The sequence below is a fragment of the Corynebacterium sp. HMSC074C03 genome (assembly GCF_001838285.1).
Classification (GTDB): domain Bacteria; phylum Actinomycetota; class Actinomycetes; order Mycobacteriales; family Mycobacteriaceae; genus Corynebacterium; species Corynebacterium amycolatum.
In genome coordinates this window covers 1-56722 of sequence record NZ_KV836194.1, presented here as the reverse complement: position 1 = coordinate 56722, position 56722 = coordinate 1, and the positions used below count along the sequence as shown (strand labels likewise).

The 56722-nt window shown below is 58.5% G+C and carries 57 protein-coding genes, 1 tRNA gene and 1 other RNA gene (1 of these 59 cut by a window edge); 27 read left to right on the top strand and 32 right to left on the bottom strand.

The annotated features are described in order from the left end of the window. Together HMPREF2847_RS01645 and ssrA are read right to left on the bottom strand one after the other, a co-directional pair. Positions 1 to 1488, bottom strand: the 5' portion of a protein-coding gene (locus HMPREF2847_RS01645; protein ID WP_255468879.1) for a heavy metal translocating P-type ATPase. 210 nt of this gene lie to the left of the window's left edge; 1488 of the gene's 1698 nt are visible here — the first part of the coding sequence; the start codon lies at positions 1486 to 1488; the stop codon falls past the left edge of the window. 141 nt (positions 1489 to 1629) lie between these two features. Next, positions 1630 to 2014, bottom strand: a transfer-messenger RNA (tmRNA) gene (gene ssrA, locus HMPREF2847_RS01640). A gap of 163 nt (positions 2015 to 2177) precedes the next feature. On the opposite strand from ssrA, the gene HMPREF2847_RS01635 reads away from it, so the two are divergent. Next, positions 2178 to 2765 (top strand): DUF3887 domain-containing protein, encoded by a 588-nt coding sequence (locus HMPREF2847_RS01635; RefSeq protein WP_141765043.1) that lies wholly within the window; start codon positions 2178 to 2180, stop codon positions 2763 to 2765. Between the two features lie 29 nt (positions 2766 to 2794). On the opposite strand, the gene smpB is transcribed toward HMPREF2847_RS01635, so the two are convergent. Next, complete coding sequence (gene smpB, locus HMPREF2847_RS01630; RefSeq protein ID WP_038626299.1) at positions 2795 to 3298, bottom strand: SsrA-binding protein SmpB; 504 nt, start codon at positions 3296 to 3298, stop codon at positions 2795 to 2797. Between the two features lie 178 nt (positions 3299 to 3476). Here smpB and HMPREF2847_RS01625 point away from each other — a divergent pair, with 178 nt between their 5' ends. The 3 genes from HMPREF2847_RS01625 (at position 3477) to HMPREF2847_RS01615 (ending at position 7058) form a co-directional block, all read left to right on the top strand. Next, entirely contained in the window at positions 3477 to 5120 is a 1644-nt protein-coding gene (locus HMPREF2847_RS01625) for an AbgT family transporter (RefSeq protein ID WP_070851298.1), read from the top strand. 163 nt (positions 5121 to 5283) lie between these two features. Further along, positions 5284 to 6051: an alpha/beta hydrolase family protein gene (locus HMPREF2847_RS01620; RefSeq protein WP_070851297.1), complete on the top strand. Its 768-nt coding sequence runs from the start codon at positions 5284 to 5286 to the stop codon at positions 6049 to 6051. Positions 6052 to 6071: 20 nt separating this feature from the next. Then, complete coding sequence (locus tag HMPREF2847_RS01615; RefSeq protein WP_070851296.1) at positions 6072 to 7058, top strand: cation diffusion facilitator family transporter; 987 nt, start codon at positions 6072 to 6074, stop codon at positions 7056 to 7058. 29 nt (positions 7059 to 7087) lie between these two features. Here HMPREF2847_RS01615 and HMPREF2847_RS01610 read toward each other — a convergent pair whose 3' ends face one another. The 6 genes from HMPREF2847_RS01610 to metG form a co-directional block, all read right to left on the bottom strand. Next, positions 7088 to 8917, bottom strand: a complete 1830-nt coding sequence (locus HMPREF2847_RS01610) for an ABC-F family ATP-binding cassette domain-containing protein (RefSeq protein WP_070851295.1) — start codon at positions 8915 to 8917, stop codon at positions 7088 to 7090. Next, positions 8901 to 9416: an NUDIX hydrolase gene (locus HMPREF2847_RS11195; RefSeq protein WP_070429942.1), complete on the bottom strand. Its 516-nt coding sequence runs from the start codon at positions 9414 to 9416 to the stop codon at positions 8901 to 8903. Before HMPREF2847_RS11195 ends, HMPREF2847_RS01610 begins: the two co-directional genes overlap by 17 nt. A gap of 33 nt (positions 9417 to 9449) precedes the next feature. Then, positions 9450 to 10355 carry a 16S rRNA (adenine(1518)-N(6)/adenine(1519)-N(6))-dimethyltransferase RsmA gene (rsmA, locus tag HMPREF2847_RS01605; protein ID WP_070595362.1) on the bottom strand — a complete coding sequence of 302 codons (906 nt, stop codon included), beginning with the start codon at positions 10353 to 10355 and terminating at the stop codon, positions 9450 to 9452. A 65-nt stretch (positions 10356 to 10420) separates the two neighbouring features. Beyond that, positions 10421 to 11560, bottom strand: a complete 1140-nt coding sequence (locus HMPREF2847_RS11895) for a resuscitation-promoting factor (RefSeq protein ID WP_038626312.1) — start codon at positions 11558 to 11560, stop codon at positions 10421 to 10423. Between the two features lie 177 nt (positions 11561 to 11737). After that, positions 11738 to 12562 (bottom strand): TatD family hydrolase, encoded by an 825-nt coding sequence (locus HMPREF2847_RS01595; protein WP_070851294.1) that lies wholly within the window; start codon positions 12560 to 12562, stop codon positions 11738 to 11740. Positions 12563 to 12577: 15 nt separating this feature from the next. Continuing rightward, a complete protein-coding gene (gene metG, locus HMPREF2847_RS01590; protein ID WP_070595356.1) occupies positions 12578 to 14404 on the bottom strand; it encodes a methionine--tRNA ligase in 1827 nt (608 codons plus the stop codon). Positions 14405 to 14530: 126 nt separating this feature from the next. Here metG and HMPREF2847_RS01585 point away from each other — a divergent pair, with 126 nt between their 5' ends. Further along, positions 14531 to 15772, top strand: coding sequence for an aminodeoxychorismate synthase component I (locus tag HMPREF2847_RS01585; protein ID WP_070851293.1), 1242 nt, complete (start codon positions 14531 to 14533; stop codon positions 15770 to 15772). Here the strand turns inward: HMPREF2847_RS01585 and HMPREF2847_RS01580 are convergent. After that, entirely contained in the window at positions 15769 to 17445 is a 1677-nt protein-coding gene (locus HMPREF2847_RS01580) for a BCCT family transporter (protein WP_083327293.1), read from the bottom strand. The two genes, HMPREF2847_RS01585 and HMPREF2847_RS01580, sit on opposite strands and share 4 nt — an antisense overlap. A gap of 160 nt (positions 17446 to 17605) precedes the next feature. Further along, positions 17606 to 18460 carry a 16S rRNA (cytidine(1402)-2'-O)-methyltransferase gene (rsmI, locus tag HMPREF2847_RS01575; protein ID WP_187401012.1) on the bottom strand — a complete coding sequence of 285 codons (855 nt, stop codon included), beginning with the start codon at positions 18458 to 18460 and terminating at the stop codon, positions 17606 to 17608. An 82-nt stretch (positions 18461 to 18542) separates the two neighbouring features. Here rsmI and HMPREF2847_RS01570 point away from each other — a divergent pair, with 82 nt between their 5' ends. Further along, entirely contained in the window at positions 18543 to 20099 is a 1557-nt protein-coding gene (locus HMPREF2847_RS01570; RefSeq protein WP_070851291.1) for a dolichyl-phosphate-mannose--protein mannosyltransferase, read from the top strand. Here HMPREF2847_RS01570 and HMPREF2847_RS01565 read toward each other — a convergent pair. From HMPREF2847_RS01565 to HMPREF2847_RS01540, 6 genes are all read right to left on the bottom strand, one after another. Continuing rightward, a complete protein-coding gene (locus HMPREF2847_RS01565; RefSeq protein WP_070851290.1) occupies positions 20096 to 20878 on the bottom strand; it encodes a zf-HC2 domain-containing protein in 783 nt (260 codons plus the stop codon). The genes HMPREF2847_RS01570 and HMPREF2847_RS01565 overlap by 4 nt on opposite strands. Positions 20879 to 20929: 51 nt before the next feature. Beyond that, complete coding sequence (locus tag HMPREF2847_RS01560) at positions 20930 to 21334, bottom strand: DoxX family protein (protein WP_070851315.1); 405 nt, start codon at positions 21332 to 21334, stop codon at positions 20930 to 20932. A gap of 236 nt (positions 21335 to 21570) precedes the next feature. Beyond that, positions 21571 to 22863 (bottom strand): divisome protein SepX/GlpR, encoded by a 1293-nt coding sequence (gene glpR, locus HMPREF2847_RS01555; RefSeq protein WP_070851289.1) that lies wholly within the window; start codon positions 22861 to 22863, stop codon positions 21571 to 21573. A 173-nt stretch (positions 22864 to 23036) separates the two neighbouring features. Beyond that, positions 23037 to 23669 carry a GNAT family N-acetyltransferase gene (locus HMPREF2847_RS01550; protein ID WP_049171292.1) on the bottom strand — a complete coding sequence of 211 codons (633 nt, stop codon included), beginning with the start codon at positions 23667 to 23669 and terminating at the stop codon, positions 23037 to 23039. A gap of 30 nt (positions 23670 to 23699) precedes the next feature. Then, positions 23700 to 24971, bottom strand: a complete 1272-nt coding sequence (gene glp, locus HMPREF2847_RS01545; protein ID WP_005511382.1) for a molybdotransferase-like divisome protein Glp — start codon at positions 24969 to 24971, stop codon at positions 23700 to 23702. Positions 24972 to 25067: 96 nt separating this feature from the next. Then, positions 25068 to 26042: a UTP--glucose-1-phosphate uridylyltransferase gene (locus tag HMPREF2847_RS01540; protein WP_070851288.1), complete on the bottom strand. Its 975-nt coding sequence runs from the start codon at positions 26040 to 26042 to the stop codon at positions 25068 to 25070. A gap of 133 nt (positions 26043 to 26175) precedes the next feature. Between HMPREF2847_RS01540 and HMPREF2847_RS01535 the strand changes: the two genes are divergently transcribed. From HMPREF2847_RS01535 to mscL, 3 genes are all read left to right on the top strand, one after another. Beyond that, positions 26176 to 26850 carry a 5-formyltetrahydrofolate cyclo-ligase gene (locus HMPREF2847_RS01535; protein ID WP_070851287.1) on the top strand — a complete coding sequence of 225 codons (675 nt, stop codon included), beginning with the start codon at positions 26176 to 26178 and terminating at the stop codon, positions 26848 to 26850. A gap of 179 nt (positions 26851 to 27029) precedes the next feature. After that, on the top strand, positions 27030 to 27521 hold the full coding sequence (locus HMPREF2847_RS01530) for an SAF domain-containing protein (protein WP_246821893.1): 492 nt from the start codon (positions 27030 to 27032) through the stop codon (positions 27519 to 27521). 251 nt (positions 27522 to 27772) lie between these two features. Next, the gene (gene mscL, locus HMPREF2847_RS01525; RefSeq protein WP_049193054.1) at positions 27773 to 28189 is read left to right on the top strand and encodes a large-conductance mechanosensitive channel protein MscL; all 417 of its coding nucleotides are present in this window, start codon (positions 27773 to 27775) and stop codon (positions 28187 to 28189) included. 280 nt (positions 28190 to 28469) lie between these two features. Here the strand turns inward: mscL and HMPREF2847_RS01520 are convergent, their stop codons facing one another. The 6 genes from HMPREF2847_RS01520 to HMPREF2847_RS01495 form a co-directional block, all read right to left on the bottom strand. After that, a complete protein-coding gene (locus HMPREF2847_RS01520) occupies positions 28470 to 29015 on the bottom strand; it encodes a MogA/MoaB family molybdenum cofactor biosynthesis protein (protein ID WP_040361719.1) in 546 nt (181 codons plus the stop codon). Between the two features lie 96 nt (positions 29016 to 29111). Beyond that, positions 29112 to 30431 (bottom strand): S1C family serine protease, encoded by a 1320-nt coding sequence (locus HMPREF2847_RS01515; protein ID WP_070851285.1) that lies wholly within the window; start codon positions 30429 to 30431, stop codon positions 29112 to 29114. Between the two features lie 158 nt (positions 30432 to 30589). Further along, entirely contained in the window at positions 30590 to 32146 is a 1557-nt protein-coding gene (locus HMPREF2847_RS01510; RefSeq protein ID WP_070851284.1) for a sensor histidine kinase, read from the bottom strand. Continuing rightward, positions 32146 to 32838 carry a response regulator transcription factor gene (locus tag HMPREF2847_RS01505; protein ID WP_070834158.1) on the bottom strand — a complete coding sequence of 231 codons (693 nt, stop codon included), beginning with the start codon at positions 32836 to 32838 and terminating at the stop codon, positions 32146 to 32148. Before HMPREF2847_RS01505 ends, HMPREF2847_RS01510 begins: the two co-directional genes overlap by 1 nt. Before the next feature lie 261 nt (positions 32839 to 33099). Beyond that, complete coding sequence (gene rpmF / locus HMPREF2847_RS01500; RefSeq protein WP_005511439.1) at positions 33100 to 33273, bottom strand: 50S ribosomal protein L32; 174 nt, start codon at positions 33271 to 33273, stop codon at positions 33100 to 33102. Between the two features lie 21 nt (positions 33274 to 33294). Beyond that, positions 33295 to 33561, bottom strand: coding sequence for a type B 50S ribosomal protein L31 (locus HMPREF2847_RS01495; protein WP_005511390.1), 267 nt, complete (start codon positions 33559 to 33561; stop codon positions 33295 to 33297). A 456-nt stretch (positions 33562 to 34017) separates the two neighbouring features. Between HMPREF2847_RS01495 and rpmB the strand changes: the two genes are divergently transcribed. The 7 genes from rpmB (at position 34018) to HMPREF2847_RS01460 (ending at position 38535) form a co-directional block, all read left to right on the top strand. After that, complete coding sequence (rpmB, locus tag HMPREF2847_RS01490) at positions 34018 to 34254, top strand: 50S ribosomal protein L28 (RefSeq protein WP_016423274.1); 237 nt, start codon at positions 34018 to 34020, stop codon at positions 34252 to 34254. Between the two features lie 3 nt (positions 34255 to 34257). Continuing rightward, the gene (rpmG, locus tag HMPREF2847_RS01485; RefSeq protein ID WP_005511413.1) at positions 34258 to 34422 is read left to right on the top strand and encodes a 50S ribosomal protein L33; all 165 of its coding nucleotides are present in this window, start codon (positions 34258 to 34260) and stop codon (positions 34420 to 34422) included. Between the two features lie 3 nt (positions 34423 to 34425). Continuing rightward, positions 34426 to 34731, top strand: a complete 306-nt coding sequence (gene rpsN / locus HMPREF2847_RS01480; protein WP_005511414.1) for a 30S ribosomal protein S14 — start codon at positions 34426 to 34428, stop codon at positions 34729 to 34731. Between the two features lie 14 nt (positions 34732 to 34745). Then, positions 34746 to 34997 carry a 30S ribosomal protein S18 gene (rpsR, locus tag HMPREF2847_RS01475; protein WP_005511410.1) on the top strand — a complete coding sequence of 84 codons (252 nt, stop codon included), beginning with the start codon at positions 34746 to 34748 and terminating at the stop codon, positions 34995 to 34997. Positions 34998 to 35162: 165 nt separating this feature from the next. After that, on the top strand, positions 35163 to 36098 hold the full coding sequence (locus tag HMPREF2847_RS01470; RefSeq protein WP_070851283.1) for an AEC family transporter: 936 nt from the start codon (positions 35163 to 35165) through the stop codon (positions 36096 to 36098). Positions 36099 to 36145: 47 nt separating this feature from the next. Next, complete coding sequence (locus tag HMPREF2847_RS01465; protein WP_070851282.1) at positions 36146 to 36871, top strand: TIGR03089 family protein; 726 nt, start codon at positions 36146 to 36148, stop codon at positions 36869 to 36871. 53 nt (positions 36872 to 36924) lie between these two features. Next, the gene (locus HMPREF2847_RS01460) at positions 36925 to 38535 is read left to right on the top strand and encodes an FMN-binding glutamate synthase family protein (protein ID WP_070851281.1); all 1611 of its coding nucleotides are present in this window, start codon (positions 36925 to 36927) and stop codon (positions 38533 to 38535) included. Positions 38536 to 38560: 25 nt separating this feature from the next. Here HMPREF2847_RS01460 and purE read toward each other — a convergent pair whose 3' ends face one another. The 4 genes from purE to HMPREF2847_RS01440 all read right to left on the bottom strand — a co-directional run bounded on the left by purE (position 38561) and on the right by HMPREF2847_RS01440 (position 41813). After that, positions 38561 to 39037 carry a 5-(carboxyamino)imidazole ribonucleotide mutase gene (gene purE, locus HMPREF2847_RS01455; RefSeq protein ID WP_038629135.1) on the bottom strand — a complete coding sequence of 159 codons (477 nt, stop codon included), beginning with the start codon at positions 39035 to 39037 and terminating at the stop codon, positions 38561 to 38563. 130 nt (positions 39038 to 39167) lie between these two features. Further along, positions 39168 to 40457 (bottom strand): 5-(carboxyamino)imidazole ribonucleotide synthase, encoded by a 1290-nt coding sequence (locus tag HMPREF2847_RS01450; RefSeq protein ID WP_083327292.1) that lies wholly within the window; start codon positions 40455 to 40457, stop codon positions 39168 to 39170. Between the two features lie 30 nt (positions 40458 to 40487). Beyond that, positions 40488 to 40949 (bottom strand): YdbT family protein, encoded by a 462-nt coding sequence (locus tag HMPREF2847_RS01445; RefSeq protein ID WP_070851280.1) that lies wholly within the window; start codon positions 40947 to 40949, stop codon positions 40488 to 40490. Between the two features lie 6 nt (positions 40950 to 40955). Then, positions 40956 to 41813, bottom strand: coding sequence for a biotin--[acetyl-CoA-carboxylase] ligase (locus HMPREF2847_RS01440; protein WP_080972820.1), 858 nt, complete (start codon positions 41811 to 41813; stop codon positions 40956 to 40958). Between the two features lie 126 nt (positions 41814 to 41939). On the opposite strand from HMPREF2847_RS01440, the gene HMPREF2847_RS01435 reads away from it, so the two are divergent. The 6 genes from HMPREF2847_RS01435 (at position 41940) to HMPREF2847_RS01410 (ending at position 48454) form a co-directional block, all read left to right on the top strand. Continuing rightward, positions 41940 to 43580 (top strand): acyl-CoA carboxylase subunit beta, encoded by a 1641-nt coding sequence (locus HMPREF2847_RS01435; protein WP_070851279.1) that lies wholly within the window; start codon positions 41940 to 41942, stop codon positions 43578 to 43580. A 105-nt stretch (positions 43581 to 43685) separates the two neighbouring features. Further along, on the top strand, positions 43686 to 45314 hold the full coding sequence (locus HMPREF2847_RS01430; protein WP_070851278.1) for an acyl-CoA carboxylase subunit beta: 1629 nt from the start codon (positions 43686 to 43688) through the stop codon (positions 45312 to 45314). Beyond that, on the top strand, positions 45311 to 45571 hold the full coding sequence (locus tag HMPREF2847_RS01425; protein WP_070841149.1) for an acyl-CoA carboxylase epsilon subunit: 261 nt from the start codon (positions 45311 to 45313) through the stop codon (positions 45569 to 45571). The genes HMPREF2847_RS01430 and HMPREF2847_RS01425 overlap by 4 nt, the downstream gene beginning before the upstream one ends. A gap of 123 nt (positions 45572 to 45694) precedes the next feature. Next, the gene (locus tag HMPREF2847_RS01420) at positions 45695 to 46600 is read left to right on the top strand and encodes an ABC transporter substrate-binding protein (RefSeq protein ID WP_070851277.1); all 906 of its coding nucleotides are present in this window, start codon (positions 45695 to 45697) and stop codon (positions 46598 to 46600) included. A gap of 67 nt (positions 46601 to 46667) precedes the next feature. Next, the gene (locus HMPREF2847_RS01415) at positions 46668 to 47669 is read left to right on the top strand and encodes a FecCD family ABC transporter permease (protein WP_246821892.1); all 1002 of its coding nucleotides are present in this window, start codon (positions 46668 to 46670) and stop codon (positions 47667 to 47669) included. After that, positions 47666 to 48454, top strand: coding sequence for an ABC transporter ATP-binding protein (locus HMPREF2847_RS01410; RefSeq protein WP_070851275.1), 789 nt, complete (start codon positions 47666 to 47668; stop codon positions 48452 to 48454). Before HMPREF2847_RS01415 ends, HMPREF2847_RS01410 begins: the two co-directional genes overlap by 4 nt. An 87-nt stretch (positions 48455 to 48541) precedes the next feature. Here the strand turns inward: HMPREF2847_RS01410 and HMPREF2847_RS01405 are convergent, their stop codons facing one another. Together HMPREF2847_RS01405 and HMPREF2847_RS01400 are read right to left on the bottom strand one after the other, a co-directional pair. Beyond that, on the bottom strand, positions 48542 to 49084 hold the full coding sequence (locus HMPREF2847_RS01405) for a hypothetical protein (RefSeq protein ID WP_070851274.1): 543 nt from the start codon (positions 49082 to 49084) through the stop codon (positions 48542 to 48544). A 2-nt stretch (positions 49085 to 49086) separates the two neighbouring features. Further along, positions 49087 to 49299, bottom strand: a complete 213-nt coding sequence (locus HMPREF2847_RS01400) for a helix-turn-helix transcriptional regulator (RefSeq protein ID WP_070851273.1) — start codon at positions 49297 to 49299, stop codon at positions 49087 to 49089. 157 nt (positions 49300 to 49456) lie between these two features. On the opposite strand from HMPREF2847_RS01400, the gene HMPREF2847_RS01395 reads away from it, so the two are divergent. Continuing rightward, positions 49457 to 50059, top strand: coding sequence for a Maf family protein (locus HMPREF2847_RS01395; RefSeq protein WP_070851272.1), 603 nt, complete (start codon positions 49457 to 49459; stop codon positions 50057 to 50059). A gap of 65 nt (positions 50060 to 50124) precedes the next feature. Here the strand turns inward: HMPREF2847_RS01395 and HMPREF2847_RS01390 are convergent, their stop codons facing one another. Beyond that, on the bottom strand, positions 50125 to 51183 hold the full coding sequence (locus tag HMPREF2847_RS01390; RefSeq protein ID WP_049171326.1) for a Cj0069 family protein: 1059 nt from the start codon (positions 51181 to 51183) through the stop codon (positions 50125 to 50127). 364 nt (positions 51184 to 51547) lie between these two features. Here HMPREF2847_RS01390 and HMPREF2847_RS01385 point away from each other — a divergent pair, with 364 nt between their 5' ends. From HMPREF2847_RS01385 to HMPREF2847_RS01375, 3 genes are all read left to right on the top strand, one after another. After that, positions 51548 to 52432, top strand: coding sequence for a sulfurtransferase (locus tag HMPREF2847_RS01385; protein WP_048733645.1), 885 nt, complete (start codon positions 51548 to 51550; stop codon positions 52430 to 52432). Positions 52433 to 52852: 420 nt separating this feature from the next. Continuing rightward, positions 52853 to 54640, top strand: coding sequence for an acetyl/propionyl/methylcrotonyl-CoA carboxylase subunit alpha (locus HMPREF2847_RS01380; RefSeq protein WP_070851271.1), 1788 nt, complete (start codon positions 52853 to 52855; stop codon positions 54638 to 54640). Positions 54641 to 54757: 117 nt separating this feature from the next. Beyond that, a complete protein-coding gene (locus tag HMPREF2847_RS01375) occupies positions 54758 to 55159 on the top strand; it encodes a hypothetical protein (RefSeq protein ID WP_070851313.1) in 402 nt (133 codons plus the stop codon). A 30-nt stretch (positions 55160 to 55189) separates the two neighbouring features. Here HMPREF2847_RS01375 and cobF read toward each other — a convergent pair whose 3' ends face one another. Together cobF and HMPREF2847_RS01365 are read right to left on the bottom strand one after the other, a co-directional pair. After that, entirely contained in the window at positions 55190 to 56038 is an 849-nt protein-coding gene (gene cobF, locus HMPREF2847_RS01370; protein WP_070851270.1) for a precorrin-6A synthase (deacetylating), read from the bottom strand. Further along, positions 55989 to 56270, bottom strand: a complete 282-nt coding sequence (locus tag HMPREF2847_RS01365; protein WP_016423292.1) for a cg0963 family protein — start codon at positions 56268 to 56270, stop codon at positions 55989 to 55991. The genes cobF and HMPREF2847_RS01365 overlap by 50 nt, the downstream gene beginning before the upstream one ends. A 275-nt stretch (positions 56271 to 56545) precedes the next feature. Between HMPREF2847_RS01365 and HMPREF2847_RS01360 the strand changes: the two genes are divergently transcribed. After that, a tRNA-Arg gene (locus HMPREF2847_RS01360) sits at positions 56546 to 56618 on the top strand. Positions 56619 to 56722: the final 104 nt, after the last annotated feature.

Here is a 56722-nt window from a genome sequence, read left to right as displayed (position 1 = left end):
CAGTGTCCAGCGTCCAATATCGATAGCTCGTGCCACTCGCGAGATATCGTCGCGAGTGATGACCACATCTGCGGCCTCGGAGGCTTCCGTGTCACCGCGCGCGCCCATGGCAATACCGACGCCAGCAGCTGCGAGCACCGGGGCATCATTGATTCCGTCGCCCACCATGATGACCGGGTGCGGCTCCATCTCCTTCAACAGGCGTACCTTATCCTGCGGCAGCAGCGAAGCATGGTATTCGGAAATACCCACCTGACCTGCAATTGCATGCGCGGTATTGGCATTGTCACCGGTGAGCACCACAGTCCGTTCAAAGCCGTGGTGCTGGAGCGCACTAACTAGCTCCGCTGCATTTGTGCGTGGTTGATCATCCAGGATTAGTGCGCCGGCGTACTTATTGTCGATGGTGACGTACGCCGCCGTCTGCCCATGACGGAAGGCAATTTCCCTGACTTCCGGCGCTACCCGACGAATAAAGTCCAGCGTGCCGACGCGCACCTTCACCCCAGCTACCGTGGCCTCCACACCTTCAGCATCTACTTCCATACCATCTTCGGCCACTGGGAGTTCCAGCCCTTCGGCGGCCTGAATAATGCTGTCGGCCAGGACGTGCGTGGAGAACTGCTCGGCTGCCGCAGCATAAGCAAGCATCTGGTCACGCTCGATGCCTTCCGTGTGGACCTCGGCGACTGTTGGTCGGCCATAGGTCAGCGTGCCGGTCTTATCGAAGGCGATTGACTTAGCAGCTGCCAGGCTCTCTAGGACGGCACCGCCCTTAACAATCACACCGGCATTGGATGCACGACTCATACCGCCGAGAAACGCCACCGGAGCACCGATCAGCAGCGGACACGGGGTCGCCAAAACGAGTACCTCAGCGAAGCGCACGGGGTCGCCGCTGACAATCCATGCCACAGCTGCGATGAGCAGTGAAACTACTGTAAACGGCACCGCGTAGCGATCCGCCACACGCACAATTGGTGCCTGCTGATCCTCCGCCTGACGCACCAGCGCAATAATCTTCTGGTACTGAGAATCGGCTGCCGACTTGGATGCTTGAATGCGAACTGCCTGTGTTCCGTTGACGGAACCTGACAGAATCGTGTCCCCGACATTCTTATGTACAGCCCCTGCCTCACCTGTCAGCGAAGACTCGTCGACCGACGTTTTATCAAAAGTCACTCCGTCAACCGGAACGACCTCCGACGGGCGTACCAGCAGGTAGTCGCCTTTTGCGACATCCTCAATGAGGATTTCCTCCGCATCATCCGGCGTCGCATCCAGCGACGGCAGACGACGCGCCATATGCGGTGCGCGGTCGAGAAGACTGCGCAAATCCCGCTTTGCGCGGTAGGCCGCGTAGTTTTCCAATGCCTCACCGCCGGTGAGCATTAGAGCAATAATCGATGCCGCGATATACTCCCCCACCGCAAGGGTCGCAACCATTGCAATAACAGCAAGAATATCTAACCCGAATTCCCCGCGCATTATCTGCTTTATCATGTCGAATACCGTCAAAATTATGACAAATCCAACAAAGACAGTTGCAACATGATGGGAAAAGCGACTACACGACATAAAAAATATAAAAAGCAAAATCCCCGGCCGTAATGACCGGGGATTTCCTATCCGTGGAGCTGCCGAGAATTGAACTCGGGTCCACCGCCAACTCGCCAGGGCTTCTCCGTGCGCAGTTCGCACGATCGCCTCTACTCGACCCTTCGGCTCAGGCAAACATGTCCGAATGACGGGCCCAGCCGCAAGTAAGAAGATCCCCGATGAGCCTTACGGCGCACCCATCGGGCGAGCCCTTTTAAGTCGATGCCAGGGTCCGGACCAAAGGGCAAGCCCGGTCTGACAGACACGCTAGTCGCTTAATTAGGCAGCGAGAGCGTAGTCGCGCTGAGTGTTCTCGGCGCTTAATCAGTTGCTACGACGCTTAAACGGTGGTCTCTAGCCTGCACCGGCACGCTTCCCCTGGCTCACTGTACGGTGTCGAAACCATGTCAGCCCCATACAATGCCTTCGAGCACGGGAAAGTGCGTTGCGCTCAAAGGATGTTCAAGAATAACGCTTTACGACGGGAAAAGTCAACAAGCTTCGCCGCAAGGCTCCGCCCCCCACCCGAATGTCAACTCCGGGTTGACACTGACGTCAACCAATGGTTGACTGCAGTCATGGATCCATTGACGACAATCCGTCACCGACTGCAAGCAACGAACATTGCCGAACAAGAACTTGAAGATGCCGTGGCGCAGGCTCGCGCAGCGGGCCATTCATGGGCAGAGATTGGAAATGTACTCAATATCTCCCGGCAAGCGGCATTCAAGCGGTTCGGAAGTGTCCAAAACCCCGTTTCAGGAGAATTGATGACTGCCACAAAAACTACACATATCGCCGAGCTCGGCGAAAAATTCCTTCGCCACATCATCAACGGCGAAGAAGCAGAAACCGTAAGCATGATTTCCCCAAAGCTCCGGAAGGATCTCCCCTGGTCCACTATCTACTCTGTCTGGGAAGATGTTCTCGCCGAGACTGGGGCGTTCGAATCTTTCGACGACACCCAAGTCACCAGCCTCGGGGGAACCAGGACTAAGGAACCGACCTCGCAGAAACTCCTGTCGAAGATTCTCGGCACAAGTCTCGTCATCACCACCCTCAAACATGAGGCTGGCGAATGGATGGCTCGAGTTGCCTTTGACCGTCACGAAAACGTCATTGGCCTACTCATCCTCCCAGTCGATGCGACTGAGTTCCCCTTCTAAAAAAGGGTCTCTTCTAATGAAGATCTCTTCTACCCCTTGATGCCCTTTACACGGCGGCCCAGCGCACGAGTAGCTTCGCGCTCCTCCGTGCGGCGCTTGATGTCCTGGCGCTTGTCATAGTCCTGCTTACCGCGGGCGAGTGCGAGCTCGACCTTCAAGCGGCCGTCGGTGAAATACAGCTTCAGGGGTACAAGCGTGTTGTTGCCATCGCGGACCTTGCCCCACAGGGTGTCAATCTCCTTGCGGTGCAACAACAGCTTGCGCGAGCGACGCGGTGAGTGATTAGTCCACGAACCGTAGGAGTACTCCGGGATATGCAGCCCGCGGAGCCACACTTCGCCGTCGTCGATGGTCGCGAAGGCGTCGTTAAGCGATGCTTTGCCCTCGCGCAGCGCCTTGACCTCAGTGCCCACGAGAACGACACCGCATTCGTAGGTGTCCAGAATGTTGTAGTCATGGCGGGCACGACGATTGGTGGCCACCACCGCGTTGTTGGCGCTGACCTTTTCTTTCTTCGACTTCTTCTTGCCCATAACCTGATTAACTCTAGTCGAAGAAGGTGCACTACAGCTATTCCCTAGCTATTCCCTTAACTTTCCCTTATGCGCCTGCTCGCACCCGACATACATATGCCTCTGGCCTTTTACGTTGTGACGCAACTTACTTTCCCCTAACCTTTTACCAACGTCTAACACAGAGGGATTTATATATATGGGACAGTCAAAAACGTTGGAACCGGACAAAGCGCCACCGAAGCCAAAGGGGTTCCTAGCAACACTGGAACGTATCGGCAACGCACTGCCAAATCCATTTTGGCTATTCGTGATTCTTGCCGGTGTAGTCATCGTTTCTTCGTGGCTCGGTGAGGCTGCGGGAATGCAGGCCAAGGATCCCGCGTCGGGTGACATCATCGAGGTGGAAAGCCTTGCTACCGCAGAGTACCTGCAAAAGATGGTTTCTGAGGCGGTAACGAACTTCACGGACTTCGCACCAGTTGGCCTGATTCTGGTGTGCATGCTCGGTGTTGCAATTGCGGAGTACTCCGGTTACATCGGCTCGGCAATCCGCGCGGCAATTTCCAAGGTGCACTCCCCTGTCCTGCTGACATTCATTGTTGCACTGGCCGGCGTGACTGGTTCGATCGCTTCTGATGCCGTCTACGTGATTCTCATTCCGCTGGGTGCCGCCTCATTCGCCGCAGTTGGTCGTAACCCCATTGTCGGTGCGATGGTCGCCTTTGCCGCCTCGTCAGCCGGGTTCAATTCGTCGCTGGTGCTCAACATCACCGATGTGCTGCTGGCGGGTATCTCCACGCATGCGGCGCACTTCGTGGATCCGGAATACGTGGTTTCACCTCTGGCCAACTACTTCTTCACCATGGCTTCGTCCATTGTGCTGGCTCTGATTATTACCGCCGTTACTGAACTGTTTATTACCAAGCACGTGGAGAAGACCGTCCACGACGACCACATTGACCACGATGCCGCGGAATTCACCAAACCGGGCGCTTCGGAGGAAGCTGCCGAGGAAAACGCCAAGAAGGAGGAGCGGAACACCGCACCTAGCAGCTCCAGCAATGGCCGCGACAAGCTAATCCTCAACGATGCCGAACGACGTGGCCTCCGCTACGGCAACATCGCCGCTGTCATCTTCCTGGCGCTTTGGTTCGCTGCCCTGTTCATCCCGGGTTCGCCTCTGCGCGGCGAAGGCGACGGCATCTTGAATTCCGTGCTGCTTACCGACGTCGTGGTGTCCATTGCCGTCTTCTTCGCAGTGGTCGGCATTGCGTACGGCATCGGTGCCAAAACCATCACCTCCTCTGCAGACGTGCCCGCCTTCATGGAACGTGGCCTGGGTACACTGACCACAATGATGGTGCTCTTCTTCGCCGTCTCGCAGTTCACGGCCTACTTCAAGTGGTCCAATATCGGTCAGTGGACCGCTATCAAGGGCTCCGAATTCCTGACCAAGGCGGATCTGCCGCCGCTGTTGCTCTTTGCTGCCTTCGTCCTGATGGTGGCTGTTCTCAACCTGCTGATTACCTCGGGCTCCGCACAGTGGGCTCTGATGGCGCCGGTCGTTGTGCCGATGCTGATGTACGTCAACGTCTCCCCAGAGGTCTCCCAGCAGCTATTCCGTATTGGTGACTCCCCGACCAACATCATTACGCCGATGTCTCCGTACTTCGCGCTGGCGCTTACCTTCCTGCAGAAGTACTACAAGCCGGCGGGTGTCGGCACGCTAATGTCACTGGCCATCCCGTACTCGCTGTGCATGATCGTGGGCTGGTTCCTATTCTTTGTCCTGTGGTACCTCGCGGGCATTCCGCTGGGGCCGGGGGTTCCGGTGCGTTAACTCACAGCCACTAGGAGATTGAGGGATTGGTCGAATTTTTCGCCCAATCCCTCACTTATTTGTGGCACCCGGGCTTAATATTGCGTACGGTCGCCACCACAACGGGCGTCGTAAAGCGAAAACGTACACACATTGAGCACACACTGAGACGCGGATATAACCTATGCCAACAAAGCACCTAAAATTTACGGGATCGACCGGCGAGACTCTGGCTGCATCAATTGATTTGCCGGACGGTCAGCCACGCGCGTGGGCGCTATTTGGTCATTGCTTCACGTGTAATCGAATGGTGCCCGGCGCGTCACGCACCTGTAAGGCGCTGGCGAAGAAGGGCATTGCGGCATTCCGGTTCGACTTCACTGGTCTTGGGCAGTCCACTGGCGATTTCGGTGAGACGACGTTCCAGACCAACATCGATGACCTTAAGGCCGCCTACGAGTTCATGGAGGCAGAATTTGAGGCCCCCTCGCTACTGATTGGGCACTCGCTCGGTGGCGCAGCGGCGCTGAACGCCGGCCACGATATGCCGAAGGTCAAGGCGGTTGCGACAATCGGTGCACCCTTCGATCCGGCACACTCGATTGTGCGCATCGCCGGTGACATTTCGACGGTCGATGAGCACGGCACGCAGGTTCTGCAGATTGAAGGTCGTGGCATTCCCATCTCCCGTGAGTTCTTGGAAGTGTTGGCGGACTACAACCCGGAGGTCTATCTCAGCCAGCTGCGCAAGCCGCTGCTTATTCTGCATTCCCCGACCGACCAGACTGTTGGTATCGATAGCGCCCAGAAGATTTTCCAGGTCTCTCGCTATCCAAAATCCCTGATGAGCTTGGATCGCGCAGACCACTTGCTCACTCGCGCTAAGTCCGCCGCGCGCGCTGCTGACCTGATTTATGCGTGGGCGGATAGCTATCTTCCGGAGGCTGAATAACCCTGTTATCATTAGGGGTTATGGACACAACTGAACACTCTGGCCACTCACACGGCCACGGTCACTCACACGGTCATTCACACGGCCACGGTCACGGCCATGACCACGCTCATATTGACCCCGCGAACACTCCTGCCCGCCGCCTGCTCGCGGCTGCGGGTCTAACTCTTGTCGTATTTCTCGCCGAGCTCATCGGCGGCTTGGTCTCGGGTTCACTGGCGCTGCTGGCAGATGCCGGTCATATGGTGACGGACTCCGCAGGCCTGCTTATGGCAGTTGCCGGTTTGGCTATCGCCCAGCGCGGAGCCAATCACCGCGCGACGTACGGGTACCGTCGTGTTGAGGTTCTGACTGCTCTCGTCAACGGTCTGACAGTTTTCATCATTGCCGCTGTGATTCTCTGGGGCGCAATCCGGCGATTCGGGTCAGTGGAGCAATCTGAGATTCAAACCACGTCGATGCTCATCATCGCAGTCATCGGCCTGCTCACCAATGTGATTGCGGCGTTTCTGCTCGCCGGCGCTGCAAAGGAAAGCGTCAACGTCCGCGGCGCGTATCTGCACGTGCTTGTCGACGCCGCTGGTTCGGTCGCCGTCATTATCTCCGCTATCGCTATCGCATACACCGGCTGGACTGCCATCGACTCTGTGGTCTCCATCGTGATTGCGCTCTTCATCGTCCCCCGAGCCGCCGTTCTGGTGCGCGACTGTCTCCACGTGTTGCTGGAGTACACCCCGAAGGGCGTCGACACCGAGAAAATTACTGCTGACCTGTCTGACTTGGACGGAGTGGTCGATGTCCACGATCTCCACGTCTGGTCCCTCAACGGCAGCGACCTACTGGCATCTGTCCATCTCGTGCGCTGCGACACGCTCCCCAACGGCGACGAGCACGCATTGCTCGACCGCGCGCAGACACTGCTTCACGACGTCCACGGGATTGAACACGCCACGGTGCAGATTGAAAGAACCGGGCACGCTGACCACGAGTACCCGGCTCATACCTAGTTTGTTCGGCTAGTAGCTGAAGTAAGGTGCTAGCCCTCGAGCTGCTCGCCTAGCTCCAGCCACTCCATCTCCAGCTCTGCCTTCTGCTCAGCCACCTCCGCAGCACGGCGATCGAGGTCCGCCAGCTTTTGTGTGTCCAAGTTGGCTACATCAGCACTCGCTTCCGCCATCTGCGCATGCAGTTCACTTTCTTGCTGGCTGAGCTTCGCCATCTTCCGCTCCAGGGCACTCATCTTCTTCTGGACAGCATGAGCTTCCGCAGCCGAGAGCTTCGAGGTATCCTCCTCTGAAGCTGCGCCACGGGTCTGCGGACTACCGGCATTTGCTTGAGAGGCACCACCACTAGCGGCCGAGTCGGCCAGCTGTGCGCGACGCTGGAGGTACTGACTAATCCCGCCAGGCAAGTTCGTCAGCTCGCCATCGCCGAAGAGGGCCCAGGTCGAGTCGGCAATACGCTCAATCAGGTAGCGGTCGTGCGAGATGACCACCAACGTGCCCGGCCAATTGTCCAGCAGGTCTTCCAATTCCTGCAGCGTGTCAATATCCAGGTCATTCGTCGGCTCGTCGAGCAGCAGGAAGTTCGGCTCACTCATCAACACGCGTGTGAGTTGCAAGCGACGGCGCTCACCGCCGGAGAGGTCTGCGATTGGGGTGCGCTGCCGCTTCGGGGAAAAACCCAGTCGCTCCGCCAGTTGCGAGGCGCTAATCTGCTTCTTGCCCAGGTCAATGTAGGTCGCCACGTCCTCCACAGCGTCGAGCACACGCATATCCAGCGGCAGATCATCGAGCTCCTGTCGCAGCCAACCCAGGCGCACCGTCTTGCCCTCAATCCGCTTGCCATCGCTTAAGGGGTAGTCTCCCGCCAATGCGCGCAACAAAGTCGTCTTACCCGAGCCGTTGACACCGACCAGGCCAATGCGCTCGCCGGGGGCCAGACGCCACGTGACGTCGTTAAGCAATTCCCTACCATCGGGCGTTTCCAGGGACGCATGCTCTAGCTCCACGACCACCTTGCCCTGTCGACGCTGCGAAAACGCCATCAACTCCACGGAATCACGCGGCGCCGGGACATCGGCGATGAGAGCCTCAGCTGCTTCGATGCGGTAGCGAGGCTTCGAGGTGCGGGCCGGCGCACCCCGGCGCAACCACGCGAGTTCCTTACGCGCAAGGTTCTGGCGACGCTGCTCGGCGGCATCGGCTTGGCGCGCACGCTCGGCACGCGCGAACGTCCAGTCGTTGTAACCGCCATCGTAAAAATCGACGGTGCCGTCGTGGACTTCCCACGTCTTCGTGGCAACGGTATCCAGGAACCAACGATCGTGCGTGACGACGACCAGGGCTGTCCGGCGCGAAAGGACATGATCGGCCAACCACTGCACACCCTCAATATCGAGGTGGTTCGTTGGCTCATCGAGAATGAGCAGATCCAGATCTCGGACCAGTGCGGCCGCCAGGTTAACGCGACGGCGCTCACCACCGGAGAGATTGGCGACCTTGGTATCCATACCGAGGTCATTGATACCGATGCCATCGAGGACCTCGCGGATGGAAGCGTTACCCGCCCACTCGTGTTCAGCGAGTCCCAGCGGTGCAATGACGCACTCAAACACGGTGGAATTCGGGTCGAGCTCGGCGCCCTGGGTGACATGAGCCATGGCCATGTCGTTGGCTCGCGAGATACGTCCGGAGTCCGCCGGCTCCACGCCTGCCAGAATCTTCAGCAGTGTGGACTTGCCGCCACCGTTCAAACCGACAACGCCGATGCGGTCGCCCTCTTGAACACCGAGGCTGACGCCGTCGAGCAGAGTCTTGAGCCCGAAGGACTTAGAAATATTCTCGCAATTAATCAGATTCGCCATGATGAGTATTTATTGTGCCCCATTCGACGTTGCCAAGCACACGCCGAACATACCAAGCCACCGGCAGCTCCTCGAACTGCTCTCGGGTTACCCATTTAAATTCCGGATGCTCGCCGCTGAGCTGGACATTCTGCGTGTCGTCGGCCTCGCGTACTAGAAAGGTCACCGTGTGGAAGCGGAAATTCTCCCCGCCCAAGTCCGGATTGGAATAATGGGCAAATTCGCTGACCTCCGCTGCGCGCAAGCCGGCCTCTTCACGCAGTTCGCGCACAGCGGCCTCCACGGGCTCCTCCCCCGCGTCTAGCTTGCCACCGGGCAAATCCCACTGGCCCCCGAGGAAGCCCTCGTATTCACGCAGCAGAAGCAGCAAGCGGTCACCTCGGAAAACTATGCAGTTGCACACCCAGCCGTCGTCGTCAGGCCAGAACTTAGTCCAAGCCAGGCTGCGCGGTTCGCGCCGGCCGATCTCGGCCCTACTGGGGGTGTCATCACGGTGCATGGGGGAAAGATCGCCTGTCCTTTATTAAAAGCGCTAGTCTCGTGAGACCTCAGCGAGGCGAACGAAATCGGCAATTTCGAGCTTCTCTCCTCGCTGCTTGGGGTCAATCCCCGCTGCCATAAGCGCTTCTTCGGCTGCGGCACCAGATCCGTAAATCCCCGATAGGGCCGCACGGAGGGTCTTGCGGCGTTGCGCAAAAGCAGCGTCGATAAGCGGGAAAAGGCGCGCGCGAAATTGCGGCGAAATCTCCCACGGAGCCTCGGGGGCATCGGCGGCATTGGGGTTCTCAGGAGCGTCGGAGCGGGCGTAGCAGTCAATGCGCACAAGCCCGGAATCAACCTTCGGGACCGGCCAAAAGACGTGCGGACCAATGGCACCGGCGCGACGCACTGTGCCGTAGTAGGCGGCCTTGACGCTGGGGACGCCGTAAATCTTGGAGCCCGGCTGAGCCGCCAGCCGGTCAGCGACCTCAGACTGCACCATCACGAGCACGCGGCGGATGGTGGGGAGCTCGGCAAGCATGTGCAGCAACACCGGTACAGAAACGTTGTATGGCAGATTGGCCACCAGCGCATCTGGGGCGGTCCGAAAGTCCTCGCGACTGACTTTCAACGCATCTTTCTCAATGAGCTCTAGCGCGCAGCCGTCAGCGCGCTCAGCGACTGTCTGGGGCAAACGCTCCGCCAACCGAGAATCGATTTCAACAGCCGCGGCGCGGCCGCAGTGTTCGAGCAGCCCGAGGGTCAGCGAGCCCAAGCCGGGGCCGACCTCAACAGGGTAGGAATCCTCCGGCAAGTCCGCCGCAGCGACAATTCGACGCACGGTGTTGGCGTCGTGGACGAAGTTCTGCCCCAATTTCTTCGTCGGGACAATATCCAACTGCGCCGCCAAGTCGCGCACTTCGACCGGCCCCAGGAAAGAAACTTCTGCTTTAGTCACAGTTAGATACTACGGGGTCAAAAGACAAAATAGGTTTAGCTCGTTTTGGCTAGTCTGAACTAGCTTTAACGAAGCCCCATGGAAGCGGTGCAAGCGGGCCATGCACCCCAACCCTGACCAGCCTGGACGCGCTCGGCGACAGCGATCTGCTGCTCGCGGGAAGCCTGCGATGCACGCGGTGCATACTCAGTACCGCCGTAAGCTGCCCAGGTGGAATCGGTGAACTGTAGACCACCGGAGAAACCGTTACCGGTATCGATAGCCCAGTCGCCGCCGGACTCACACTGAGCCAGCTGATCCCACACACCGTAGCCAGCGGCCGGAGCTGCAATGCGAGACTTAGTGCCCTGGCGGATAGTGGAGATACCCGGAGCCTTTAGCTCCTTTTCTTCCAGGACCTCGCGTCCGAGCTCTTCGCCGTCGCGAGAGGTGACCTTGACCTGACGTTCTACCTGGCCCGGCTCACCCTCCTGCTCAACGATGCGCTCGTCTTCGAACATCGAATCATCTTCAATGATGTTCTCGTGAGCTGGAATTTCCTCAGTCTCGGTGATGGTCTTATCAATCAGACGAGACAGCGCGATGCGCATGCCTTCAGTGACCGGCGCATCCAGACCCGGCTCAACGGTGTCGTCTTCACGCAGCTCAATGCCACGCTGTGCCAGTACATCACCGACGGTCATAGCCGGGACGGTCAGGTCGATGTCCTTGGCATCGTCGTGAAGCACAATATTCTTGGCACGAACGACGTCGAGTTCGACCCCCTTAGCGGAAATCTCGCCCTTTTCGACCTCGACCTTGTCCTTATCGGAGATGAGCCCCTGCTTCTTCAGACCTTCAATCAGCTCATCGGTAGTGATGGCATTGGTCTTGTGCTCCTGCGGCTTGCCATCGACAATCATCGTGACCGGCTTGGCAGAGCGGTAGACCAGCTTGCCGCCGTCCGTGAGGTCGCCCTGACGCTGAACCAGGTCTCCGCCGGTGGTTTCGACACCAGCCTTCTCTAGAATGGCCTTGTCATCCTTGGACCAGGTTGCAATTTGCTCGACCTTGCCGTCAATTTCGACGGTGATGGTGTCGTAGTTGGATGCTGCGACAGTGCCACCCAGAGCAACAGCAGCGACCAGACCGCCAGCAGCGATCTTGGACGAAGTGGAGACTCCGTCGTTAGCACGATTGAGATGACGCTTCTTCGCAGCACTCACGGGGTTCGTCACAGCCTTTCGGAGGATGGGCAGCTATCAGATGAAAGAAATACAGTTTGTAACAGTACGGTAAAGATTCAGTGTTGTCTAAAATATATCGATAAAAGTGACGGGAAATACAACAAACCGCCCCGGCTGCATTTCCACAGCTCAGGGCGGCAATACGCCGGCACGTGCTTAAATGCCGTACACCCGACGTGCGTTATCCGTCAAAACCTGCGCCATCTCCTCCGCCCCGATTTCTCGGGCCGCAGCCATCGCACGCGCCTGATGACCGATAAAAGTTGACTCATTGCGCGCACCTCGGAACGGCTCCGCGGTCATGTACGGAGCATCGGTTTCCACCAGCAGCTGCTCCGCCGGCGCCTCAGCCACAGCCTGCCGCAGGTAATCATTGCGTTTGAAGGTCACGTTTCCGGTAAAGCTCAGTAGGTAACCGCGCGCAATGGCCTCGCGGGCAACCTCAATGGGCGAGGAGAAGCAGTGCAAAATGACCGTATTGTCATAGCCGTCCAACGCCGCCATCAGATCTTCATCGGCATCGCGGTTATGAATCATCAACGGCTTGCCGACGGTTGCTGCGAGCTCCATATGCCACTGCAACGCAGCCAGCTGTTCGCTCTTCGACGCGCAGCCGTCGAGAGAATCCAGCCAGTACCAATCCAATCCCGTCTCCCCCACTGCCACAACCCTGGGGTCGGCAGCCATTTCGGTCAGACGGGCCTTGGCGTCGTCGTCAAGCTCGTGCGCGCGCGTCGGATGGATGGCGGCGGCGGCCCAGACGTTGGGGTGCGCGTGTGCGGCGGTAAAGGCCAGTTCGGTTTCCGGCATGCCATCGCCGACCGTGCAAACTCCGACGACGCCCGCTGCGGCGGCACGGTCCATGAGAGCCGCAATCTCCTCCGGAGTTTGCGCCCCGCAGGACGCGAGATGCGTGTGGGCGTCAAACAGCGGAGTGAGATACTCCGCGGGTTCTGCAATTTTGCGTTTGCGCTTTCCCATTCTTCTACTGCGCCCCTACTTCACCTGTGCCCACTCAGGGCCGTGCTCAGCCAGCTCAGAGTCGAGCTTGGAGAAAATCGGCTTCGGCTTGACAAGCTGCGTACCCGGCTCAATGTCGAAGCGATGCCAGGCGGCCTTCTGATTGACGTAGTCACCAGTGATGATTGGGTAGCTCCTGCCCTCTGCCGGCAAGTCTGCGCCGACCGGTTCGACCGGCATGTCGTCCTCGACTTCCTGGACTTCCGGCATTGCGGCCCAGATGCCCTCGCCGCCCAGGGTCTCGAAGACCTTCTGCGCGCTTTCCGGCAGGTACGGGGTCAGCAGGACATTGGCGTCGCTGACTACCTGCAGCGCTGTCCACAACACAGTGGCGAGACGCTCACGCTGGGACTCGTCCTTCGCCAGCTTCCACGGCTCCTGCGCAGCAATGTAGGCGTTCGCCTCCCCGACCAGGTGCATTGCGGCAGTGATACCAGCGCGGAAACGGGATAGCGCGAGTGCGTCACCCACCTCGGCGAAGGAGCGCTCAGCCAGGTCGAGCAGTTCACGGTCAGCGTCGGTGAGCTCGCCCGGAGTTGGCACCTCACCGAAGTTCTTGAAAGCCATGGACACGGTGCGGTTGACCAGGTTTCCCCAGGAGTTGGCCAGCTCGTTATTCACGCGGCGGACAAACTCATCCCAGGTAAAGTCGGTGTCCTGGTTTTCCGGACCAGCCATGGCGATGAAGTAGCGCAGCGGATCCGGACCGAACTCCGCCAGGAAGTCCTTCACATAGATGACAACGCCCTTGGAAGAGGAGAACTTCGAGCCCGACATGGTCAGGTACTCCGAGGAGACGACCTCCGTCGGCAGGTTCAACTCACCGAGCTCCCCGACTTTGCCTCCGCGGGAGCCTTCGCCACGGTAGCCCAGCAGCTCAGCCGGCCAAATCTGGGAGTGGAAGGTGATGTTGTCCTTGCCCATGAAGTAGTAGGACAGCGCCTCCGGGTCATTCCACCACTTGCGCCATGCTTCCGGGTCACCGATGCGCCAGGCCCACTCGATGGAAGCGGATAGGTAACCGACGACAGCGTCGAACCAAACGTAGAGTTTCTTGGTTCCGTTTTCCGACCAGCCCTCCAGCGGAATCGGAACACCCCAGTCAATGTCACGGCTCATTGCGCGCGGACGGATGTCCTTCAGGATGTTCAGGGAGAATTTCAGTACATTTGGGCGCCAGTCCTTGCGCTCTTGAAGCCACTCGGTCAGGGCCTCTGCCAGCGCTGGCAGGTCTAGCAGGAAGTGCTCAGTTTCAACGAACTTCGGGGTCTCGCCGTTGATTTTCGACACCGGATCGATCAGATCGGCCGGGTCAAGCTGGTTACCGCAGTTGTCACACTGATCACCGCGGGCACCGGACGCACCACAGATTGGGCAGGTACCTTCGATGTAACGATCCGGCAGCGTCCGACCTGTCGACGGGGAAATCGCACCCATCGTGGTCTGCTTGACCATGTAGCCGTTTTCGTAGAGCCCGCGGAAGAGCTCCTGGACAATCGCGTAGTGGTTGCGCGTGGTAGTGCGCGTAAACAGGTCGTAGGAAAGCCCCAGACCCGCGAGGTCCTGCACAATCTGGCGGTTGTAACGGTCGGCCAATTCCTGGACAGAAACGCCTTCCTTCTCCGCTTGCACAAGCAGTGGCGTGCCATGCTCATCAGTACCGGAGACCATCAGCACGTCATTGCCAATCATTCGCTGGTAGCGAGCGAAAACGTCCGAGGGGACTCCGAAACCTGCAACATGGCCGATATGTCGCGGACCGTTAGCGTACGGCCACGCAACTGCTGTGAAAATGCGAGACATATCTAACAGGGTAATAGATGACCTGCCATCGCGATGAACTGTGTCCCTTACGGAGTCCTCATGAAGTCCACATGAACTGTCCCCTACCATCATCGCACGCATGCGCGGCCACTACGCTTATGTCCTATGTCCACTCGGTCCACCTCCTCCGACTCGGCTGCTGACTTCACTTCGCGCGCGACCACTGCGCTAGCGCGTCTTATCGCTGCCGGTCATCGTCCCGCCGCACTCATCGGCTCCTGGTTCGGTTATCGCGCGGTTCTCGCCGCCAACGTCGAGCTCGCTGCCTGCGAGTCGGCAGCGCTTTTCACCAGCCCCGACCCCGATGCGTGGATTTTTGGGTTCCGCCCCTACTCCGGCACCAGCGCGCACGGGGTCGCTACCTGCGTCGCGTTGCTTGCCGACGACGGCACGTGGCATTTCGACGGCCCTGGCGCCGGCGACCCCTTCGATCCGGATTTCCAAGCCCTTCAGGCGGCCATCAACTACTCGCACGAAGACACGCGTGCCGACGCGCTCCCCGCGGACACACCACTGGAGTGGGATCAGGGCGACCGAGAACACCACCAGCTTGCGGTGGAGAACTGTAAGGAGGCAATTGCCGCAGGCGAGGTGTACCAAACCTGCATTTCCACACGCTTTCACGCGGAGCTGGCAGCGAGCGACTCTGCACTAGCCCACGCCGGTGCGTGGTTTTCCTCCCGCGTGGCGCGGTATCAGCCGGCTCGAGCAGCATTCTTGCCCGGCAACCTCGACGCTGGAATTCCAATCCTGGCCTCGCTGAGTCCTGAGGAGTTCCTCATCCGCGCAGGCACAAGCGTGACTGAAACTCCCATCAAAGGCACGATTCCCGCTGACCGGCCCCCGAACGAGTTATTGCGCAGCGACAAGGATGTCGCCGAGAACATCATGATTGTCGACCTAGTGCGCCATGACCTCGGTCAAGTTGCCAAGACCGGCACCGTGAAGGTCACAGACCTGCTCAGTGTGCGTCCGGCACCGGGCGTGTGGCACCTCTTTTCCACAGTTTCCGCGGAACTTCCCGATCAGCTCAGCCACGCTGAACTAATCGAAGCCTGCTTCCCACCGGCCTCAGTCACCGGTACACCGAAGCTGCGAGCAATTGAGCTTCTGCGCGAGTGGGAACCCGAACCCCGTGGCGCTCACTGCGGCGCGATTGGTGCGGCCCACGGGGATGCACTTGAGCTCAATGTCGGTATTCGTACCGCTGAGTACACAAAAGACCCGAACTCGGGGAGAGTTCGGGTCGAAGCTGGCATCGGCGGTGGCATCACCATCGGGTCTACACCCGAGGGCGAATGGGCCGAGATTGAGGCCAAGGCCGCACCGCTGCTGTTGGAAAGCTAGTTGCGCAATTTACGAGCACGGCGGCGCTCGCGCTGTTCGGCCGCTTCCGCCAAGCGGCGCTCACGAGCCATGCGCAGGGCAAACTGACGCTGTTCCTTGTCATCGAGGTACATCGGATCGTCGGAAAGTCCCTTAACCAGCGACACCATCAGCGCCAAGATAACAATGACGAACGGGCTTGCCGCCAAAATGGTGATGTTCTGCAGGTTCGACAGGGCATCGCTGCCACCGGTGACCAATAGGACGATGGCAATCAGAGCGGTGAAAATACCCCACATAGCAGTGACCGTGCGCGACGCTGTGAGTCGACCGAACTGGCTCATGGTACCCATCACCGTGGAGGCGGAGTCCGCTGAGGTAATGAAGAAGGTAGCCAGCAGAATCATTGCGATAGTGGAAGTGATTGCGCCACCCGGCAGGGATTCCAGCAGATTGAACAGCTGGCTCTCGGCCGAACCGTCACCGTAGATGGACGCACCCTGCTGCTCGTGGGTAATGGCGGTGCCACCAAAGATGGAGAACCACACTGCAGAGACAATCGACGGAACTGCGACGACGGTAAAGACGAACTCACGGATAGTACGGCCGCGAGAAATACGTGCGATGAACATACCGACAAACGGCGACCATGAGATCCACCAGGCCCAGTAAAAAATTGTCCAGGAAGAGAGCCATTCACCGGCGGTGCCGTCAGCGGAAGCACTGGAGCGGGAGGCCATCTCAAAGAAGGAATCCAGGTAGCTGCCAATAGAGGTCGGAATCAGGTTCAGAATCACCACGGTAGGGCCGAGGACCAACACCAGCAGAGCCAGCAGACCTGCGGCAACCATGTTGAAGTTCGAGATGTACTGAATTCCCTTGCCCACGCCCGACAGTGCAGAGACCAAGAAGGCACAGCCCAGAACGAGAATAAGACCAATCCACAAAGGTGCGCCCTTGATGGCGTTGAACCCGTTGATTTCCAAACCGGCGGAAATCTGAAGTACGCCAACACCGAGAGAGGCTGCCGTACCGAAGACGGTGGCAAAAATCGCAAGCGCGTCGATAAGCTTGCCCAACCGCCCCTCAGCGCGACGCGCGCCGATGAGCGGGATGAACGCCGCCGAAATCAGCTGCTTTCGGCCGAGGCGGTAGGTCGAGTAAGCAATTGCGAGACCGACGATGGCGTAGAGCGACCATGGGTGCAGAGTCCAGTGGAACATCGTCGAAGCCATGGCGGTACCGACTTCCTTCGGCTGGTGGCCCGGCACGCCATCGCGATAGAAGGTCAGCGGCTCAGCGACACCGTAGAACATCAGACCGATGCCCATACCGGCGGCGAACATCATCGCAATCCAGCTAGGCGTGGAAAACTCTGGTTTCTCGTTGTCCTTGCCCAAGCGGATGTGACCGAACTTGGAAATCGCGATGGACACAATGAAGAAGACAAAGACGGTACTGGCCAAGATAAACAGCCAGCCGATGTTCTCCACGACCCAGTTCAGAGAGCTAGATGCAAACGTCGAGAAACTATCCGGCCACGCCAGGCCCCAGACGATGATTGCCAGAATTGCGACAACGGCGGGGATGGTAACCCCGAGGTTCACGGGAGCGTGAGAATCGTCGGCCCTGACTTCGCCGACGACTGACTCCCCTACTTCTTGTTGTATTTCATGCTCTGGTGGATTCGTCATTCCTCCACCATGTCCACCATTGACCTGGGATCTCAACTTAGAATGCGGGTTTTCTCAGGTTTTCTTCATTTTTTCTGGGTTGCAAAAAACTTCCAATAACAGCGTTTCCCCTGTTCACCGTCGGGTGCCGAGGAATTTTCCGCCACAAAGTAACAATCAGTTAACGATTTTCGTCCCGAGCTGCTAAAACGGCCTGGTAGAGATCTCGATGCTTCGTCATTCCCGCCTCTGCTGCAACCTGCTTCGCGGCATCCTTCAGTCGCATGCCATCAGCCACGAGCTCCTCCACGCGGTCAACCAAGCCCTCCGTGGATACCTCCGTTGCCTGCTGCCCCGCGCCTTCAATCACCACCGTAATTTCGCCGCGGACACCTTCCTCTGCCCACGCCGCCAGCTCCCCCAGCGTCGCACGGCGAGTCTCTTCAAAACGCTTGGTCAGCTCACGGCTTACCGACGCGCGCCGCTCCTCACCCAAAATCTCCGCGGCATCGGCCAACGTAACAGCCAACCGATGCGGCGACTCAAAGAAACAGCAAGCCCGCTTCTCTGTCTTCAGTGATTCCAACCATGCCCGGCGCGCCCCCTGCTTACGCGGTGCAAAGCCATCGAAGCAAAAGTGGCCGACACCCAACCCGCTGAGAGCCAATGCGGTAGTCACGGCACTCGGCCCCGGTACGCAGGACACGGGCACGCCCGCGTCGTGAGCAGCCGCCACCACAGCCAGGCCAGGATCCGACACCACCGGCATCCCCGCATCGGTCACCACAATGACTTTCTGTCCCGCCTTCGCCGCCTGAATCAGCGACTCAGTGCGGCTCTCTTCGTTGTGATCGAAGTTCGAAACAAACTTCCCCTTGGGGGAAATGCCCAGCGCTGTGGCCAGGTTGCGTGCCCGCCTGGTGTCTTCCGCGGCGATGATATCGGCGTCGATAAGCGCACCGCGCAAGCGGTCGGAGGCATCGGCGATATTGCCCAGCGGCGTTGCCACCAGAGTGATGCCAGGGGCCAGCGTCATTGCCTCGCTAAGAGGCGCGTTCTCGTGCGGTTGGAAGTTCGATGCCGAATGCGTCATGATTCCATAGCTTAAACTGACATTCGTGACCGATGCCGCTTTAACCCCACCACCGGAAACCGAGCGCCGCGCGAAAAAGCGTTTCCTGCGCCCGATTCCCCCGGTGCCCTCGCTGCCGCCACTGCGGCGGTGGGACAAATGGGATACCGCCACTTTTGTGGTTCTCGGAATCGTCGCAGCGCTAACCCGTTTCATCGGGCTTGCTGCCAAGACCGACAATGGCACCCCGCTCTTCGATGAAAAGCACTATGTGCCGCAAGCATGGCAGATTCTGGAGTCCACCCGCGACCCCATCTCATCTGGCATTGAGGACAATCCCGGCTACGGTCTGATTGTGCATCCGCCAGTGGCCAAGCAGGTCATCGCCGTGGGCGAATGGATCTTCGGTTACTCACCAATGGGCTGGCGGTTTATGTCGGCGGTGTGTGGCACGCTGGTCATACTGCTGCTCATGGACATCGTCCGACGCATCTCTCGCGGCTCGCGGTTGGCAGTGGGTATCGCTGGTCTCTATGCGCTTGCCGACGGAGTGCTATTTGTCTCCTCCCGGGTCGGCATGCTGGACATGATTCAGACCTTCTTCATCACTGCGGCCGCGTGGGCACTTCTCATCGACCAGGCCGATGCCCGCAAGCGCCTGGAATCCGCCACGGAGCTAGGTAGTTTCGGCCCCTATCTCAGTTATCGCTGGTGGCGACTGCTCGCCGGCATCATGCTGGGGCTTGCCACCGGGGTGAAGTGGTCTGGCCTGTATTACATGGCCGCATTCGGTCTGTGGTCCGTCTTCACGGATTTGGTCTCCCGCAAGAATGCCGGTGCGCACAAACCCGTGCTCGGCGCACTCGCCCGCGATACCGCCCCGGCGTTACGTGATCTGGTGGTAGTCCCGCTGGGCGTTTACTTCTTAAGTTGGCGTTCCTGGTTCGCCGAAGAAACGTCGGTCTATCGCCATGTCTCGCCCGAAGACCGCGATACGGGACTCCCCGGCACCGACTGGCTTCCCGAGGCCCTGCAGAACTACCTGCACTACCAAAACAGCGTGCTGAAGTTCCACGCCGAGCTGACCACCTCTAATGGCCACAAACACCCTTGGGAGTCCAAGCCTTGGGAGTGGCTGGTCAGTTGGCGGCCAATGCTCTACTACTCCACCGAAACCACCTGCAGTGGCGGCCAGGAGTGCAAGGGCTGGATGATGCTCTTTGGCACCCCGCCGATCTGGTGGTTGCTGGTCCCCGTGGTCCTGTGGGCCACATGGCGTTGGCTCGGCCGCCGCGACGGCCGCTACGCGCTGCCCGTCATCGGTTTCCTCGCCTCGTGGCTGCCGTGGGTCATCGGCTACGACCGGCAGATGTACTTTTTCTACGCCACCGCGCTGATTCCATTCGTACTCATCGCCTTTGCTCTGCTTGCCGACGATCTCTCACACTGGCGGCCCCGCGGTAAGCCGGTGGGGTTGGTAATCGTTGGCATGCACGCCGCACTAGTGGTGACCGCGTTTGTGTTCTGGCTGCCAATTTTGACCGGCTACCCGCTGCCTCTCAACCACTTTGAATGGCGGTTCTGGTTGCCATCTTGGAGCTAGTCCCGCTGTGGTGGCACGCCTGTGACCGGCAACCCCGAGGCGGCCCGCCATGCCTGTGCGATTGCCGTCGGCGTATAGCCGCCCAGCCACACAACGGCCAGCGTCAAAGCGGAGACAAACATCAAGGCCAGGCCAGCGATCTCTGATGCTCCCTGGGCACCGATGAGAATGTCACGAATACCAAAACCGATGCTGAACGTGGCGACGGCACCGTAGACCGGCGTCATGCCCATGGCAGCGCGCGGCCGCCAAGCAGCCCAGAACAATCCCACTGCCAATGCAAGCCGAATTGCCGCGAGTTGAATGGCAACGCGTGCTCCGAGCTCCATTGGGTCAACGGTGGCAGTGGAACCGTCGATAGGAGCTCCCGTGCTTGTTGCGATTCCTGCACCGTCCTGCGGCTGTGTCGAGGAAAGTCCAAGCGTCATCATGTCGGAGGCATCGACCAGCGTCGCAATCCCCCAGACCGCCCAGCAAAGTCCCAACGCGATGAGCACCCCGCGGGCGGTGCCGGCTATGAGCAGCCATGCGCGCTCACGCCGGCGGCGCTCCGGTTCGATGGAGACCAAAATGCGCTCCGAGAGATCATCCGTGGAAACCTCCGGCATACCATCGGCAGGCCCAACCGTAAGGGCGCGGTTCAGCCGCACCGCTCGCTCGTACCAAGCTCGGCACTCCTCGCAGGCCCCAAGATGGGCATCGATGACTTCATCGGCAATACTTGCCTGCTCGCCATCGAGGCGAGCTGACAATGCTGCGCGAATTTCCTCGCACTCCACGGGGAATCTCCTCCGCTTTTAACTCTTAAGGGGGTTGTACCTAATGAGGTCTTATCTGATGAATTGCCTGTCCAAGCTGAAACGGCCGGCTCCGAAAACGAAAATCATCACCAGCCCACCGATGAGTGACATCACGAGCTCCGCGCCGTTGTCACGGATAAACAGGCCATTGCCCAGGTGCATCGACCACCAGGCACCAATCATCTCAATGATGAAGACCATCGCCATCGTCGGGGCCAAGAGCCCCAGAATCAGCAACGCGCCTCCGACCAGTTCGACTAGAGCGACAACCCAGACCGTCAAGTGCGCCTGCGGGATATTCGCAGCGACAAAGTAACCGGTCGTCTTGTCAATACCGGTGATAAAAATCTTGTCCCAGCCATGGCAGATGAAGATAATCCCGAGTATTAGGCGGAGAATCACGAGCGCGATATCGCGCATTACCGGTCGATCCATGAGGGACATGCTACCCGACGGCACGGTCAAAGCACGGTAGCACTGCGGCAGCGAAAGGCCAGCGACTTTAACATGCAAAAAGGCTTCTCCCAACCCCTCGGGAGAAGCCTTCCGCCAAACACACCCGGTGTGTCATGTCTTAGGTAGTGACATCGTAACAGGCCGAGTTTCTAACAAAAAATCGCGCTGACGTGCTCAGACAACTTTAAGGTTGTTCTACGGCTCAGCTCACAGGACTAGCTCACGCGAGCCTGCGGCATTTCGTCGTAATCGTCGTCATCAAAGCGGTAGTCAGTGTAGGCCAGATCTGCGAAATCCGGGTCCTCATCATCAAGCTCGACTACTACCGCGCCGGGACGGCGCAGTCGCTGTGGAATTCCCAGCTCATCATCCTCACGGTTACGTACACCGAGGCGGGCCATCTTCATACGGCGAATTCGGCGAGCCCGCAGTTCCTGCTCTGCACGCACGGTGCGGCGCAGGTTGACCAGGTACAGGGTCATCAAGCCGACGCCGACCAGTGGAATCCACCAGGTCCAACCACCGGCGAAAGCAGCGATGATGACCGTGACTGCGATGAACGCTGCCAACCCAGCAACAGAACGGCGGCGGCGAGCAAAGCGAGTCTCAGCGTACTGGGCATCCGAAATCGGATCGAACCCACCGCGACCACGGCGCTTCTCAGCGAACGCGTAATCATCTTCAGTCAAGGTGTCATCGACAGCGACTGCGTCATCGGTGGACTCGACAGCGTGGTCACTGTCGTTCTCGACGGTCGCATCGAGTTCTGCCTGCTCGTCTACGGTGTCTGCTGCCTCTTCAGTCTCAGACAAAGCGTCAGCAGACACAGCTTCTACGTCAGCAGACACAGTCTCGGCCGCCGCACCGGAATCAGGCTCGGCCTCAGATTCAGCGGCATCTTCGAACATCAAATCATCGGCGTCGACGAATTGACGGCGAACGTCAACGCTCACATCGGAAGAGGACTCATCTGCGCGAACCACATCACCTTCGGCGGAGGCGACGGCGGAATCAGATTCAGTCTCCTCGTCATCAACGACAGCCTGCAGCGACTGGTCTGCAGACTCATTATCGGACACGTCCATGTCAGAGCGGTCAGAAGACTCAGCAGTGGCTTCCTCGGTAGCGGAATCATCCGCCTGCGGGGTCTCCTCCTCTGCATCTGCCGCTTCCAGCTCGTAGACGATATCGCCGTCGACGACGGCCGGGTCGGCCGCCTCGTCCACGGTGTCGTCGATAAGCACGTCGCTAACATCAAAGTCATCGTCAACCTGCGCGTCAACGGTTTCGAGAGAATCGTCAACTTCCTCGGTCACGCGCACGTCCGACTCCTTAAAAGACGGACGACGGCGCGTCGTGGCCAACTCCTCGCCACCACGATGCAGCACGCGGGTCTTACCAAGCGCATCAGAGGTACGACGAATCGGCTTGCGCGTATTGACCACCAGCGGGGCCAGCACAAACAGCCACAGTACAACGATGAGTATCAGCAACAGTGAAGTTGACATATTTTGCGTCTCCTTGCGATTTCGCCCGGGGTTTCGCCGTCTCTCCCCGGCCCACATACGCCGCCCACATGCCCTTCCACAGAGGCATTTGCGAAGGCAGTCAGCGTATCTAGAGCGAATTCGCCCAATAGTAGAGTTGTCATCACCCTATCGGCGTGCGTTACTCAGACTACTCAGGCGCGCCGTTGCGGTGGGTATTTCTCCGCCTCTTCATATTGCGCACGACCACTCGCCACGATGAGATCCACTGCACTGTCCTCCCCCACCCGCGCATAGGTCAGATGATCGCGCCACGCACCATCCATATGGAAGGCTTCCCGCGCCACGCCTTCGTACTCGAACCCACAGTTTTCCAGTACGCGTATCGACGGGACATTGCTATCCAACACAGTCGCTTCAATTCGGTGGACGCCAACTCTCTTGGCATAATCCGATGCCAACGCCACTGCAGCAGTGGCGACTCCTCCACATGTAAAGCCGCTGCCGACCCAGTAACCGATCCAGGCGTGAGCGACGGGGAAAGGCGTAATACCGCCGAGTGTGAGCATGCCGGCGAACTGGCCATCTACCTCAATGGTGGAGACAATCATGTCTCCCGCAGCCTCTGAACGACGCCAACTGCGCAGGTTACGGCGAAAAACAGAAGCCCTGTGGGCATTATCCCAGTCGTCAGCAAGGGTTGGCTCCACGGGGCGCAAAATGGGCTCGTCGCGCAGCCGCAGTGCCCGCCATGCAGGGGCATCAGAGCGCTCTGGCACACGCAGGCGGACTCGGCCGCCACTGGTTACTAGACGAGAAGTACGCACGGCAACGATACTCGCGGTAGTTGGGTGCGGTTAGGCCTGGCGCGCCATGAACAGCACGTCAACTACATCTCCCGGACGCACGTGGAGCACGTCTTCCGGAATCACGATGAGGCTGTTGGCTTCCGACATACCGGCCAATAGGTGGGCTTGCGCACCGCCGGAACCTCCCAGCGGCTGCACCATGTATTCGCCGGTCTCACGGTCACGCATGAGCTGGCCACGGATATACCCGCGACGCTTCTCCGCCGACTCGATCGGGCCGACAGCACGAGCTGTGACAGCACGGCGGCGAGGATTGCGCTTACCCAGCGCCAGTCGAATGAGGGGACGAACCATAACCTCAAAAACGACCAATGCGCCGACCGGGTTCGACGGCAGCAGGAACGTTGGAATCTTGTCATCTCCCAGCAGACCAAAGCCCTGGACCGAGCCAGGATGCATAGCGATGCGGGAGACATCAACCTCGCCCAATTCAGCCAGCACACGGCGAATCTGCTCACCCGCGGCACCACCGACAGCCCCCGTGATGACCAAAAGCTCACTGCGAATGAGCTGGCCCTCGATGATTTCCCGAATGCGCCGGGGCTCACCGGTGGCAATACCCACTCGGTGCACCTCGGCCCCAGCATCGCGGCCGGCTGCTGCCAACGCGTAGGAGTTGACGTCGTAGACCTGACCGAGGCCCGGCGTGCGGTCAACATCGACCAACTCATTACCAATGGAAATCACGGACATACGCGGCTTGGGGTGCACCAAAACCTTCGAACGCCCCACTGCTGCCAACAATCCAACCTGCGACGGCGAAATTACCGAGTCCAAGGACACCGCCACGTCACCCGGCTGCACGTCGTCGCCGACCTTGCGCACAAAGTCACCGGAGTAGACCGGATGGAGAACATTAACTCGACGGCCACCGCGGTCGGTCCAGTTTAGGGGCACGACAGCGTCGGCAAGCGATGGCAGCGGCGCACCAGTTTGTACGCGCACGGCCTGCTTCGGCTGCAGCCGCATCGGGTGGTGAGAGCCGGCTGTCACCTCACCGACAACAGGCAGCTCGACCTCGCGAAAATCAACATCACTCTGACGCGCATCCGGAGGTAAAGAACCAGATTCGCCGACGATATCGACAGCGCGCACCGCATAACCATCAATCGCTGACTGCACGAATCCCGGCAACGGCTGCTCTGCGATGACATCTTCAGCGCACAGCATGCCGAGGGATTCCGAAATAGCAACGCGCACAGGATCAGGCATCACAGCGTGTGCGGTGATTGCCGCCAACTGTTCTTCCACAGAACGCATGTTTTACCTTCCTCGGCACCAACCCGCGGTGCGCTTTATGGCTATTCAGCTTCTCAGTACAAGCCTCTAGATAAGTACAGCCTCTATAAAAAGGCTTTAAGCCTGTTCATCCTGCGCCAGACGCTGCTGCATGTAGTCGCGCAGCCCCTCGCCGTAGTCCGGATGCCTGAGTCCAAAGTCTACGCAAGCGCGAATGAAGCCACCAGGATTTCCCAGGTCATGGCGGAACCCCTTGTGGACGACCACATGAACCGGATGTCCCTCTTGAATCAGCAGCTCAATTGCATCGGTGAGCTGGTATTCGCCGCCCTTACCGCGCGGGATGCGGCGCAGCGCATCGAAGATGGCACGATCGAGCAAGTAACGTCCGACTGCCACGAAGTTGGATGGAGCATCCGCAGGGTCCGGCTTTTCCACCATGCCCTTGACTCGCTTCACATCGTCCCAAGCATCAGCATCAGCCGCGTTCTCACCGAGCTCACCCGACTCCGCCGGGGTGGCGTCCTCAATATCGAAGACACCGTAGTTGTAGACCTCTTCGTGAGGAATTTCCAACGCACATAGCACCGAGCCACCAAAGCGCTCGCGCACTTCCGTCATGCGATCCATCACACCCACGGGAAGCACGAGATCGTCGGGAAGCATGACAGCAACGCTGTCCTCATCGTCTGCGAGCAGCGGCTCTGCGACCAGCACCGCATGCCCCAGGCCCAGCGGTCGATCCTGGACAACGGATTCCACGTGGATAACCTCGGTGGCGCGGCGTACCTTCGCTGCGATTTTGTCCTTGCCACGCTCGGCGAGAGTCTGCTCAAGATCCGGGCGCGGGTCGAAGTGTCCCAGCACGCCGTCCTTACTCGGCGCCGTGACAATAGCCAGGCGTTGCGCACCAGTGGCGGCGGCCTCTTCAGCAATCATTTCGATGCCCGGCGTATCAACCACGGGCAGCAATTCTTTCGGCACTGTCTTGGTAGCAGGCAAGAATCGCGTACCCATGCCCGCGGCAGGAACGATGACAGTTCGAACCGGAGTAGTCATGTCCGAACCAGACTCTTTAGACGATGAGACCATAATGGCAACGATACCTATATAACTTCCATTTGCTCGGAGGCTGACCCCGCTTTTTTCAACGCGTTAATCAGAAATTTTCCCCTGCGCTGACGACCGAGGTCGCTCCCCTCCCTGACAGAGTAGGTTTGCAGGTATGGCTCCGCTTCCCGAAACCACGTCCGATTTCAAGACCCGCACACGGCACGAGGTACTCGCCGCACGCGCCGCCAAGGGGCAGCGTGAACGCATGCTTGACGACGAAGCACTGGTACAGCGGTTGCAAGAATGGTTATCCAATACCGTCGGTGACCTCACAAAACCCGTCATCGCCGCTTATGTCCCCGCTGGCGACGAGCCCGGTGCAAGCGTTTCTAGTTCGACTGATGGTGAGCCCGGCCAGGGCTTTGTGGAGGCTTTGGCCAACGCGGTTCCCGGAGCACGAATTCTGCTTCCCGTCTGCCCGCCCGGCCCACCTCAGCCGCTGCACTGGGGTTACTACACCGACGGCTTCAGCAAAGGGCGATTTGGACTCTTGGAACCCGTTTCGATGGAAAGCGCCGCCGGCCCGGAGGAGCTAGGTGTTGCCGACGCCATTATTCTGCCGGCAGTTGCAGCCGACCCCCAAACTGGGATGCGGTTAGGGCGTGGCGCTGGTTATTACGATCGCAGCTTGGTTTTCGCTCGACGCGACGGTGATACGGATGGGACGAGAGCTGCTGTCATCGCTGTTGCGGTTTTCGACACCGAGTTGCGCACGGAGCTTGCCTACGAGGAGCACGACGTTCCCGCCGATTATGTGATCACGCCAGCGGGGATTTCACAGGTTTAATGGAACCGATTCCGGTTTAATGGAACCGATTCCGGGTTTTTCGCGCCTAACTTAATATGAGCTCAAAACACTCGTCCCGGTTTCCGCGTCCATTCCGAAAGCCCCGCCCCGCAACTCTTCGGCGAATAGTTGCAGTCACAGTTTTCCTATGTGCCGTCGGACTGGCGGCGGTGGAGTCATTGACACCTCGCAGCGGCCATATCCGGGTCGTAATTAGCGCCAAATCCATTGCCGCTGGCGCATCGGTGACAGAACAAGATGTGGCTTTCAAGGACATTCCCCGGGATCTCGTTCCCGGCGGGGCCGTAACGGACATCGCTGCTGTGCGGGGACGCACCCTGGCCACCGGCATGTCACCAGGAGAGATACTTACAGAGCAGCGAATGGTCGGCCCATCACTAGCCAAGTCGTTGACTGGGACGTCGGAAAGCAAAATTATTGCCATCACGTTGACTGATGTGGGCATCGTGTCCGCTCTTCGCACTGGTGACAGCGTGGATATTGTGTCGACAGCGGATGAGCGCGGGATGGCGGCACCGCTTGCACACGGCGCGAGAGTGGTCAACATCGTCGACGATGAGGTCGTTTTGGTTGCACTGCCCACCGGCGCTGCGGAGGTGGTGGCGGCGACATCGCTGACATCCCCGCTCACACTGTTACTCTCGGGGTAGTGGCCAAAATCTCATTGATTACCAGATTTTATGGCCCTGAACAGTGCTTTTTGTAGAAAGTTGACTTGTCCCACAACTTAGCGAAGGGATACAATGGACAGGCAATTCAAAACTACGATGAGATCTAAGAAGAGTGGCACTGCCAAACAACGCACTGCCCCGTTTCTCAAATCGTATGGGCCTGCACTGAGCAACGCGATGACTCACAGGTCTCGTTTGGTTTGTTCCGTTTCTACAGAAGGAAATTTCCTATGCTTAAGGGCTTTAAAGAGTTCATCATGCGCGGCAACGTCATCGACCTGGCGGTCGGTGTTGTCATCGGTGCTGCATTCACCGCAATCGTCACTGCTTTCACCGACAGCCTGCTCGAGCCGCTACTGAACACCATCGGTGGCGCTGAGGTCACTGGCCTCGGCTTCGAAATCATCAAGGGCAACCCGTCGACCTACCTTGACTTCGCAGCTGTCATCACCGCAGTCATCAACTTCCTGCTGGTCGCAGCGGTTGTCTACTTCGTCATCGTTGCTCCGATGAACAAGTTCAACGAGATGCGTGAGGCTCGTCTGGAGACCTCCGCTGAGCCGGAGGTCACCGAGGCTGACCTGCTGACTGAGATTCGTGACCTGCTGGCTGAGCAGAACGGCAAGCCGAAGACGGAGCTGAACTAGCCTCTAGCTGCTAGTTGCAGGCTTCCGATAAGAAGCGAACTAACGCTTTTACACAGCGCTCATCCCCAATGGGGTGGGCGCTGTTTTATCCAATAGTCCACATCAAAATCACGAGCATCCTCCGGGGATTCATCGTGATAGTGCACTGTGCGCGCGGTTTTCGCACTGCGTGACTGGGCAAAGTTTTTCGCCGGTGCACCTGCGCGGCGGCGCTGCCTACGGCTTCCACTGCGCGGCGCAGCTTGCTCGGGCTGATTGGGCTGCTTAGCGTCGCCCATTCCTAAACGCTCCAGCGGCAGAGATCATCAAGCACATGAGAGACCAGCGGGAGAATTGTCGCCATGCCATCGCGCACTGCAGCGCGAGACTCCGCGAGATTGATAATCACTGTCTGACCGGACACACCGGCCAAACCGCGGGACAGACCGGCATCCAATGCGCCAGCTCCCATACCGGAGTTACGAATAGCCTGCTCGATGCCCTGCAGTCGTACATCGAGAACCTTGCGAGTGGCATCCGGGGTCTTCGCACGAGGCCCAACACCAACGCCGCCCACCGTAACGACCAAATCTGCGCCACCGACAACAGCGGTATCTAGGGCCTTCCGGATCTCACGCTTCACTGCACCCGTACTGACCACAGCATCGACCGAGTAGCCGTCTTCTTCCAACAGCTCAACCATGAGCGAAGCCGCACCATCCGGGTTCTCAAAATGGTCGCCCACGAGGACAACAAACGCATTTCGAACCTGGCCGTCGTCGTTGATAAGACGCTCCATCTCAGCGAGGTTGACGTCACTTGGCTCAGTACTCACGGTTTCACTCATCTGCTCTATCTCGCTTTCTCCCACAGCTTTTCACTCGAAGTTTCACTCGAAAACTCTTCTACAGATGGTGAGGTACTAACTCCACCACGCTGCCTATCAATCCTGGGCTTCTACCAAGGTGACATCGACCGTTCGCTCGTTGCCGCCTCGCTCATCTGTAACTGTAAGTGTGACAGAATCCCCAATCCGATGCGACCGAATAGCCGCAATTAGTGCAACGCCGTTGTCAAGTGTGCGGTCATCAACCTTGGTAATCAGGTCACCATCTTTCAATCCCGCCTTATCAGCTGGGCCGTCTGGCGTTACCTCTCGCACCAGTGCACCACGTGCAATCGGACGCGAATCAATCTGGGCACCAATGACAGGCATCCGCGCCTTACCGGAATCAATCAGGTCTTCCGCTATGCGACGAGCCTGATTAACCGGAATTGCGAAACCAAGGCCAATGCTGCCCGCCTGTTCCGATGCCTCACTGTTAGAGGCAATCACGCTGGGCACACCGATGAGGTTGCCTTCCATATCCACTAGCGCTCCGCCGGAGTTACCCGGATTAATCGCCGCATCGGTCTGGATTGCATCAATGACCGAGGACTGACCGTCTTCACCAGCGGCGGTCACTGGACGGTTTTTAGCGGAGACAATGCCCTGCGTAACAGTGGAGGTCAGTCCCAGTGGCGAACCAACGGCCACCACTTCCTGGCCAACCTGGACCTGCGAGGAGTTACCCAGAGAGATTGGGCGCAGCCCGTTAACACCTTCAATTCGAATAACGGCAATATCAGTCGCCGCATCCCCTGCAACCAGAGTTGCCGGGTGCGTGGTGCCGTCGGAAAGCAGGACTTCCATATGTGCGTCCGGACCTGCGCCTGCGACGACGTGATTATTCGTCAGCACCAGGCCGTCGGACGACAGAATGGAACCTGAGCCCGACGCCGTGCCCCGCTCCGAGACAGTGGTGATGGAGACGACACTGGGAAGGACCTTCTGCGCGACCTTCTCCACGGACCCCTCAGCTGCTGCTACCTGACGGGTTTCCGCAGGCTTATCCAGCGCGTTGTCCGCGGGAGCCGACGACTGCGAGTTGTGAACTACCCATGCGCCGACACCGCCACCAATACCGGCCGAGCACAGCATCAGGGCAGCGACTGCCAGCGCCCCCATGCCCTTAGCTCCCTGGGCAGCCTTGGTCTTCTGCTGATTGGCCGCAACGTCCCACTCTGAACCGCCTCCGTAAGCGCCGTTCGGCTGAGACGGGATGGTGTTGTAGTGGGAATCCTCCCAACCGTGATCATTGGCGGAAAACTGGTTCGTCTGACCAGCATCCCCCATGGCACGGTTCTCGCTGAAGTTGTGAGACTGCGAGGAGTAGTGTCCCCGCTCATCTCCTCGCGAGGAATCGTTGAAAGAGTTGCTCATACGTAATACCTTGCACTGTCTGTCTAACAATTGGCTGAGAGCAGTCTGCAGTCTCGCCGAAAATTCCCCGAATGAAACACCGAATCCCCGCCACGCACTTCCTTAAAAGGCTGCGCGCAGCGAGGATTACATCAGCTTTGACGTGGGGTTATGCGTTTCTAGCTAGGCTCTTGAGCGGAATCGGAGTCTTCATCTTTTCCGCTGTCCGGACTGCCCGGCAGCGTCACTCGCATCAAGGCACCGCCATCATCGGACTCATCGGCAGTAATCGTGCCCCCGTGGCGGACGATGACCGACTTCACAATGGCCAAGCCCAGGCCGGATCCAGGCATCGACCGCGACTGAATGGAACGGTAGAAACGCTCGAAGACCTTGTCTCGATCTTCCTTCGGGATACCTGGCCCCGAGTCCGCCACCGTGAATTGAGCAACAACCTCGCTGAGCGGCGTCAGACGAACCCGCACGATGCCATTTTCTGGCGACCACTTTGCAGCATTGTCCATCAAGTTCAAAACTGCGCGACCAAGACCCGCCGAATCCCCGTAGACATACCACGGAGCTGTCTGCACATCGAAAGTAATATCCGGACGACGACGCTCAACACGCGCCAGCGACGTGGCAATGATTTCGTCGACATCGACATGCTCAATAACCTGTTGCGGGCCATCTTCGCGTGCCAGATCAACGAGGTCACCGACCAACGTCGACAACTCTTCCAGCTGGGCGATGACGTCAGCTTCCAGATCCGCGCGATCCTCATCCGAGATTACCGCTCCCGAGCGGGAGGCCATCATCAGCAGTTCAATATTTGTGCGTAACGACGTCAGCGGAGTCTTCAACTCATGACCAGCATCTGCAACCAGCTCCGCCTGCTTAATGCGCGACGCTTGAAGTGCAGCCAACATCTCATTGAAGCTGCGGGTAAAGCGCGCAAGCTCATCGTCGCCCTCCACAGGGATTGGGCGCAGCTCATCAGTCTCCGTCACTCGCTCCGCGGCAATGCGCAGCCGCGTGACCGGACGCAGACCCGTTGTTGCCACTGTAATACCTGAGCCGATTGCGAAGAGGATGCCGATAGCAGAGATACTCAGCAGCACTGCACTGAGCGCTTTCAAGACCGACTGCGTCGAGCTCAAGTCCTGCGAGAGGATCAGCGTCGCACCGTCTTCGGCGCGGACAGCATATACGCGACGGCCGTTGTACTCATCAGTGCGAATCGATTCCTGTCGATTCCCCCGCAACACCGCCAGTTCGGGGCCACCAATAGAGATTGAGCCACCGCCCTTACCCGCCACACTGCCGTGGGCAAAGTACACCGCGTCCAAATCGGGGTTCAGAATCCTATTTGAGTCCGCTTCAAAGGAGGGGCCAATGGCAAACTCCGAAGCGTACGGTGACATAAGCAGCTTTTCCGCCTGGCTACGGAGGTTACTGTCCACCTCACGGTACAGCGCTGCCTGCACAGTAAAAAACGCAGCCAACGTCATCAGCCCCACCGACATCGCCACAATGAGCGCTGTCAGAATAGTCAGCCGCCAACGCAGCGAAGGGATACGCGAACTCCGCGGCAGGCCGGGAAGCGATTCCCCTGCCATCGTCTCAGCATTCGCGGACTTCTCTTGCTTACCGACGGTACCTTGCCCCGGAGTGGCCTCCGTGGCAGAACGCTGATTTGATTGCACGCCACCGCCGGTCGAACGACGACGGCGCAACATCACGGTGCGGTCTCCCGCATCACATAACCGACACCACGAACGGTGTGAATCAGACGCGGCTCTCCCTCTGCCTCCGTCTTGCGACGCAGGTAGCCAATGTAGACCTCCAGCGCATTGCCGGACGTCGGGAAGTCATAACCCCAGACATCCTCCAAAATAGCGGTACGGGAGAGTACACGCCGCGGGTTGCTCATCAGCAATTCCAGCAGCGCAAATTCTGTACGAGTGAGACTAATGCGGCGTTCACCCCGGAAGACCTCACGAGTTTCCGGGTCCAAGGAGAGATCCTCAAACTGCAGAGTTGCGGCATCCTCCATCGCAGGCACTTCCAGAGCAGAACGACGAAGGAGTGAACGCACACGAGCGAGCAGCTCTTCCAATGCGAAAGGCTTGGGCAGGTAGTCATCTGCGCCGGCATCAAGACCAGCTACGCGCTCGGAGACCGAATCGCGTGCGGTCAACATCATGACCGGCAGATCATCGCCTTCGCTGCGCAGCCGACGGCAAACATCGAGACCGTCGAGCTTCGGCATCATGACATCCAAAATGGCCAAATCCGGACGTTCCTTGGCAATCTTTTCCAAGGCCTCTGCACCGTCCTCGGCGAGCTCGACCGTGTAGCCATTAAAAGTCAACGATCGCCGCAACGCTTCGCGTACCGCTTGATCGTCATCAACTACCAAAATCTTCATACTGCCCATTGTGCCTTGAAAATATAAGGCGAGTGTAAATGTGACACAGATTCTTCGTGAGAGAGCTCCCATAAAACCTGGCCATAGAACTCAAACCGGGGCATAGAACTCAAAAAACCTCACCCCATCGCCGAGTACAGGCGATGGGGTGAGGTTTAAAAGCTCTCTATCAACTGTTCCTTACGCACTGAACGCACTCTGGGCGCGCGAAGCGCTCTGCGGTTCAGCGAGGAACGTTGTCAGCATCCTAAAAGATGCGCGTTAGAACTTCTCGACGTCAACCAGGCCGAGCTGAACAGCCTTGGCGATGCGACGAGGAACGTTGTAGACGCGGCCGTTTACCTTGACTTCCTGGAGAGCGACGTTGTTGCTCTTCCACTGGGAACGGCGAGCGCGGGTGTTAGCACGCGACATGCGACGCTTTGGTACTGCCATTTTCTTATTCCCCTCCTATTCTTAGTTCTTCTTCGCGCGGCGAATGCGGTTACCGTAACGACGCTGGAACTTCTCGACGCGACCAGCGGTGTCCATGACACGCTGAGCGCCGGTCCAGAATGGGTGCGACTCGCTGGTGACGTCAACGACGATCAGCGGGTACTCGTTACCGTCTTCCCACTCGACAGTGCGGTCGGAGGTGGCGGTGGAACGGGTAAGGAAAGAGTGACCCGTGCCTGCGTCCTTGAAAACCACCGGGTGGTAATCAGGATGGATGTCCTTCTTCATTAATTCTCGTTTCCCTCAGGATTGAACTTCAGGTCGCTTTCCCCCAGCTAAGAGCGAGAGAATCGTGCCTGAGTTGGGTACGAACACGACTTACAATGACACGCGCCAGGTCAATATCTCTACAAACCGGCATGTGACACTCGATGGAATATTACAGGCTCGAGCCCGAAAATTAAAAAAGGGCCCTACACTAAAGCCCGTCGACAAGCACGAACTCTATGATGCCGCTCGAGAGTCGCGCCGAGAAAACCACAGCGGAACAGCGATTAGGTTATCCCGCAACTCGTGTGTAAACTGTTCTCTCGCTGTTGTCTAGTTATTCGTTTACGCGCTCAGCGTCGAGTGTCAGTGGGCAGCGCCCCGGAAAAGGCCAGGTGGAATCCTCGGTTATTCAATAATCCGGCGTGGCGCACCAGTGATGTCGGCATTGGGCGGCAAGGAAGCAAAGGAATCCCTATGTCGGCGATTTGCCAGGTTACGGGACGCAAGCCGTCTTTCGGCAAGACCGTGTCCCACTCTCACCGGCGCACGTCGCGCCGTTGGAACCCCAACGTGCAGCGTAAGAAGTTCTACCTCGCCTCTGAGGGGCGTCACATCACTCTGAATGTGTCCCCGAAGGGTCTGAAGACCATCGACAAGTACGGTATCGAGGCTGTTGTTGCTCAGATTCGTGCACGTGGGGAGAAGATCTAAAAAATGGCACGTAATGACATTCGTCCAATCATCAAGCTGAAGTCCACTGCGGGCACCGGTTACACCTACGTGACCCGTAAGAACAAGCGCAATACCCCGGACCGTATCACCATTAAGAAGTACGATCCGGTTGTCCGCAAGCACGTCGAATTCCGCGAGGAGCGCTAATTCATGGCTAAGAAGTCCAAGATTGCCAAGAACGAGCAGCGCAAGGAAATCGTCGCTCGTTATGCAGAACGTCGCGCTGAACTGAAGCGCATCATCAAGTCCCCGCACTCCACTGACGAAGAGCGCATGGACGCACAGTACGAGCTGAACCGTCAGCCACGTGACGCGTCCCCGATTCGCGTCCGCAACCGTGACGCTGCAGATGGTCGCCCGCGCGGCTACCTCCGCAAGTTCGGTCTGTCCCGTGTCCGCGTTCGTGAGATGGCCCACCGTGGCGAACTCCCGGGCGTCCGTAAGTCCAGCTGGTAAGTCGAGGAGCACCAATGAAGCGCAATCACTCTAACAAGAAGGCGCGGATGGAGCAGTCCCGCCGCCCGAAGAAGAACCCGCTCAAGGCCGCAGGCGTTGAGAAGGTTGATTACAAGGACATTAACCTGCTCCGCCAGTTCATCTCTGACCGTGGCAAGATTCGTTCCCGCCGCGTCACCGGTCTGACTCCGCAGCAGCAGCGCCAGGTCGCTACCGCTGTGAAGAACGCCCGCGAGATGGCACTCCTGCCGTTCACCAGCCGCTAAAGATGGCTGGTCGGCGGGAGCCGATTATTCGAATACCCGCCGAAAGGCCTTATTTACGCGCTGGCCGCATGACGATACATGCGATAACAGCGTAAAACGGACTCAGTCCTTCCCCACCGAGGGGATTGGATTGGGTCCGTTTTTTATTGTCTAAAATATGCACTTATGCCCGCTCTCACCGAAATATTCACCGGCTTTGGTTCCGTCGCAGTACTGATCATTGTTGGCTGGTTGTTTGGGCGCAGTGAGATCGTCGATAAGCGGGCATCTTTTACCCTGAATATGGTCGTGTTCTGGATTGCGATGCCGTGCATGCTCGCGCACACGCTCGCGACGGCGGATTCGGCGAGCATCTTCGGTTCGGCGTTTGGCGTCGCGGCACTGTCGGCGCTTGGCACGGCGGCGTTTTACCGGATCTTTGTGGCACCCATGTTCAAACAGCGCGGTGCCGATGCTGTGGTCGGCGCGATGTCGTCGAGTTACAACAACGTCGCTAATCTCGGCGTGCCCATCGCAGTCGCAGTGCTTCACGACGCTACCGCCGTCGTCCCAGCCCTTATCTTTCAGATTGCCTTCTATGCGCCCGCTTCCATGACGGTGCTGGAAATCCTCACTAACCGCGGTCATTTCCGACCGCGCAATGTCATCATGGCACCGCTGAAGAACCCGATCTTTCTGGCGGCGATGGTGGGACTTGCGGTTAATGCGTTTGCTATCGAAGTACCTCAGTTCGTAGCGCATCCAGTGGGGCTATTGGGGCAGGCCGCGGTGCCAATGGCACTTTTGGCCTTCGGTATTAGTTTGCATGGCATGCCGTTTATGGAAGCCGGCCGCTCCCCTCGTCGCGCCGTTGTGGTGGCGTCTACGCTGAAGCTTTTCCTGCACCCCGCGCTGGCTCTCCTGTTCGGCCATTTTGTCTTTGGTCTCAGCGGGCATGCGCTGCTGGCAGCTGTGATTATCGCCGGCCTGCCGACAGCCCAGAACGTCTACACCTTCGCCTCCCGCTTCGGCCGGAACCTTGAGCAGGCGCGCGATTGTGGCGTGATTACGACAATCGCCTGCTTGCCGACGGTCCTTTTGTTCACCCTGCTGTTGAGTTAGGTGACTCTTCCCGACGGCCTGGAGAGAATCTCGTTACCCTTGGAGGCGTGGAGATTCTGAAGACACTTCTCGAGGCCGACCCGTCCGTGCCTCGTTTGACCTGTTATGACGAAACTACCGGCGGTCGTACCGATTTGTCGGCCCAAACCCTGGACAACTGGGCCAGCAAGATCGCCAACATGCTGCACGATGAGTTCGACCTCGTCGCCGGAGACCAAGTATGGATTGATTTGCCGTTAATCTGGCAGTCCGCCTGCATCATCCTGGGCTGCGAGCGTGCTGGCGTCACCGTTAGCGATGAAGAGCCGCTGGTCGTATTCACCACTGTCAGCAACGTCAGCACGTGGGAAGAGAAGTTCTCGGATGCCTACATCGCAGTGCTTACCGACGACCCCTTTGGCCGCGGTGTCGTGGAATGCGGTGATGATATTCCACCGGGAATCATTGACTTCGGTCCGGAAGTTCGTTTCCACCCAGACGCGTATCTAGGCGCAGGCCCGGACTCCGACCAAACCCCCGTTATTGGGGAGAAGTCTGCTGCTAATCTGCTTTCGTCGGCTGGAGACTACGCGGATGAAATGCAGCTCACGCCCGGTTCTCGCATTGTTTCCGACGGCTGGCTGGAACCTGATTCTTCACAGGTCAGCGCGGATAAATGGGCACGTAATGTGCTGTCCGCTTGGGTTCATGGAGGTGCTGCCGTCGTCGTGCGCGGTGGCGATAACGAGCGTGTCGCTGCTATTTCTACGGCCGAAAAAGCCCGTGTGATTTAATCACGTCCCCTCCGACGAGAGGCGCTTTCGGCAGTCGCGATAACCTGGAAACCGTGATTACCCGACCATATATTCTTGCGATTCTCGCCCTCATCAACGTCTTGGGCGCACTGGCTGTATGGGATTTGAGCCCGTGGTGGTGGATTCTGATGGCTTTCATCCTCTTCCTGGATGTTGTGGCTATCTATGACATGCTTCAGCGGAAGCACTCCATCTTGCGGAACTTCCCGGTCATCGGCCATCTGCGCTACATGGGTGAGACCATTCGCCCTGAGATGCAGCAGTACTTCATCGAGCGCAATTTCGACGGCGCTCCGTTCGACCGCGATACTCGTACCGTGGTCTACGAGCGTGCGAAGGGGCTGTCCTCAAAGAAGTCCTTCGGTACTGAGCGAAAGATTAACGCGCCCGGCTACGAGTACGTCCGCCACTCGATGGCGCCGAGCCAACACGTCATCGAGGATCCGCGCGTAGATATCGGTGGCCCGGACTGCACCCAGCCGTACTCAGCGTCTATCTTCAACATCTCAGCCATGAGTTTCGGCTCTCTGTCCCCTAACGCTGTCATGGCAATGAATAAGGGCGCGAAGCTGGGCAACTTCGTACAGGACACTGGCGAGGGCGCTATCAGCCCTTACCACTTGAAGTATGGTGCCGACCTTTATTGGCAGCTGGGGTCCGGTTACTTCGGTGCACGTACTGAGGATGGCGACTTCGACCCGGAACTCTTCCGCGAAAAGGCTACGATTCCGCAGGTCAAGGCGACCTATCTCAAAGTTAGCCAGGGTGCAAAGCCGGGACTCGGCGGCATGCTGCCAGGGCACAAAGTCAATGAAGAGATCGCGGCTACTCGCCACGTACCAGTTGGCAAGGGTGTGATGAGCCCGCCGTACCACCGCGTCTACTCCACCCCGCGTGAACTTGTTCGGTTTATGGGCACCATGCGTGAGCTCAACGGGGGCAAGCCGGTCGGTTTCAAGCTGTGTGTTGGCTCCCAGCTTGAGTTCCTCGCCGTGTGCAAGGCCATGCTGGAAGAGAACATCACACCGGATTTCATTATCGTCGACGGCGCTGAAGGCGGCACCGGCGCTGCACCACTGGAATACTCCGACCGCGTTGGCCTACCGCTTACCGACGGCCTGATTCTCGTCCATAACGCGCTCGTAGGTGCCGGTCTGAGAGATCGCATTAAGCTCGGTGCGTCCGGCAAGGTCATTACTGGCTTCGACATTGTGAAGCGCATGTGCATCGGCGCTGACTTTGTGAACTCGGCTCGCGGCATGATGATGGCCACCGGCTGTATTCAATCTCAGCTATGTCACACAAACACCTGCCCGGTGGGTGTGGCTACCCAGGATTCGAGCTTGTGGAAGGCCCTCGATGTCGACGACAAGGGTCAGCGTGTGGCCAACTATCACAATGCTACGGTCGCGGAAGCAGCTAGCCTATTGGCATCGATGGGCCTGAATAGCTTCTCTGAGCTGGGGCCATCCCACCTGCTGCGGCGCACCAATGAGCAGGTCGGTGAGACCTACGCGGAGCTCTACAACTGGCTGCAGCCAGGCGAGCTGCTGAGCGGAACTCGCTTCCACAACTGGGCCGAAGCCTGGGAGACCGCCGACCCGGACACGTTCCACTACCCCGCAGTTCATATGCGCGGGTAGCGTGGGGGGGGGCTGGCTGGACGCCCTACTCACCCATCAGCTTCTTGCGCAGGCGCTCGTCCTTTTCCAGGACTTCATCGCGCATATTGGCCTGGTAGTTCTCCATCGCCACAATGAGCTCCGGGTAACCAGCCGAGAGGATACGCACAGCCAGCAGGCCAGCATTCTTAGCGCCGCCCACGCCGACGGTTGCCACCGGAACGCCGCCCGGCATCTGAACAATCGACAGCAGCGAGTCGACGCCCTCCAGGTTCTCGAGTGCACGGGGCACGCCGATAACCGGCAGCGGAGTGGCAGATGCCACCATGCCCGGTAGGTGCGCAGCACCACCGGCACCTGCGATAATGCAGCGCAAGCCCTTGTCAGCGGCCGACTTTGCGTAATCAATCATGCGTTCCGGAGTACGGTGCGCAGAGACCACGCCTACCTCAAACGGAATTCCGAACTCAGCCAGTACCTCAGCTGCCGGCTCCATGGTCGGCCAATCTGAGTCCGACCCCATAATCAGACCAACCAACGGACCGGTTGCGTTGGCCAGCTTCGGGCTTGCCACCTGGTTTGCTTCAGCCAATGTTGTCTCCTTGAGATAGCAATCTAATTTTTAAAGGCGCTAGCTTTAATCGGCGCTAGCTTCATGCCGTGTAGCCGTCTGCCCATACTCCATCGACTACGTAACCAGCAGCTAGGTTGGCAATTCGACGGGTCTCGGCAATGCCCTCCGCGCTTGCGTCATAACCGCACAGGTTGACGTGACCCAGCTTACGTCCTGGGCGCCAATCCTTGCCGTACCAGTGAATCTTCACCGATGGGAAGCGGCGCCATACCTCAGCAAAGCGCTGCGCGATCGGCACGTCCGAGGCCTCTTCGCCACCCAGCGTATTGACCATCACCGTCACCGGTGCAGTCGGGCGAGTGGAACCCAGTGGCATATCAGCAACTGCACGCAGGTGCTGCTCAAACTGGCTGGTCTCACAGCCGTCCTGCGACCAGTGGCCAGTGTTGTGCGGGCGCATCGCCAACTCGTTGACAAAGATCTCCGGATTGCCATCGGCATCGACGGTCTCGAACAGCTCGACTGCCAGTGCACCGGTCACGCCCAGTTCGGAAGCGATGGTCACACTAAGCTTTTCGGCCGCGCTCGCAAGCTCGTCGGAAAGCCCTGGTGCCGGGCAGATCGCCTCGACACAGATGCCGTCACGCTGCACGGACTCGAGGACGGGCCAGGCCTTGACCTCACCCGACGGCGTGCGCGCACACATGGCCGACAGCTCGCGAACCAGCGCGACCTTCCGCTCGGCCATCAGAGGAACGTCCTTGCCCAACAGTTCGTCGACAAGCGTGTGCAAATCCTCGCGGTCCTTCGGGAACCACACGCCGTGACCGTCGTAACCGCCACGGCGGGCCTTCAGGCAGACGGCGCCGTCAACGCGGTCGAAGAAGGCCTCGGCATCCTGGACGGACTCGATAGCAGCGTAGGCAGGTACCGGAGCACCCAGTTCCTCCAGGCGCTGGCGCATCAGCAGCTTATCCTGCGCGTACAGCAACGCTGAAGGCTGAGGCTGAACCGAGTAGCCCATCTCGGTCAGCTTGTTGAGAAAATCGGTGGGAACGTGCTCATGGTCAAAAGTCACGGCCTGCGCACCAGCGACAGTGCGTTCAACGTCCTCCCAGACGTGGTAGTCGCCGATGATAACGTCCGCACACACCTGCGCTGCGGAAGAATCCGGCGAACCGGCAAGCAAACGGATGGACTGTCCCAGTTCAATGGCCTCAGTCTGCATCATACGAGCCAGCTGACCATCACCAATCACCGCCACAACCGGCACGCCATCAGCATGCGCGGGATGCTGCGCAGCAGTTAGCGCTGCAGCGGAATCAGAAGCGGAATTAGTGGAGTTTTCAGGGGTATCCGAAGCAATCACACCCCTGATTGTAGGTTATGACCCAAAATTCTAAGTCAACCGGGAGACCAACTTAGCCACCTTGCGGGAGCTGGGAATATCTTCCACAGCGAGCGGCGGGCCGAAGCTTCGCGTGTGCAGATACAACACTCCGCCTTTGCGATTGACCGCACGCACCGAACGCAGATCAATCGAGACCACCTGCGGACGCACAATGCCGCGGCGCAAAATAATCCGCCTATCAGTCAGCACAAACCGCTCCCCCAGCCAACTTAGTACCGGACGAACAACGCGCCAGAGAATAAGTCCCAGCCACGCAAACAGCAGCAGCTGACGCACACCCTGTAAGTCTCCCGGAGCAATCGCAGGGCCGTCGATAAAGCCAATCAGCAACCAGCAGACGCCAGTGATAACCATGAGCTCCAAGAGCGGCCACACCAGCCGACCAAAAGTTGGATTGGTGTCCAGCAGAATTGCCTCGCGCGTGTCCAACTCATCATCGGGAAAGGCCATACAGCACTACCTCCGGTCCGAGTCAGTCTGCGGGGATGCATAGCCGCCGTCAGTGGCACGAACATGGAACACGTCACCGGCCGCAACAAAGTGGCTTGTGCCAGCTTCGTCGGTGACAATCAATTCGCCGTCGGCACGCACACCAACCGCCTTGCCGACCAGCACGCGATCCCCCGGCAACTCCACGCGCACGTTCGAGCCGATGGTCGCGCACACCGCCTCGTAGTCCCGCAGCAACTCAGCATCGCCCTTTCGCCACTGTGCTTGACGACGTCCCAGCGCACGCAGCACACCAGCGGAGATGTCGTCGCGGTCGAGATTGTCTGCGCCCGCCAGGTATAGCGAAGTGGCGTGTGGCACAGGCAACTCGTCTTCCTGCAGAGAAACATTGATGCCGATTCCTGGAATGAGAGCTGGTGGCGTCAGCGAAGCAGCCTCTACCAGAATTCCGCAGAGCTTACGACCGTCAACCAGGACATCGTTCGGCCACTTCAGGGATACGCGCTCAGGCACCAGACCCACGACCTCTACGACAGCATCGACGACTGCGAGACCTGCGACTAAGGGCAAGAGCCCCAGCTGCTCCGGTGCGAGCCCTTGCGGGCGCAGCAGTGTGCTGAGCGCAATGGATGCACCTTCCGGAGCTGTCCAACTACGGCTCAGCCGACCGCGACCTGCGGTCTGCTCCGAGGCGATGAGCGCACTGAGATCTGCCACCTGCCCCAGTGCCGCCTGTTTCCGAAGGTCGGCATTGGTCGAACCAGTGGTTTCGACAACCTCAATGGAACTCCAGCCCGGCGCGGCTGCGCGCACACGCGCGGCATCAAGAGGCTTGCGGGAAGCAACAATTCGGGGGTCGGTCATGCACAGCAGTCTAGCGCTATGGCCGGATTCAGCGCGTCGAGGCCTTTCTCAAGGGGACGACAGCGTGAGAATCATCACAGCTCACCTGCTTTACTATTTTCCTTCTCAAACACTACATTCCATAACATGACTATTTCCTCACGTTTGGCGGCGGAGCAACACACCACCGCTTTTCTCAATGAAGACCTTCTACGCCGACGCACTGCTGCACTGACTCCGATGGGGTCGCGAGGCTACGACAAGCTCAAACTGACTGAGCGCATGAATGCCCGCGAGCGCATTGACTACCTGCTGGACGAAGGGTCTTTTGTCGAATTCGATGCGCTAGCACGCCACCGCACTACCGCATTTGGAATGGAAACCAAACGTCCCGTGACGGACGGAATTATCACCGGTTGGGGAACCATAGACGGCCGCGAGGTCTGCATCTTTTCCCAGGACGGCACAATCTTCGGTGGTGCACTCGGAGAGGTCTACGGCGAAAAGATGGTCAAGATTCAGGACCTTGCCATCACTACCGGCCGTCCCCTTATTGGCATGTACGAAGGTGCCGGCGCCCGCATCCAAGATGGCGCAGTCTCACTGGATTTTATTGCCCAGACGTTCCACCACAACGTTCGTGCCAGCGGCGTCATTCCGCAGATTTCAGTCATTTTTGGTGCCTGCGCAGGTGGAAATGCCTACTCCCCAGCGCTGACGGACTTCGTTGTCATGGTGGAGGAAAACTCCCGCATGTTTGTCACCGGCCCTGACGTAATTGAAACAGTCACCGGCGAAAAAATCAGCCAGCACGAGCTTGGCGGCGCCGACACACATATGGAAGTCGCCGGAAACTCCCACTACACCGCCACTAGCGAACAAGATGGACTCGACTGGGTCTGCGATTTGCTCGACTACCTCCCCAACAACACAACCTCCCCCGCGCCCAGCTGGGACTCCGACGCCAGTGACGAAATCACCGACACCGACCGCACCCTTGACAGTCTCATTCCCGACAGCCCTTCCACACCGTACGACGTGCATGAAGTCATCTACGCGCTTTGCGACGATGCGGAGTTCCTGGAAATCCAGGAAAACCGGGCAGCCAATGTCGTAATTGGCCTTGGCCGTCTCAACGGTCAATCCGTTGGGTTTGTCGCTAATCAGCCCATGGAATTTGCGGGCTGCCTAGATATCGATGCAGCGGAGAAGGCCGCGCGATTCGTCCGAACCTGCGATTGTTTCAACATTCCACTCGTCTTTCTCGTGGATGTACCAGGCTTTCTCCCCGGCTCGAATCAAGAACACCAGGGAATTCTGCGCCGTGGCGCTAAATTGCTCTATGCGTATGCAGAAGCAACCGTTCCTAAAATCACCGTCACCATGCGCAAAGCCTACGGCGGCGCGTATTGCGTGATGGGATCAAAGGGGCTCGGCGCGGATGTAAATCTGGCTTGGCCGACGGCACAGATCGCCGTGATGGGTGCCTCTGGCGCAGTACGCTTCCTCCATCGTGCCGAGATTCGAACCGCCACCGAAGCAGCTCTCGCAACAGACCCAGCGGCCGATAGATTTGGCACTCCCGAGAGTGTGAAAGAACTCATTGCTGAACTGGAAAAGGGATACGAGCAACACATGCTCACGCCTTATCGCGCCGCCGAACGGGGGTTAATTGATGAAGTCATCCTCCCCTCCGAGACACGAACTCGGGTGATAAAAAATCTGCGCCTTCTAACTTCAAAGAAAGTACCGTGGCCTGCGCGCAAGCATGGCAATATTCCACTGTAAGAGCAGGCTTTTTGCTGAACAACGAGCTAGTCATTACCCCTACTTTTGTTAACAGCGATTGCCCCCAACTACCTCCCCCCGTTTTCGAAACGTAAACTAGTTGGCATGACGACTGCCGCAAATACATCAACCGGTGAAACCCCGGATTTGACCACTACTGCTGGAAAACTGGCCGATCTGCGAGCCCGTCTCGCAGAGACCCAGGCCCCAATGGGCCAGGCCGGTATTGACCGCGTCCACAACAAGGGCAAGATGACCGCTCGTGAGCGTATCGAGTTCCTCTTGGACGAAGGCTCGTTCGTGGAGGTTGACGCTCTCGCACGTCACCGCTCCAAGAACTTCGGCCTCGATGCCAAGCGCCCTGTCACTGATGGCGTTGTGACCGGTTACGGCACCATCGATGGCCGCCAGGTCTGTGTCTTCTCGCAGGACGGCGCCATCTTCGGTGGCGCGCTCGGTGAAGTCTACGGTGAAAAGATTGTCAAGATCATGGATCTGGCCATCAAGACCGGTGTCCCAATTATCGGCATCAACGAGGGTGCTGGCGCCCGCATCCAGGAGGGCGTTGTTTCCCTCGGCCTCTACTCCCAGATCTTCTTCCGGAACACCCAGGCATCGGGTGTTATCCCACAGATTTCCCTGATCATGGGTGCCTGCGCTGGTGGACACGTCTACTCCCCGGCTCTGACCGACTTCATTGTCATGGTCGATGGCACTTCCAAGATGTTCATCACCGGCCCGGACGTTATTAAGACCGTCACTGGCGAAGAGGTCACACAGGACGAGCTGGGTGGCGCTGGCACTCACATGAGCACCTCCGGTACTTCGCACTACACCGCTGCTGATGACGAAGACGCTCTGACATTCGTTCAGGAATTGGTCAGCTACCTGCCGTCCAACAACCGCGCTGAGGCTCCTCGCATGGAGGCTGAGCCGTTCGAGGGCTCCATCGCTGACAACATCACTGAGACTGACCTCGAGCTCGACACCCTGATTCCGGACTCCCCGAACCAGCCGTACGACATCAAGGACGTCATCACCCGCCTGGTCGACGACGAGGACTTCCTGGAGATTCAGGAGGACTACGCACAGAACGTGGTCATCGGCTTCGGTCGCGTGGAGGGGCGCTCGGTAGGTTTCGTTGCCAACCAGCCGATTCAGTTCGCTGGCTGCCTCGACATCAAGGCATCCGAGAAGGCGGCTCGCTTCGTCCGCACCTGTGACGCCTTCAACATTCCGATCATCATGCTGGTTGACGTTCCAGGCTTCCTGCCGGGCACCAACCAAGAGTTCGACGGCATCATCCGCCGTGGCGCCAAGCTGCTGTACGCGTACGCTGAGGCCACCGTTCCGAAGATTACCGTCATCACCCGTAAGGCTTACGGCGGAGCTTACTGTGTGATGGGCTCCAAGGACATGGGCGCTGACATCAACCTGGCATGGCCGACCGCTCAGATTGCGGTCATGGGTGCTTCCGGTGCTGTCGGCTTCATCTACCGCAAGGAGCTCAAGGCTGCTGCGGCCGAGGGCAAGGATGTCGTCGCACTGCAGAAGGAGTACGAGGCAGAGTACGAGGCCACCCTGGTCAACCCGTACATGGCTGCTGAGCGCGGCTTCATCGATGCCGTTATCCCGCCGAGCGAGACCCGCGGCCAGATCATTGAGGGTCTGCGTCTGCTGGACCGCAAGGTTGTTAACGTACCCGCCAAGAAGCATGGGAACATTCCGCTGTGACCGATTCCAAAAACACCCCAGCAACCGAAGACAAGGACGCCGCTGCGGTCCCGGCTGCACCGTTCATGTCCGTCCTCAAGGGCAACCCGTCTGACGCTGAAACTGCCACGCTCGCGCTTTTGTTCGCGGGTATGGCAGCAGCTGGCGGTGCCCCAGAGGACCGCGGCCCGCGTAACGACTGGGGCCGGCTGGAAGAGGGGTTCCACCAGCCGCACCAGCACGTACCGGGTACGTTCCGCAACGTCCATTTCTACTAGTACAGCTACCGTTTACCGCGTAGTCGTTACCGCACGCTAACTGCGTCGATTCGCTAGCACGAAGCGCCATCATCGGGTTTTCCGACGGTGGCGCTTTAATCATTGACATTAAGATTTAAGGCCATGAAGATTAAGTCACTTTCCGCTGGACTATGCGCACTGATGCTATTCCTCGTCGGCTGCACTACCTCCGACGATGCCGCCGATACCCCCTCAGATAAATCGACTGGGGGTTCGGGCAACGTCGCTAAGCGAATCGTCTCACTATCCCCCACCGCTACTGAGACGCTCTATGAGATTGGCGCCGGCGACCAGGTTGTTGCAGTCGACTCGCTTTCCGACGTCCCCGAGAACGCACCTCGGCGCGACTTCAGTGGCTTTAATCCCAACCCAGAGGCCGTGATTGCAGAAGATCCGGATTTGGTAATTGCTAGCGACGACGCAAACGGCCTTGGCACCGCTCTGGATGCTGTCGACATTGAGTTGCTGCTCCTGCCCGCTGCCACAACTTTTAAGCAGGCATACGACCAGATTGAGCAAGTTGGTGAGCGCACCGGTCATGCTGATAATGCGCAAAAACTAGTTGGCAGGATGAAAAAAGAGATTGAGGCCACTGTCGACAGCGTTGATTCGGATATTCGCAATGCGGGACTGAGTTACTTCCACGAAGCGGATTCGACGCTGTACAGCGCTGGTGATGCCACCTTCATTGGTCAGGCCTACTCGTTGTTTGGTCTAAAATCCGTCGCTGGAGCGGGCGATGATTACCCACAGTTAACAAATGAGGCGATTATCCAGGCAAACCCGGATCTCATTTTCCTAGCCGACCATGGTGATGCCGGCGGCGTGACCGAGGAAGACGTTGCCTCCCGCCCCGGCTGGACCGAGATTTCTGCGGTGAAGAACAAGCAAATCATTCCACTCGATCCAAATCTAGCCAGCCGTTGGGGGCCGCGACTCCCACAGCTCATTCAGGAGATTGCCGAGGCATTGAAATCGCGTCAGCAGGTACCAACCCCGGCTCAGTAGCCGTATTTTAGCGTCACATTAACGACACGGTAGCGAGGAATTGTTGTCATTCATTCCCAAAGGCACCTTGCCTATTGCTCTTGCCTCAATTGCCTTAGCGGCAACGCTTGTGGTGGGCGTGTTCACCGGTGCCGCGCCCCTGCCGATAGCCGGCGTGTTTCACGCGCTCTCTGGCGGCCTCATTGGCGGGAATGAGGCTGCACTGACTGCTCGGCAGTCGGCGATGCTCTTTAATGTGCGACTTCCCCGCGTGGTGATGGCCGCATTGGTCGGCGCGGCTCTGGCCACTGCAGGTGCGGCTTACCAAGCGGTGTTCCGTAATCCGCTGGCGGATCCATACCTCCTCGGTATCTCTTCTGGAGCTTCCCTAGCCGTGACGATTGCAATCCTCTTCGGTGTAGCTTCCGCAGCGATTCCACTGATGGGCTTCCTCGGCGGTGTTCTCGCAGTAGCGGTCACTTACATAGCGGGCACGTCGCTGGGTGACCGTTCCTCTCCAGTTACTGTCATCTTGGCAGGTGTGGCGGTAGCTGCCTTCGCCAATGCAATGCAGCAGTTTCTACTGCAGCGCAACGAAGAGTCCCTCCGACAGGTCTACGGCTGGACGCTCGGTCAGCTCGGTACCGCGACGTGGAAATCCGTACTCACCGTGGCGCTACCGATTGCACTGGGCGTGTGCGTCATCGTCGCGTCGTCACGAAGCCTTGATGTGTTGAGCGTCGGGGATTCCGAGGCGGCATCGCTTGGTCTGAACGTGAAGCTCGTGCGTGTGGTGATGGTCTGCGCCGCCACTTTGATTACTGCCGCTGCGGTGAGCATGTCCGGACTAATTGGGTTTGTGGGAATCATCGTGCCACACACTTTGCGGCTTCTTGTCGGACCCGGGCATCGACTATTGCTACCCCTGGCGGTTCTTGTCGGCGCAATGTTCCTACAGCTCGCGGACATCGTCGGCCGAACGGTACTGGCACCCGCTGAGGTTCCGGTGGGCGTAGTTACTGCTGCAATTGGCGGACCATTTTTCCTCTATCTACTGCGCCGGTACGGCAAGTCAAAGGGACACTCATGACGCTCTTTCTGAACTGCCAGCACATCGAATTCCGCTACCCCGGCGCCGACGACCCATCGCTGCGAGACATTTCGCTATCGGCCCACAAGGGCGAGTGGCTAAGCCTTATTGGCCCGAACGGTTGTGGCAAATCCACCCTGCTGCGCTGCATCGCCGGACTCAACCGTTGCCACGGCGATATCGAAATCGCGGGTATTCGCCCACGAAATACTCCACGACGCAAGCTCGCTCAGAAAATCGCACTCATGCCACAACGCCCAATCGTCCCGGAGGGGCTACGAATCCGCGACTACATCGCTCTCGGTCGCACTCCGTATCGCGGTCGCGACGGCGGAATCGTCGACGCCGTGATGTCTCGTCTGGATTTGGTCGCTTATGCACAGCGCACGCTTAACGACGTCTCGGGCGGCGAACTCCAACGAGTAGTGCTAGCACGCGCCCTGGCACAGGAACCTGATGTCCTGCTTCTCGATGAACCCACTTCCGCCCTGGATATCGGCATGGCGCAACAGGTGATGGAACTGATCGATGATATCCGCCACGAATCTGGGTTAACCGTTATTGCAGCCGTACACGACCTGACTTTGGCGGGCCAGTACAGCGACCGTATTGCACTGCTGTCCGCTGGCCACCTGGTGTGCACTGGCACCCCTAACGAGGTCCTGACAGAAGCCACAATCGCGGAAGTATACGGCGCAACAGTGCAGGTAACAGAAATGGGCCCTCCGGTTGTGATTCCACAGCGCCCATCGTGGCAGCAGCATTTATTGAAAGACCGCGATTGAGCGAGAAGGATGCCGTCAGTTGGTGACAGCTGATTTGTCCGATTACTGACCTGAACTAGCCCTGGTCAGCTTTAATTCTCGTCGGCATTAGTTCTTGTCTTCCAGAGAGTCAACGCCAAGCTCATCATCAAGCTCACGGTCCAGACGGCGCTGATCGCGGTTACGAGCTGCTGGCCACACCACCTTGAACAGGAAAAAGACAAAAGCCAAACCGACGACAGCACCTACCACAGCGCCAGCGATGGATTCCCACGAAACCGATGGCACCCCACCAGCGCTCACCTCAGAGAGCATTTGCACTCTGATAAAACCGATCAGCCACAGCCCAATGACGACCACGACTGCTGCAATCTCCCCTTTTGTAAGACCATTAATCTTCGGCATTGGCACCTGACGTCGCAACCACCGCTGCGAAAACAGGAGACCAACCAGTGGCATCAAGATGATTGCCACAGTCACCCCCACCATCTTCGGCTCTGGAATGAGCCAAATCAGTACCGTTGCAAGCACGTAGTTAGCCCACATCATCATCGTGAACCCATACGTGTAGGACTTATGCAGCAACATCTGCTGATACTCATCGTCCACCGTGGCACTGTTGCGTTCAATTACGACATCCGCATAGGACATTGTCAGTTTCCTTCCTCACCAAAAATTTCTTCGACTGTTTTCCCCAGGACCTTGCAGATACGCAACGCCAAATACACCGAAGGCGAGTAATTTCCCCGCTCGATATTTGCAATGGTTTGCCGCGAGACTTCCACCTGCGTGGCTAAATCCGCTTGGCTTAGCTCCAGCCAGCGCCGGTATCTCCTGACATGGTTCGAACGATCTTCCCCACTCATCTGTGTACTTTCTTTAACTTGATGTCAACTTTACTTTACACCGTTAGAGGAGAGCTGCCATCTAAGAATCTGCGCATTTTTACAATCGGACCGACCCCACACATGTTTGCCACAAAAATTAGGCTTTCCCATTCCGACCTCACTAAACTCAGAAGCTATGAGCAGCCCCCGAATCATCCTGGCTTCCACGTCTCCTTCGCGACTGCACATTCTGCGCTCAGCTGGCATCGAGCCCATCACGGTCGCACCCAACGTCAACGAAGATGCCGTCATCGCCGCACTGCCGGACGCATCGCCGGTACGCATCGTCGAGGAACTCGCACAGGCCAAGGCACACGCTGTCTCTCCGGCCTACTCCAATGACATTGTCATTGGCGGGGATTCAATGCTGCTTCTCGACGGAAAGTTGCAGGGCAAGCCCCACACGGAAGAAAAGACCATTGAGCGCTGGCACCAACAGAGCGGCCGGACGGCTGAGCTGATTACTGGTCACTGTGTCGTGACGCCAAAGGGCGAGCACCTTGAGGTGGCGATTACTTCTCTCGATTTCGCTGAAGTCCCAGAAGAGGACATCCGCGCCTACGCTGCGACGGGCGAGCCACTGAAGTGCGCTGGCGCGTTTACCTTGGAGGCTCTAGGCGGCTGGTTTGTCGATGGCATCAATGGCGACTCATCCAGTGTGATCGGACTGTCGCTACCTGTCGTGCGCCGAGCTCTGTATCGCTACGGCTATTCGGTCTCCCAGTTCTGGAATAGGTAGGCATCGCAAGGACGTCGTAAAGCAAAAACCGCACCAAATTGGTGCGGCTTTCTTAGCTGTGGAGACTACTTGTTAGCAGCCTCAACGCGCTTGATGGCCTCCTGAGCAACGAGCTCCTGGATACCCATATCCAGCTCGGAGGTGAAGCCAACACAGGAACAGTTGATCTCGCCGAGAACGTAAGTGTCCTCGCCGTCCTCGCCGTCTGCCAGCATGAAATCAGCTGTCCAGATCAACGGGATATTGTCACCACCGAGGTTCTCAGCAATGACGGGGCGAGCCTCAGCAAACATATCGATGAGGTCCTGCCATTCTTCCGGCTTGTTGTAGGTGTACTTCGCGCCAGAGAACAAGGTTGCGGAGAAAGCGTCGCCGCCCTCGGCCGGCTTCTTGTGAACCACGAAGACCGGGTGCGGACCGACCAGCAGAATGCGAATTTCGCCTTCGGTGATGCGCGGCATGAAGCGCATGTCCACGAGCATGCCGTTATCGCCGATGATGTACTGGTCACAGAAATCCATGAACTCGCCAAGCTCGCGAGTCTCGGTGTGATTGTCCACGGCCTCGGTGCACTTCAGCTTGGTGTCCAGCGGCAGCGGGGTGCCCGGCTCAACGTTCTTAGCAACCTCTTCGTCAGCGATGCGCACACGCCAGATGCCGGACCCGGTGGAGCCACGGTTCTGTTTGAGGACGCGCTCGCCGTAGGACAGGGAGGTCGGGAAAGTGCTGTGGAATGCCTCGACGTCGTAGTAAGCAGCGGTGTCAGACGGAACCAGATCAGTATCCTTGAGCTTGACCAGTGCGTCCTTTGCGCCGTAAGCCATCATCTCGCCCGGGGTGGACATACCGACCAAACCAGCGACCGAGAGGCTGGTCAGAAGCTCGAAGTAGCCCCTCTCACCACCCGGGATGTTGCCCGGGTTAACGCGGGAGATGTAGCCGTCGAAGTTCTGAGAGACGTAGTCGTACAGGTCGTCCTTCCACTCTGGTCGGTAGTAGACGACCTCAGCGGACCAACCGGCTTCGCGGATAGCGTTGACGATTGGCATGGTGTCCTTGCGGTGTCCGTCGAAGTACTTGTCCGAGCCGCCCTCGATCTCGAATACAACAATGTTCTTGTGCACAGGCACTCCTTTTAAGAAAATACATGGACTTCCGGCACTCAATTGTCTCCGTAACGCAGCGAATACCCAGGCAGATAACCCATTTCAGCCCATTTTCCAGTGATACGAATCAACACAGTTTTTGCGCTAACTCTCAGCTAAATTTTAGGACACTACCTGGCCTCCAAGCGCGCTGAAAACACTCCTTTTACCCCCAACTGTGAGGCGTATCCCAGGGGTGGCCGCGGACGCAATTGTTGCCGTCGGAAAGCACTCACACCGGGGACTATTCCGCCGTTCGCCACGCGACCCGTAAACTAGATATGCAATTGACGATAAACGTCAGAAAGTCCCACCCACCCAACTTGCGCCAAGGGAGTATCCGATGGCTGTTCCGCACGACCCGCACCCCCAGTTCCAGCAGTACGCCCACCCTGAGCGCCTCGTCTCTAGCTCCTGGCTTGCTGCCCGACTGGGCTCTCCCGGTCTGCGCGTTGTTGAATCCGACGAGGACTCACTGCTTTACGACATTGGACATATTCCGGGCGCGGTTCGCATCGACTGGCATCACGACCTCAACGATCCTGTGCGCCGCGACTATATCGACGCCGAAGGCTTTGCCGAGCTCATGCGCGAGAAGGGTATCTCGCGCGATGACACCGTCGTAATCTACGGCGACAAGTCCAACTGGTGGGCCGCCTACACACTCTGGGTTTTCGAGCTTTTTGGGCATCCCGACGTGCGTCTGCTTAACGGTGGCCGCGATGCCTGGATGACTGAAGAACGAGACACGAGCTTCGAGGTCCCCAATTACCCACACACTGACTACCCTGTCGTCGAGCGCGACGATAAGACACTGCGTGCCTACTTCAGCGATACACGTGAACTCATTGGAAAGGCTCCGATTATCGACGTGCGCACCCCGGAGGAGTATGCCGGTGCGCGAACCCACATGGTCGATTACCCGCAGGAAGGCGTCCTGCGTGGTGGCCACATTCCAACCGCAGTAAACATTCCATGGAATCAGTCCGTTCACCCGAACTCGCGTTTCCGCGACCGCGAAGAGCTCGAGCAGATTTACGCGCACGTTCAATTTGAAGATGAGGCGATTGTCTACTGCCGCATCGGCGAGCGCTCCGCGCACACCTGGTTTGTACTGCACCACCTGCTCGGCCACGAGAATGTTCGCAATTACGACGGCTCGTGGGTTGAGTGGGGCAATATGATTGGCATGCCCATTGCCCACGGTTCGGAGCCGGGAAGCCTGTAGGCGATCGACGCAACCGGTGGGCGCTTCCCCCACCGTTTTTCCAGCGTCAGCGACTGGCGCTACACCGGAGATTTGGTTTCCCCCTGCCGCCCCCAATCAAGGGGGCGGCAGTTGCACTCTTGGGCGATAATTTTAGCCGCAAACCTAGGTTTTTGGGCGGAAAATAGCCACTTCAGCTGCCCCCATACTCACTTGAACGCTGCTCAAGGTCACAATCCCTACCCCCTTATGTAGCGAGCAAAAAGAGGTTGCTTACCGCACCTGTGACACAATGGAGGCATTGGGTCACACGCTGTTAGCTACCGCGTGGTTAACCGCATTGCGGTTCACCGCTCAGTTAACTGCAGTGCTGCTTGTGATTCCTACAAATGACTGTCGCAACCTTGCCCCGAGGGCCAATTCTCGGGGTGCCCACGAAAAATGGAGGATTTCGTGTCCGAGCAGACCACTGAAAAAATCACGAAGGTTCTCGTCGCCAACCGTGGCGAGATTGCCGTTCGCGTTATTCGCGCTGCGAAGGACGCAGGCATCCCTTCCGTCGCCGTTTACGCTGAGCCGGATGCGGACGCTCCATTCGTGACTATGGCGGATGAGGCTTTTGCTCTCGGCGGCACCACTTCCGCTGAGTCCTACCTGGTCTTCGATAAGATTCTGGATGCCGCAAAGAAGTCCGGCGCTAATGCCATCCACCCGGGCTACGGCTTCCTGTCGGAGAACGGCGACTTCGCAGAGGCCGTTGAGAACGCTGGCCTGATCTGGATCGGCCCGTCGCCAGAGTCCATCCGCGCCCTGGGCGACAAGGTCACCGCTCGTCACATCGCGCTGAAGGCTGACGCTCCGATGGCTCCAGGCACCAAGGAACCGGTTAAGGATGCAGACGAGGTCGTCGCGTTCGCTAAGGAGCACGGTCTGCCAATCGCCATTAAGGCTGCTTTCGGTGGCGGTGGCCGCGGCATGAAGGTCGCACACAAGATGGAAGAGGTCGCTGACCTCTACGAGTCCGCTACTCGCGAGGCCGTTGCCGCCTTCGGTCGCGGTGAGTGCTTCGTAGAGCGCTACCTGGACAAGGCACGCCACGTCGAGTGCCAGGTTCTCGCTGATAAGCACGGCAACGTCGTTGTCGCCTCCACCCGTGACTGCTCTCTACAGCGTCGTTTCCAGAAGCTCGTCGAGGAAGCACCTGCTCCGTTCCTGACCCCGGAGCAGGATGAGCGCCTGCGCCAGTCCGCTAAGGACATCTGCCGCGAGGCTGGCTACTACGGTGCTGGCACCGTTGAGTACCTGGTCGGCGCTGACGGCCTGATCAACTTCCTCGAGGTCAACACCCGCCTGCAGGTGGAGCACCCGGTCACCGAGGAAATTACCGGCCTCGATCTGGTCCGTGAGCAGTTCCGCATTGCCGAAGGCAAGGAACTGTCCATCAAGGAAGACCCGGAGATGCACGGTCACGCTTTCGAGTTCCGCATCAATGGCGAGGACGCCGGCAGCAACTTCATGCCGGCTCCGGGCACCATCACCAAGTACATCGAACCGTCCGGCCCGGGTGTCCGCATGGACACCGGCATCAAGGAGGGCGATGTCATCGGCGGCCAGTTCGACTCCATGCTGGCCAAGCTGATCGTCTGGGGCGAGAACCGTGAAGAGGCTCTGCGCCGCTCCGCTCGCGCCCTGTCCGAGTACCAGGTTGAGGGTCTGGCAACGGTCATTCCATTCCACCGCCACATTGTGGAGAACCCGGCGTTTGTCGGCGATGGCGAGAAGTTTGACGTCTACACCAAGTGGATTGAAGAGGAATGGGACAACCCAATCGCTCCGTACGACGGTGACTCTGAGACTGACACCGACACCGTCCCGGCTCAGAAGGTTGTCGTCGAGATTGACGGCCGCCGCGTCGAAGTAGCCCTGCCGGGCGACCTGGCTCTGGGCGGCGGCAACACAGGTGCCAAGAAGAAGAGCAAGAAGAAGCGCGCTGGCGGTTCCAAGAAGACTGCTTCCGGTGACGCTGTGGTTGCTCCGATGCAGGGCACCGTCATTAAGGTCAACGTCGAAGAGGGCCAGGAAGTCTCCGAGGGTGACACCGTGGTTGTCCTTGAGGCCATGAAGATGGAAAACCCAGTCAAGGCTCACAAGGACGGCGTTGTCACTGGTCTGGCTACCGAGGCTGGCTCGGGTGTCGGCAAGGGCGATGTCCTGATGGAACTGAAGTAGTTCTAAAGCTCTAAGCGGGGCTGGTTGCGATGGGATTCGCAGCCAGCCCCGCTCGATTCTTTTCAGCCCCTCCCCCGACGCTCTTAAACACTGTTCAGGACGTCTAGAGTGGACGGTATGGAACCCATGGAAGTAAATGCCGGCCGTTTCTACTGCCGCCCCCTGCGCCACGATTCCCGCGTCGATGACGCCCCGGTCGCAACCCAATTACTCACAGAATTGGTCCCTGACTCCGTCGCCGAGTTCCTTCGCAACTCCACCACCGAGTGGGAAAACGACACCGCCTACCGCTTTGCAGTTGCCGAGCAGACGAACGTCGAGATGCTCGCATTAGCGACGGTCGAGGTCATCGATGCCGACCATGTCAGCATCACCGTCCGCCCCGCAGGCGACCCCACACGCGTGTTGCCTAACGACGATCAGGTCCTCACCAAGGTAACCGTCGCCGACGGCGTCGAAGCTGCCGAAAAAGCCCTCCACCGATGGGCAGAGGGCTTCTTGGGTAAGAAAGTCAGCTAGCCGAACTAGCGCGGCTGCGACTGCTCAGTCCTAGGCGCCGGAGCGCAGCAGGTAGATATCCATAATCCAACCGTGCTCCGCACGTAGCTCCTTTTTCAGCTCCGCAATCTCTTCGCCGACATCGCCAACACGACCACGGCGGAGCGTCTCCAGCTCCGTTCCCAGGAATGCACCCCAGAGAATCTCTTCCTCCGGGTCCGCGTGCTCGAGCCAGGCTGCACCGCCATCGAGCATTACCACCGCATCCGTACCAGGTGCGCGCTCCCCCAGGCGCCGACCAGTGGTAATCAACACCGGCTTACCAATCTGGTTCAGGCACTCTCCATGCGCTGCGGTCAGCGCGGAAATCGCTGTCACACTGGGGATAACTCGCGAGCGCACGTCCACCCCAAGGTCGCGGACGCGCTGCAAAATCCGCAACGTTGAGTCGTACAAGGAGGGGTCGCCCCAGACCAAGAACGCACCGCGGCGCTTGCCCTCTCGTCCGAGGTGAGCGACGAAGGCGTCGGCAAGCAGCTCTGCACGGCGCTGATGCCAGTCACGGACGACTGCGCCGTAGTTATCGGGCGTGCGGTCACGTGGCGGGTCAGGAACGGCAACGAGGTCGACATGCGGCGCATGCTTATCGACGATCGCCTGTCGCGCAGCCAACAAGTCCGCTTTGACATCGCCTTTGTCGAGAGCAAAAACTACGTCGACATCAGCAAGAGCGCCGATAGCCTCGAGCGTAATGTGGCTCGGACTACCGGCGCCGATTCCGATGACGTCTACATCGACATACCCGCTGTATACAGGGCTCTCAGCCTGAGTGCGGGCGACGTCGTTTCGACTAGTGATTGGTCGGATCTCCCTCGTAACCGAACTGTTCAGCCATCTCATCCGGAGACAGGCCAGCCATCGAACCCTGGAGGTTAGCCGAAGCGGCCTGCTTCAGGTAAATCTCGCAAGCGTTGGCCATGTACTTGGAGTCGTACACGTTCATCTCCAGAATCGGAGTCAAAGAGCCATCATCTTCCATGCGCGAAACCAGAAGGTGCGGCTTATCTGAGTCCGTGGTCATGGAGCACTTAATCTTGACACCGTTGACATCCGTGAAAGTTGGCTTAATCATTTTGTCATCCTCCTCCAAAACAGCGACCGGAAAATAAGTAGCGCTGTTGCGACCGCAAGCGCAAGAAAGTCGCTCGTTATAAACCATGTTAGCCGGATTTTCGACGGCACCGCCGGGCGCAAAAACACTTGGGGGTAATAGGGGGCTTCCTGCATGTTTGCATGTCAGGCCGAGGACCCAATTGCCACTAGAGCTCGCAGATGCGTTAAGGTTATGAGGTAATTTTTCCGGGAGCTGTTGATGGAATTTTCCCGCTACTTCCCCGGAAGATTATTGCCCTAGTAGCTCAGTGGATAGAGCACGGCTCTCCTAAAGCCGGTGTCGGAGGTTCGATTCCTCTCTGGGGCACAAATACCCTCGTGACCTTTTACTTATAGGGCGCGAGGGGTCTTTGTTTTTCTGACGCCCGGCCACTACGCCCGTTACCTTGTGAGTGTCCCTGATAATGGGGA

Coding starts and splice junctions, on each gene's coding strand:
- HMPREF2847_RS01635 (WP_141765043.1), top strand. CDS start 2,178: ATGGATCCATTGACGACAATCCGTCACCGACTGCAAGCAACGAACATT.
- smpB (WP_038626299.1), bottom strand. CDS start 3,298: ATGGGCAAGAAGAAGTCGAAGAAAGAAAAGGTCAGCGCCAACAACGCG.
- HMPREF2847_RS01625 (WP_070851298.1), top strand. CDS start 3,477: ATGGGACAGTCAAAAACGTTGGAACCGGACAAAGCGCCACCGAAGCCA.
- HMPREF2847_RS01620 (WP_070851297.1), top strand. CDS start 5,284: ATGCCAACAAAGCACCTAAAATTTACGGGATCGACCGGCGAGACTCTG.
- HMPREF2847_RS01615 (WP_070851296.1), top strand. CDS start 6,072: ATGGACACAACTGAACACTCTGGCCACTCACACGGCCACGGTCACTCA.
- HMPREF2847_RS01610 (WP_070851295.1), bottom strand. CDS start 8,917: ATGGCGAATCTGATTAATTGCGAGAATATTTCTAAGTCCTTCGGGCTC.
- HMPREF2847_RS11195 (WP_070429942.1), bottom strand. CDS start 9,416: ATGCACCGTGATGACACCCCCAGTAGGGCCGAGATCGGCCGGCGCGAA.
- HMPREF2847_RS01595 (WP_070851294.1), bottom strand. CDS start 12,562: ATGGGAAAGCGCAAACGCAAAATTGCAGAACCCGCGGAGTATCTCACT.
- metG (WP_070595356.1), bottom strand. CDS start 14,404: ATGTCTCGCATTTTCACAGCAGTTGCGTGGCCGTACGCTAACGGTCCG.
- HMPREF2847_RS01585 (WP_070851293.1), top strand. CDS start 14,531: ATGTCCACTCGGTCCACCTCCTCCGACTCGGCTGCTGACTTCACTTCG.
- HMPREF2847_RS01580 (WP_083327293.1), bottom strand. CDS start 17,445: ATGACGAATCCACCAGAGCATGAAATACAACAAGAAGTAGGGGAGTCA.
- rsmI (WP_187401012.1), bottom strand. CDS start 18,460: ATGACGCTGGCCCCTGGCATCACTCTGGTGGCAACGCCGCTGGGCAAT.
- HMPREF2847_RS01560 (WP_070851315.1), bottom strand. CDS start 21,334: ATGGATCGACCGGTAATGCGCGATATCGCGCTCGTGATTCTCCGCCTA.
- glpR (WP_070851289.1), bottom strand. CDS start 22,863: ATGTCAACTTCACTGTTGCTGATACTCATCGTTGTACTGTGGCTGTTT.
- glp (WP_005511382.1), bottom strand. CDS start 24,971: ATGCGTTCTGTGGAAGAACAGTTGGCGGCAATCACCGCACACGCTGTG.
- HMPREF2847_RS01540 (WP_070851288.1), bottom strand. CDS start 26,042: ATGGTCTCATCGTCTAAAGAGTCTGGTTCGGACATGACTACTCCGGTT.
- HMPREF2847_RS01535 (WP_070851287.1), top strand. CDS start 26,176: ATGGCTCCGCTTCCCGAAACCACGTCCGATTTCAAGACCCGCACACGG.
- mscL (WP_049193054.1), top strand. CDS start 27,773: ATGCTTAAGGGCTTTAAAGAGTTCATCATGCGCGGCAACGTCATCGAC.
- HMPREF2847_RS01520 (WP_040361719.1), bottom strand. CDS start 29,015: ATGAGTGAAACCGTGAGTACTGAGCCAAGTGACGTCAACCTCGCTGAG.
- HMPREF2847_RS01515 (WP_070851285.1), bottom strand. CDS start 30,431: ATGAGCAACTCTTTCAACGATTCCTCGCGAGGAGATGAGCGGGGACAC.
- HMPREF2847_RS01510 (WP_070851284.1), bottom strand. CDS start 32,146: ATGTTGCGCCGTCGTCGTTCGACCGGCGGTGGCGTGCAATCAAATCAG.
- HMPREF2847_RS01505 (WP_070834158.1), bottom strand. CDS start 32,838: ATGAAGATTTTGGTAGTTGATGACGATCAAGCGGTACGCGAAGCGTTG.
- rpmF (WP_005511439.1), bottom strand. CDS start 33,273: ATGGCAGTACCAAAGCGTCGCATGTCGCGTGCTAACACCCGCGCTCGC.
- HMPREF2847_RS01495 (WP_005511390.1), bottom strand. CDS start 33,561: ATGAAGAAGGACATCCATCCTGATTACCACCCGGTGGTTTTCAAGGAC.
- rpmB (WP_016423274.1), top strand. CDS start 34,018: ATGTCGGCGATTTGCCAGGTTACGGGACGCAAGCCGTCTTTCGGCAAG.
- rpmG (WP_005511413.1), top strand. CDS start 34,258: ATGGCACGTAATGACATTCGTCCAATCATCAAGCTGAAGTCCACTGCG.
- rpsN (WP_005511414.1), top strand. CDS start 34,426: ATGGCTAAGAAGTCCAAGATTGCCAAGAACGAGCAGCGCAAGGAAATC.
- rpsR (WP_005511410.1), top strand. CDS start 34,746: ATGAAGCGCAATCACTCTAACAAGAAGGCGCGGATGGAGCAGTCCCGC.
- HMPREF2847_RS01470 (WP_070851283.1), top strand. CDS start 35,163: ATGCCCGCTCTCACCGAAATATTCACCGGCTTTGGTTCCGTCGCAGTA.
- purE (WP_038629135.1), bottom strand. CDS start 39,037: ATGGGGTCGGACTCAGATTGGCCGACCATGGAGCCGGCAGCTGAGGTA.
- HMPREF2847_RS01445 (WP_070851280.1), bottom strand. CDS start 40,949: ATGGCCTTTCCCGATGATGAGTTGGACACGCGCGAGGCAATTCTGCTG.
- HMPREF2847_RS01440 (WP_080972820.1), bottom strand. CDS start 41,813: ATGACCGACCCCCGAATTGTTGCTTCCCGCAAGCCTCTTGATGCCGCG.
- HMPREF2847_RS01435 (WP_070851279.1), top strand. CDS start 41,940: ATGACTATTTCCTCACGTTTGGCGGCGGAGCAACACACCACCGCTTTT.
- HMPREF2847_RS01430 (WP_070851278.1), top strand. CDS start 43,686: ATGACGACTGCCGCAAATACATCAACCGGTGAAACCCCGGATTTGACC.
- HMPREF2847_RS01420 (WP_070851277.1), top strand. CDS start 45,695: ATGAAGATTAAGTCACTTTCCGCTGGACTATGCGCACTGATGCTATTC.
- HMPREF2847_RS01410 (WP_070851275.1), top strand. CDS start 47,666: ATGACGCTCTTTCTGAACTGCCAGCACATCGAATTCCGCTACCCCGGC.
- HMPREF2847_RS01405 (WP_070851274.1), bottom strand. CDS start 49,084: ATGTCCTATGCGGATGTCGTAATTGAACGCAACAGTGCCACGGTGGAC.
- HMPREF2847_RS01400 (WP_070851273.1), bottom strand. CDS start 49,299: ATGAGTGGGGAAGATCGTTCGAACCATGTCAGGAGATACCGGCGCTGG.
- HMPREF2847_RS01395 (WP_070851272.1), top strand. CDS start 49,457: ATGAGCAGCCCCCGAATCATCCTGGCTTCCACGTCTCCTTCGCGACTG.
- HMPREF2847_RS01385 (WP_048733645.1), top strand. CDS start 51,548: ATGGCTGTTCCGCACGACCCGCACCCCCAGTTCCAGCAGTACGCCCAC.
- HMPREF2847_RS01380 (WP_070851271.1), top strand. CDS start 52,853: ATGGAGGATTTCGTGTCCGAGCAGACCACTGAAAAAATCACGAAGGTT.
- HMPREF2847_RS01375 (WP_070851313.1), top strand. CDS start 54,758: ATGGAACCCATGGAAGTAAATGCCGGCCGTTTCTACTGCCGCCCCCTG.
- cobF (WP_070851270.1), bottom strand. CDS start 56,038: ATGAGATGGCTGAACAGTTCGGTTACGAGGGAGATCCGACCAATCACT.
- HMPREF2847_RS01365 (WP_016423292.1), bottom strand. CDS start 56,270: ATGATTAAGCCAACTTTCACGGATGTCAACGGTGTCAAGATTAAGTGC.